General features: G+C 62.1%; 50 protein-coding genes (2 of these 50 only partly in view). 14 read left to right on the forward strand and 36 right to left on the reverse strand.

Annotated features, from left to right (window positions below):
* A protein-coding gene (gene bioB, locus BUC36_RS12840; protein WP_073275781.1) for a biotin synthase BioB crosses the window boundary here: on the reverse strand, positions 1-801 show its 5' portion. Its footprint begins 267 nt before the window's first position; only the first 801 of its 1,068 coding nucleotides appear in the window; its start codon is at positions 799-801; its stop codon lies off the left edge, out of view.
* Positions 802-992: 191 nt separating this feature from the next.
* Between bioB and BUC36_RS12845 the strand changes: the two genes are divergently transcribed.
* Both BUC36_RS12845 and BUC36_RS12850 read left to right on the forward strand, forming a co-directional pair.
* On the forward strand, positions 993-1,667 hold the full coding sequence (locus tag BUC36_RS12845; protein ID WP_073276159.1) for a ComF family protein: 675 nt from the start codon (positions 993-995) through the stop codon (positions 1,665-1,667).
* Between the two features lie 227 nt (positions 1,668-1,894).
* Positions 1,895-3,040, forward strand: coding sequence for a beta-ketoacyl-ACP synthase III (locus tag BUC36_RS12850; protein ID WP_073275783.1), 1,146 nt, complete (start codon positions 1,895-1,897; stop codon positions 3,038-3,040).
* Between the two features lie 284 nt (positions 3,041-3,324).
* Here BUC36_RS12850 and BUC36_RS12855 read toward each other — a convergent pair whose 3' ends face one another.
* Entirely contained in the window at positions 3,325-3,861 is a 537-nt protein-coding gene (locus tag BUC36_RS12855) for a PadR family transcriptional regulator (RefSeq protein ID WP_073275784.1), read from the reverse strand.
* A gap of 258 nt (positions 3,862-4,119) precedes the next feature.
* Between BUC36_RS12855 and alaE the strand changes: the two genes are divergently transcribed.
* The 4 genes from alaE (at position 4,120) to BUC36_RS12875 (ending at position 7,411) form a co-directional block, all read left to right on the forward strand.
* Positions 4,120-4,611, forward strand: a complete 492-nt coding sequence (alaE, locus tag BUC36_RS12860; protein ID WP_084536001.1) for an L-alanine exporter AlaE — start codon at positions 4,120-4,122, stop codon at positions 4,609-4,611.
* Positions 4,612-4,634: 23 nt separating this feature from the next.
* The gene (locus tag BUC36_RS12865; protein WP_073275788.1) at positions 4,635-5,327 is read left to right on the forward strand and encodes an aspartate/glutamate racemase family protein; all 693 of its coding nucleotides are present in this window, start codon (positions 4,635-4,637) and stop codon (positions 5,325-5,327) included.
* Positions 5,328-5,526: 199 nt separating this feature from the next.
* Positions 5,527-6,903 (forward strand): response regulator, encoded by a 1,377-nt coding sequence (locus BUC36_RS12870; RefSeq protein WP_084536003.1) that lies wholly within the window; start codon positions 5,527-5,529, stop codon positions 6,901-6,903.
* 154 nt (positions 6,904-7,057) lie between these two features.
* A complete protein-coding gene (locus BUC36_RS12875) occupies positions 7,058-7,411 on the forward strand; it encodes a DUF4870 family protein (RefSeq protein WP_073275791.1) in 354 nt (117 codons plus the stop codon).
* Between the two features lie 309 nt (positions 7,412-7,720).
* On the opposite strand, the gene BUC36_RS12880 is transcribed toward BUC36_RS12875, so the two are convergent.
* The 8 genes from BUC36_RS12880 to BUC36_RS12915 form a co-directional block, all read right to left on the reverse strand.
* Complete coding sequence (locus BUC36_RS12880; RefSeq protein WP_073275792.1) at positions 7,721-8,962, reverse strand: DUF945 family protein; 1,242 nt, start codon at positions 8,960-8,962, stop codon at positions 7,721-7,723.
* 116 nt (positions 8,963-9,078) lie between these two features.
* Positions 9,079-9,978: a hydroxymethylglutaryl-CoA lyase gene (locus tag BUC36_RS12885; protein ID WP_073275794.1), complete on the reverse strand. Its 900-nt coding sequence runs from the start codon at positions 9,976-9,978 to the stop codon at positions 9,079-9,081.
* Positions 9,979-10,082: 104 nt separating this feature from the next.
* A complete protein-coding gene (locus BUC36_RS12890) occupies positions 10,083-12,101 on the reverse strand; it encodes an acetyl/propionyl/methylcrotonyl-CoA carboxylase subunit alpha (RefSeq protein ID WP_073275796.1) in 2,019 nt (672 codons plus the stop codon).
* 31 nt (positions 12,102-12,132) lie between these two features.
* Entirely contained in the window at positions 12,133-12,924 is a 792-nt protein-coding gene (locus tag BUC36_RS12895; protein WP_073275798.1) for an enoyl-CoA hydratase/isomerase family protein, read from the reverse strand.
* Positions 12,925-13,003: 79 nt separating this feature from the next.
* The gene (locus tag BUC36_RS12900; protein WP_073275800.1) at positions 13,004-14,611 is read right to left on the reverse strand and encodes a carboxyl transferase domain-containing protein; all 1,608 of its coding nucleotides are present in this window, start codon (positions 14,609-14,611) and stop codon (positions 13,004-13,006) included.
* A 73-nt stretch (positions 14,612-14,684) separates the two neighbouring features.
* Positions 14,685-15,854, reverse strand: a complete 1,170-nt coding sequence (locus tag BUC36_RS12905; RefSeq protein ID WP_073275802.1) for an isovaleryl-CoA dehydrogenase — start codon at positions 15,852-15,854, stop codon at positions 14,685-14,687.
* A gap of 154 nt (positions 15,855-16,008) precedes the next feature.
* Positions 16,009-16,416 (reverse strand): MerR family transcriptional regulator, encoded by a 408-nt coding sequence (locus BUC36_RS12910; RefSeq protein ID WP_073275804.1) that lies wholly within the window; start codon positions 16,414-16,416, stop codon positions 16,009-16,011.
* 127 nt (positions 16,417-16,543) lie between these two features.
* Entirely contained in the window at positions 16,544-17,647 is a 1,104-nt protein-coding gene (locus BUC36_RS12915; RefSeq protein ID WP_143186988.1) for a hypothetical protein, read from the reverse strand.
* A gap of 71 nt (positions 17,648-17,718) precedes the next feature.
* On the opposite strand from BUC36_RS12915, the gene serB reads away from it, so the two are divergent.
* Entirely contained in the window at positions 17,719-18,867 is a 1,149-nt protein-coding gene (gene serB / locus BUC36_RS12920) for a phosphoserine phosphatase SerB (RefSeq protein ID WP_234994986.1), read from the forward strand.
* Between the two features lie 48 nt (positions 18,868-18,915).
* On the opposite strand, the gene BUC36_RS19315 is transcribed toward serB, so the two are convergent.
* The gene (locus tag BUC36_RS19315) at positions 18,916-19,041 is read right to left on the reverse strand and encodes a hypothetical protein (protein WP_268778224.1); all 126 of its coding nucleotides are present in this window, start codon (positions 19,039-19,041) and stop codon (positions 18,916-18,918) included.
* Between the two features lie 167 nt (positions 19,042-19,208).
* Here BUC36_RS19315 and BUC36_RS12925 point away from each other — a divergent pair, with 167 nt between their 5' ends.
* A complete protein-coding gene (locus BUC36_RS12925; protein WP_073275810.1) occupies positions 19,209-20,525 on the forward strand; it encodes an erythromycin esterase family protein in 1,317 nt (438 codons plus the stop codon).
* 494 nt (positions 20,526-21,019) lie between these two features.
* Here BUC36_RS12925 and BUC36_RS19320 read toward each other — a convergent pair whose 3' ends face one another.
* The 7 genes from BUC36_RS19320 to epmB all read right to left on the reverse strand — a co-directional run bounded on the left by BUC36_RS19320 (position 21,020) and on the right by epmB (position 32,921).
* Positions 21,020-21,142 (reverse strand): hypothetical protein, encoded by a 123-nt coding sequence (locus BUC36_RS19320; protein ID WP_268778225.1) that lies wholly within the window; start codon positions 21,140-21,142, stop codon positions 21,020-21,022.
* 25 nt (positions 21,143-21,167) lie between these two features.
* Positions 21,168-24,314 (reverse strand): efflux RND transporter permease subunit, encoded by a 3,147-nt coding sequence (locus BUC36_RS12930; RefSeq protein ID WP_073275812.1) that lies wholly within the window; start codon positions 24,312-24,314, stop codon positions 21,168-21,170.
* A complete protein-coding gene (locus BUC36_RS12935; RefSeq protein ID WP_073275814.1) occupies positions 24,311-25,348 on the reverse strand; it encodes an efflux RND transporter periplasmic adaptor subunit in 1,038 nt (345 codons plus the stop codon). Before BUC36_RS12935 ends, BUC36_RS12930 begins: the two co-directional genes overlap by 4 nt.
* Positions 25,349-25,636: 288 nt before the next feature.
* A complete protein-coding gene (locus BUC36_RS12940) occupies positions 25,637-27,595 on the reverse strand; it encodes a M1 family metallopeptidase (protein ID WP_073275816.1) in 1,959 nt (652 codons plus the stop codon).
* A gap of 227 nt (positions 27,596-27,822) precedes the next feature.
* Positions 27,823-29,910 (reverse strand): EAL domain-containing response regulator, encoded by a 2,088-nt coding sequence (locus tag BUC36_RS12945; protein ID WP_073275818.1) that lies wholly within the window; start codon positions 29,908-29,910, stop codon positions 27,823-27,825.
* 109 nt (positions 29,911-30,019) lie between these two features.
* Complete coding sequence (locus BUC36_RS12950; RefSeq protein ID WP_073275820.1) at positions 30,020-31,747, reverse strand: hypothetical protein; 1,728 nt, start codon at positions 31,745-31,747, stop codon at positions 30,020-30,022.
* A gap of 130 nt (positions 31,748-31,877) precedes the next feature.
* The gene (gene epmB / locus BUC36_RS12955) at positions 31,878-32,921 is read right to left on the reverse strand and encodes an EF-P beta-lysylation protein EpmB (protein WP_073275822.1); all 1,044 of its coding nucleotides are present in this window, start codon (positions 32,919-32,921) and stop codon (positions 31,878-31,880) included.
* A 141-nt stretch (positions 32,922-33,062) separates the two neighbouring features.
* Here epmB and efp point away from each other — a divergent pair, with 141 nt between their 5' ends.
* Together efp and epmA are read left to right on the forward strand one after the other, a co-directional pair.
* Positions 33,063-33,635 (forward strand): elongation factor P, encoded by a 573-nt coding sequence (gene efp / locus BUC36_RS12960; protein WP_073275824.1) that lies wholly within the window; start codon positions 33,063-33,065, stop codon positions 33,633-33,635.
* Positions 33,636-33,704: 69 nt separating this feature from the next.
* Entirely contained in the window at positions 33,705-34,658 is a 954-nt protein-coding gene (epmA, locus tag BUC36_RS12965; protein WP_073275826.1) for an EF-P lysine aminoacylase EpmA, read from the forward strand.
* Between the two features lie 14 nt (positions 34,659-34,672).
* Here the strand turns inward: epmA and BUC36_RS12970 are convergent, their stop codons facing one another.
* From BUC36_RS12970 to katG, 4 genes are all read right to left on the reverse strand, one after another.
* Positions 34,673-35,473, reverse strand: a complete 801-nt coding sequence (locus BUC36_RS12970; RefSeq protein WP_073275828.1) for a GNAT family N-acetyltransferase — start codon at positions 35,471-35,473, stop codon at positions 34,673-34,675.
* A gap of 110 nt (positions 35,474-35,583) precedes the next feature.
* A complete protein-coding gene (gene cysE / locus BUC36_RS12975) occupies positions 35,584-36,405 on the reverse strand; it encodes a serine O-acetyltransferase (protein ID WP_073275830.1) in 822 nt (273 codons plus the stop codon).
* Between the two features lie 176 nt (positions 36,406-36,581).
* A complete protein-coding gene (locus BUC36_RS12980) occupies positions 36,582-37,568 on the reverse strand; it encodes a serine/threonine protein kinase (protein ID WP_073275832.1) in 987 nt (328 codons plus the stop codon).
* Positions 37,569-38,062: 494 nt separating this feature from the next.
* On the reverse strand, positions 38,063-40,273 hold the full coding sequence (katG, locus tag BUC36_RS12985; protein WP_073275834.1) for a catalase/peroxidase HPI: 2,211 nt from the start codon (positions 40,271-40,273) through the stop codon (positions 38,063-38,065).
* Between the two features lie 392 nt (positions 40,274-40,665).
* Here katG and BUC36_RS12990 point away from each other — a divergent pair, with 392 nt between their 5' ends.
* Complete coding sequence (locus tag BUC36_RS12990) at positions 40,666-41,469, forward strand: DUF3298 and DUF4163 domain-containing protein (RefSeq protein ID WP_084536005.1); 804 nt, start codon at positions 40,666-40,668, stop codon at positions 41,467-41,469.
* A gap of 42 nt (positions 41,470-41,511) precedes the next feature.
* Here BUC36_RS12990 and BUC36_RS12995 read toward each other — a convergent pair whose 3' ends face one another.
* The 9 genes from BUC36_RS12995 to acs form a co-directional block, all read right to left on the reverse strand.
* Positions 41,512-41,895, reverse strand: coding sequence for a DUF6632 domain-containing protein (locus BUC36_RS12995; protein WP_073275837.1), 384 nt, complete (start codon positions 41,893-41,895; stop codon positions 41,512-41,514).
* Between the two features lie 52 nt (positions 41,896-41,947).
* Positions 41,948-42,325 carry a VOC family protein gene (locus BUC36_RS13000; RefSeq protein ID WP_073275839.1) on the reverse strand — a complete coding sequence of 126 codons (378 nt, stop codon included), beginning with the start codon at positions 42,323-42,325 and terminating at the stop codon, positions 41,948-41,950.
* A gap of 198 nt (positions 42,326-42,523) precedes the next feature.
* Positions 42,524-43,027 (reverse strand): DNA-deoxyinosine glycosylase, encoded by a 504-nt coding sequence (locus tag BUC36_RS13005; RefSeq protein ID WP_073275841.1) that lies wholly within the window; start codon positions 43,025-43,027, stop codon positions 42,524-42,526.
* A gap of 881 nt (positions 43,028-43,908) precedes the next feature.
* The gene (locus BUC36_RS13010) at positions 43,909-44,568 is read right to left on the reverse strand and encodes a TetR/AcrR family transcriptional regulator (protein WP_073275842.1); all 660 of its coding nucleotides are present in this window, start codon (positions 44,566-44,568) and stop codon (positions 43,909-43,911) included.
* Positions 44,569-44,620: 52 nt separating this feature from the next.
* Complete coding sequence (locus tag BUC36_RS13015; protein WP_073275843.1) at positions 44,621-45,928, reverse strand: spinster family MFS transporter; 1,308 nt, start codon at positions 45,926-45,928, stop codon at positions 44,621-44,623.
* 443 nt (positions 45,929-46,371) lie between these two features.
* Entirely contained in the window at positions 46,372-46,977 is a 606-nt protein-coding gene (locus BUC36_RS13020) for a GNAT family N-acetyltransferase (RefSeq protein WP_159436017.1), read from the reverse strand.
* Positions 46,974-47,390, reverse strand: a complete 417-nt coding sequence (locus BUC36_RS13025) for a RipA family octameric membrane protein (protein WP_073275844.1) — start codon at positions 47,388-47,390, stop codon at positions 46,974-46,976. The genes BUC36_RS13020 and BUC36_RS13025 overlap by 4 nt, the downstream gene beginning before the upstream one ends.
* A gap of 248 nt (positions 47,391-47,638) precedes the next feature.
* On the reverse strand, positions 47,639-48,016 hold the full coding sequence (locus tag BUC36_RS13030; protein WP_159436018.1) for a GFA family protein: 378 nt from the start codon (positions 48,014-48,016) through the stop codon (positions 47,639-47,641).
* Between the two features lie 110 nt (positions 48,017-48,126).
* Positions 48,127-50,064 carry an acetate--CoA ligase gene (acs, locus tag BUC36_RS13035; protein WP_073275846.1) on the reverse strand — a complete coding sequence of 646 codons (1,938 nt, stop codon included), beginning with the start codon at positions 50,062-50,064 and terminating at the stop codon, positions 48,127-48,129.
* Positions 50,065-50,375: 311 nt separating this feature from the next.
* On the opposite strand from acs, the gene BUC36_RS13040 reads away from it, so the two are divergent.
* Positions 50,376-50,729, forward strand: a complete 354-nt coding sequence (locus BUC36_RS13040; protein ID WP_073275848.1) for a cupin domain-containing protein — start codon at positions 50,376-50,378, stop codon at positions 50,727-50,729.
* Between the two features lie 12 nt (positions 50,730-50,741).
* Here the strand turns inward: BUC36_RS13040 and BUC36_RS13045 are convergent, their stop codons facing one another.
* The 5 genes from BUC36_RS13045 to panC all read right to left on the reverse strand — a co-directional run bounded on the left by BUC36_RS13045 (position 50,742) and on the right by panC (position 55,930).
* Positions 50,742-51,665 (reverse strand): histone deacetylase family protein, encoded by a 924-nt coding sequence (locus BUC36_RS13045; protein ID WP_073275850.1) that lies wholly within the window; start codon positions 51,663-51,665, stop codon positions 50,742-50,744.
* 239 nt (positions 51,666-51,904) lie between these two features.
* Complete coding sequence (locus BUC36_RS13050) at positions 51,905-53,860, reverse strand: bifunctional acetyl-CoA hydrolase/transferase family protein/GNAT family N-acetyltransferase (protein ID WP_234994987.1); 1,956 nt, start codon at positions 53,858-53,860, stop codon at positions 51,905-51,907.
* A 12-nt stretch (positions 53,861-53,872) separates the two neighbouring features.
* A complete protein-coding gene (locus tag BUC36_RS13055; protein WP_073275854.1) occupies positions 53,873-54,508 on the reverse strand; it encodes a LysE family translocator in 636 nt (211 codons plus the stop codon).
* Between the two features lie 50 nt (positions 54,509-54,558).
* Positions 54,559-54,945 carry an aspartate 1-decarboxylase gene (gene panD, locus BUC36_RS13060; protein ID WP_073275856.1) on the reverse strand — a complete coding sequence of 129 codons (387 nt, stop codon included), beginning with the start codon at positions 54,943-54,945 and terminating at the stop codon, positions 54,559-54,561.
* 136 nt (positions 54,946-55,081) lie between these two features.
* Positions 55,082-55,930, reverse strand: coding sequence for a pantoate--beta-alanine ligase (gene panC, locus BUC36_RS13065; RefSeq protein WP_073276163.1), 849 nt, complete (start codon positions 55,928-55,930; stop codon positions 55,082-55,084).
* A gap of 417 nt (positions 55,931-56,347) precedes the next feature.
* Here panC and BUC36_RS13070 point away from each other — a divergent pair, with 417 nt between their 5' ends.
* Both BUC36_RS13070 and speA read left to right on the forward strand, forming a co-directional pair.
* A complete protein-coding gene (locus BUC36_RS13070) occupies positions 56,348-57,172 on the forward strand; it encodes a DUF6515 family protein (RefSeq protein ID WP_073275858.1) in 825 nt (274 codons plus the stop codon).
* A gap of 273 nt (positions 57,173-57,445) precedes the next feature.
* Positions 57,446-57,671 carry the beginning of a biosynthetic arginine decarboxylase gene (speA, locus tag BUC36_RS13075; protein WP_073275860.1) on the forward strand. Its footprint extends 1,697 nt past the window's final position, so only the first 226 of its 1,923 coding nucleotides appear in the window; the start codon lies at positions 57,446-57,448; its stop codon lies off the right edge, out of view.

Consider the following 57,671-nt stretch of genomic DNA (forward strand, 5'->3'; position numbering starts at 1 on the left):
ATGGGATTTCGGCATCATGATGCGGGCCACGGCGATGCAGCGGATAAACTCGAACGGGTCCAGATCTCGCTCTTCTTCCAGCGGCGTACCGGCGACCTTCACCAGCATGTTGATCGGCACCGACTCCGGGTGGTCCGGCAGGTTGGCCAGCTGCATCAGTAGGCCGGCGCGGTCCTTCTCGCCTTCGCCCATGCCGATGATGCCGCCGGCGCAGACTTTCATGCCCGCGGCGCGCACCCGGCCGAGGGTCTCCAGGCGATCCTGGTAAGTGCGGGTGGTGATGATCTCGCCGTAGTACTCGGGCGAGGTGTCCAGGTTGTGGTTGTAGTAGTCGAGGCCGGCATCGGCCAGCTCTTGCGCCTGATCGTCATTCAGCATGCCCAGGGTCATGCAGGTCTCCATACCCAGCGCTTTCACCTCGCGCACCATCTGCGTCACATAGGGCATGTCCTTCTTCTTCGGCGAGCGCCAGGCGGCGCCCATGCAGAAACGGGTGGCACCACTGGCCTTGGCCGCGCGGGCCTCTTCCAGTACTTTCTCCACCTTCATCAGCTTCTCGCGCTCCAGGCCGGTGTCGTAGCGCGCGCTCTGCGGACAGTAGGCGCAATCCTCGGGGCAGGCGCCGGTCTTGATCGAGCAGAGGGTGCTGACCTGCACGCGGTTGGCATCGAAATGCACTCGATGCACCTGCTGGGCGGTGAACAGCAGGTCGTTGAACGGCAGCGCAAACAGATCCAGTACCTGTTGGCGAGTCCAGTCGTGGCGGCTCTCGCCGTAGTGTTGAAGGGAGGCGGTGGGCATTTGCTGGGCTGCAGTCACTGGGCGTAATCTCTCTACTTGCTGTATGACGCGACCCCCGGGCCGCGAGGAACCGCCGTGCTGAGGCCGGCGGCAGGGCAATTTCGACATAAACAGACTGGCCAGTTTAGCGGGGGTCAGATCGCTGTCAACCAAATGGCCAAGGAATGGTTTACAGACTGATTTCGCACTTTTTGTCACACTCCGTGGCGCCGCGACTGGCGCGCTGCCTGCTGTGCGGCGACAGCGCCACCGGCAACGGGCTCTGCGCGCCCTGCTCGGCCGAGCTGCCCTATCTGCACGACGCCTGCGGAACCTGCGCGCTGCCGCTCCCACGGGGCGCGACCAGCTGCCCGCGCTGTCTGCAGCGGCCGCCCAGTTTCTCCTCCGCCAGTGCGGCCTGGCACTACGCCTTCCCGATCGGCCAGCTGGTGCAGCATTTCAAATACCGCGGCGATCTGGCCGCCGGCCACAGCCTTGCGCGGCTGGCCGCAGTGGCGATCGAGCCGCGCGACCGACGGCCAGATCTGCTGGTGCCCATTCCGCTGCACTGGCGCCGCTACTGGAGTCGCGGCTACAACCAGGCGCAACTGATCGCGGTCGAATTCGGCCGCCAGTGGCAACTACCGGTACATTCACGCCTGCTGCGCAAGCGCAGCGCTACCGAGACCCAGCTGCAACTGAAACGCGCCCAGCGCCTGCGCAATCTGAGCCAGAGCTTTGCGGTGGGTGAGGCTGTTGCCGGCCTGCACATAGGCCTGGTGGACGATGTGATCACCACCGGCGCGACACTGGAGGCCGCCGCGCGCACGCTGCTCGCCGCCGGCGCGGCGCAGGTCAGCGCCTACGCGCTGGCCAGAACACCCTGACTCTTCGGCCCGACCGGGCATAGACCGAAATTGACATTCCCGTCACAATTGCGCCCAAAGCGGAATTAGGCGCCAACGGCGCCCGCAGACCGGGGCCATGGATGGCCCCGGTCGCAATTGCCGCCCTTTGCCGGCCTGGCACCCACGTCTCAACCATGCCGGCACTGCTAAGGTTCTAATTAGTGACTAAGCTCGCGCGCCGTTCGCTGCGAGCCGGGGAATCAGCGATGAATGAATTCAAGTTGCCACGGGGTATTGTTATCAGCGGTACCGGTTTGTGGACGCCGCCCGACGCCATCAGCAATGAAGAGCTGGTGGAGGCTTTCAACGCCCACGCGGAGCAGTACAACCGCGAGCACGCCGCCGAGATCGAGTCCGGCGAACTGAGCGCCAAACCTTACTCTTCGGCAGAGTTCATCGAAAAGGCATCCGGCATCAAGAGCCGTTATGTGGTTTCCCGCGATGGCATCCTGGATCCGCAGCGCATGCGCCCCTACCTGCCGGAACGTCCGGACGACGAACTCTGCCTGCAGGCGGAGATCGGCGTCAAGGCGGCGAAACTGGCGCTGGAGAAGGCGAACAAGAAGCCCGAAGACATCGACCTTGTGATCGTCGGCGCCTCTTATATGCAGCGCGCCTACCCGGCCATCGCCATCGAGATACAGGGCGCACTGGGTATCGACGGTTTCGCCTTCGACATGGAAGTGGCCTGTTCCTCCGCGACCTTCTCGCTGCAGCGCGCAGTAGACGCCGTCGCATCCGGTGCCGCGCGCGCCGCACTGGTGATCAACCCGGAAATGCCCTCGCCGCAGATCGATTTCACCGACCGCGACAGCCACTTCATTTTCGGCGATGTGGCTGTGGCCAGTGTGGTCGAGCGCAGCGACACCTGTAACGTGGATGCCGCCTGGGAAGTGCTCGGTACCAAGGCGAAGACGGTATTCTCCAACAACATCCGCTCCAACTTCGGCTTTACCGCCCGCGCCGCGGACGTGGACCCTTTCGGCCCCGGCAAGACCTTCCGCCAGAACGGCCGCAAGGTGTTCAAGGAAGTCTGCCCCATGGCCGCCGCGCATATCGAGCAGCACGTGCGCGAGCTCGGCAGCGAGCCGACGGGTATACGCCGCTACTGGCTGCACCAGGCCAATATCAATATGAACAACCTGATCGCGAAGAAGCTGATGGGCGACGACACCAACGAGGAGCGCGCGCCGATCGTACTGGACCGTTACGCCAATACCGGCTGCGCCGGTTCGGTGATCGCCTTCAACCTGTACAGCGACGACCTGCAGCCCGGGGAGCGCGGCGTTATCTGCTCCTTCGGCGCCGGTTACTCGATCGGCAGCCTGGTGGTGGAGAAGATCTCACTCTGATCCGCACCCACTAAAAAGCCGGGCTGTGCCCGGCTCAGGTTGCTGGCAAAGTTATGCAGTCAAAATTTAAGGCGAAGTGCTAGGTCGAGCATTTCGAACCGTCGGCGACAGGGCCGAAGGCGCCGCGAATGCGTGCAGCGGCCGGACCGTCGCCGACGGAGCTTACAGGGATGTATTCACAGCGTTTCGAAATGCTCGTCCTAGCGCTTGGCCGCCACCGCACCAGCTCAGAACTGAATGCGGGGTTTATCAACTGTCTGCCCGGGCTGTGCCCAGCTTTTTTTTTATTTCTGCTCCAGTTGCAGCAGCAGATTTTCCGCCCAGGCAATCCAGGTCTTTTCCGCCTCGATACCCAGCAGCAGGGTCTGGTGCGCCAGCCAGTAGCGCTCATTGACCGCTGGATCTCGCTGTAGCACCCGCTCGTTCTGCTCCTCGTAGCCCTGCAACAGCGCGCGGTGCTCCCGCAGCTGGCGCTGCACCGCCTCGCGCGCCTGTTCTCGGTCTAATAGATGACCGGCGAACAGCTGGATCAGGAACGGCTCGCGAATCTTCTGCGCCGACGCCGGCCGCTGTACCCACTCCCGCAGCGCGGCGCGGCCCATTTCGGTGAGGCTGTAGATCTTCTTGTCCGGTTTACCCTCCTGGCGCTGCTCCGTACAGTCCAGCAGGCCCTCCTCGTGCAGCTTGTGCAGTTCGCGGTACATCTGCTGGTGGCTGGCGCTCCAGAAGTGCGACACGCTGCGCTCAAAGCGGCGCTTCAGATCGTAGCCACTGCCCGGCTCGATATCGAGCAGGGTAAGAACGGCGTAGCGCAGGGACATGGGGACTCCGATCCTCTTATGCAAAGAGTTTCATATTAACCGCTTTAGCGGCGGGATGCCGGCCACGCCAAGCGGGAAAAGATCAAATTTAAAATATTGAGATTACAAACAACTGAAACATTAGGATGGTTATATCGTTATCAGCAACTATTTAATATAGAAGACTAGCATTTGCGCAAACTGTGGATATAATCGCCAGCCATTATTAGCCGCCGGCCCGTGCCGGCGGCTTGTCGTTTTCCAGAGGTACCCAAGTCCATGTCCGCCCCCGCACTGCATCCGCAAACCGCCGAGGCCGCCGTCAGTACGCCCTCACGTCGGCGCGAGTTTTTCCTGGACATCTTCGCCATGAACAGCTTTTCCTGGGCCATCGCCGTGCCCATCGAGCTGCTGCTGGCAGGCATGAGCTGGCAGGAGCACCTGAAGGTGCGCCTGCTGGCCGTGATCTTTAACACGGTGATCGCGCGCCCGTTCAGCCTCTACCGCAACCTGATCATCAACCGCTTCGGCGGAGGCGGGCCAGTGAACACCTACCTGGTGGACACCTTCGTCTTCCTGAGTTTCCAGTTCCCACTGTATCTGAGCAATATGGTGCTGGGCGGCGCCGACTGGGCGGAAATTGCCACCGCCAGCCTCACCTTCATACTGATCGCCGGTGCGCTGGGTCGCCCCTACGGAATTTACCTCGACTGGCTGCGCCGCCTGTGGATAAATAGGCGCCCCCTGATTGAGCCGCGCGCGCTCGCCTGAGAGTGACCAGAGAGGATTACGCTGTGCTGACCAACGCCGTTTCTGTGAGCGCCATGACTCTGGGCGTGGTTGCCGGAACCCCCACCGATACCCGTTTCGGTCTGGAGTTCCTGGCGGCCCGGCAGGTGCGCGGCATCGGCGTATCGCTGTCCGCGTCGCCCCAGGCGCAGACGCAGCTACAGGCCCTGGAGCGCGGCGCATTGACCGAGCAGCTGATCCAGGCAATCCGGCAGCTGCACCAGGCCGGCGCCGAGGCGGCGATGATCTACTGCAACTCGCTGTCAGGCGCGGTGGATATGGCAGCGGTCAAAGCCGCCGCCCCTATAGAAGTGGTGTCACCGCTGGAGGCCTATGCGGAGCTGACCCAGCGTTACCGCAACTTCGGCCTGCTGGCGGCCAACTGTCAGAGCTGTGCCAATATCGAGCGCGAGATTCTGTCCCGCAACAAGACTGCCAAGGTCATCGGCATTGGCAACCTGCAGATCGTCGAGGACATCGAGGACGGCCTGGCGCCAGAGATGATCGTGCAACAACATGCCCTGGACGATCTGGCAGCGGCGCTGGTGAAAAGTGGCGTGCAGATATTGATTCTCGGCTGTACGCACTTCGACTATTTTTATCGTGAACTGCTCGCCCACTGCGACGGCATTCGTCTCTTCCTGCCGTCCGAGCGCATGCTGCAGTTGCTGCAGGAACGCCTGCCTCAGGCCGCGTGACCCCAAAACTGGCAGCTGCAACTGCCCCCTACTTAGTTAGTACTTTGGTCCCTTTTTTCGACAGCATTGCCGCAAATTTCGCTTGTGCGCGCCGCCGGATTGCAGTATCAAACTGACCTGAAGCCGACGGAGGTCATTTTCACTACCAATTAATGCGAACTGCAGGATTTAGTTCGCGCCAACACAAGTGGTAACAAGGATGAATAACACCATGTCTCGTGGGGAAGACACCGCTCCCTGTTTTGGCCTGCGCGCCTGGTTTGGCAAAGCGCTACCGGGCATTGTCATCTTACTCCCGACCAGCGTCAGCGCGGCGCCGCTATCTCTGACCGGAACCCGTGTCACATTGCTGTGGCCCGCGCTCCTCGGCATCGCACTATTGTCGACGTCACTCTTCGCGCTGACGCTCTGGCTGCGCCTGCGCAGTGAAACCGCCGACAGCGAACAGCGGGCGGCCACCATGAAAGATGAAAACAATAAGATTTACCGCCAGCTGCAGTCCTACGGCAGCGAACTCGCCGCGCGTGAACGGCAAATTGCGGAAGCGCGCGAACAGCTCAAGAAACAGCAACAGGAGAAATCCGATCTGCTCGCCATCACGGGTCACCATCTGCGCCAGCCACTGAGTGCCCTGGAGGGGACACTCAGCCTGCTCGCCCGCAGTGGTGACGGCGATGCCGCCGAGCTGATCGAAACGGCGCAACGCCAACTCAAAACTGCAAAAACATCACTGGAGGAAATCCAGCGTTTCGGCGGTATGGAAACGGTCGAGCTGACACTGCCGGAAAAAAAACAACAGCGCCGGGAAAATGGCCTGTCGATACTGCTGCTGGAAAACGAAAACCAGGTGTCGTTGCGCGATGACCTGGTGGCCCAGGGTCACCAGGTAGTATGGGAAAACAACGGTGTCGACGGTGCCGATGCGGCCCTGCAACAGAAATTCGACCTGATACTGATCGACAGACAACTGCCGCTGATGGACGGCATCGAGACGGCACAGAAGATCCGTCGCGGCGTCGGTCCCGAGCTGCCGATTTTCGCCCTGGTCAGCGACCCCCGCGCCGGCGACCGCGAGCGCTATCAGGCCAGGGGGCTGACCGGTGTACTGGCGCGCCCGGTCGCCGAAAAACAACTGCGGCAACTGCTCGATTGGGTTACCCGTCGCGCAAATGGCTCCGCCGCAGCCAAGAAGCCGGCGCGCCCCACCCGCCTGGTCAACACCAACACCCTGAGCCGACAGCGTGACACCATTGGCCACCTGCCCTTCGCCGAGCTGCTCAGCGACCGCTGCGCCACCCTGCCGAAACGCACGACCGCACTTACCAGTGCGCTGACCGGTCGTCACTGGCTGGATGCAGAGCAGCAGGCGCAAGCCATTGCCGAGAGCGCGGAAGAGATCGGTCTGGAGGCGGTGGCGGCACGCCTGCGCGCACTCGCGGCCCGCCTGTCGATCGACAGCGAGCGGGAATACTGTCGCCACCAACGCACAGAGCTGCTGAACCTGATGCGCGAATCGGTGCGACAGCTCAAAGCCTGGCGCGAGCAGAATGTACATACCGAGTGGGCGCTGAAATAACGACACAGGCCCACTTCAAGCGACCGGTTTGGCGGAAATTACGGGCACAGTTGCATCCAGGCAGCCGGTGAACAGCGTCATTGGAATCGACACCAGTTGAAAAGCGGGCCAGTGCCCGCACAATAGTGAGCTGAATTCCCCGCGAGAAAACACTATGCCCGAGCAGTTCCCCGCCAAAACCCAGGAAGCCCGCGAGCAGAGCGGCCGCGACCTGGCCACCCTGGTCTACCTGATCCAGGCCATCAGCCTGTTTACCGCCGTGCCCTTCTTCGTCGGCGTCCTGATCAACTATTTCAAGCGCGGCGACGTGCGCGGCACCATGGCCGAATCCCATTTCCGCTGGCAGATACGCACCTTCTGGTTCAGCATTCTGTGGTTCGTGGTGGGCTGGGCGACCGTGTGGGTCTTTGGAATCGGCTTCCTGATCCTCGGGATCAGCTGGCTGTGGGTGGTTTACCGGGTGATTCGCGGCTGGCTGGTGCTGGCGGATAATCGGCCGGCGTATTGATATAGATAAGATTATTTTGCGAGTGGCCGTCCCTGGGGTGGCTTCCGGCCCGGCCTTCCTTGGCCGGGCGCGATTTCTAGCGGCGAGCAGTGCTCGCCAAGCGTTTATGATCGGGATATTCGCGAGCAGCCGTCCCTGGAGTGGCTTCCGGCCCGGCCATCCTTGGCCGGGCGCGACTTCTAGCGGCGAGCAGTGCTCGCCAAGCGTTTATGATCGGGATATTCGCGAGCAGCCGTCCCTGGAGTGGCTTCCGGCCCGGCCTTCCTTGGCCGGGCGCGACTTCTAGCGGCGAGCAGTGCTCGCCAAGCGCTAGAAGTCGCCCATCAGTGCCATCATGAACAGGTCTGGCGGCAGCAGCTGCCCATTCACCTGCAATTGCCCCTTGTCGACCTGCAAGTGCATCTGTAGCTCTCCGTTGCTCTCCAGCAACAGTCCGTACTGGCGCAACATCATGGCCTGCCCGACCAGGGGCGACTGTAACAGCGCCTGCTCCGCTGCGCTGAATGTCATGGTGCCGGTAAGCGGCGTCAGCCACTGATTCACTGCCTTGTCGCGTCGCCCGTTTGCAGGCAGCCCGCGCCAGTCGATATCCGCATCCACCAACACCGGGCCGTTGCGGGATTGCACGGCCAGTTGTTGCTGCAACTGCAGCGGCCGCTGCATTTTTTGCGGCCAGTCGCGCGCGGCGGTCGGCAGCAGTGCGCGCAGATAGTGCACCAGGTCCGCCACATGAATCTGCGGCAGCGTCACCTGCTGTTGCAGTGACGTGATCGGTGTCGCGGACTGCACCTGGGGCAGCTGCAGATCGGAAACCAGTTTTAGCAGCCCCCCGGCCAATTGCTCCAGAGTCAGCTGCAGGCGGATATCGCGCAGCTCCAGCGGGCCCGACTCCGACTCGGCGCGCAGCAGTGGCAGTTTCAGTGCTGCCTCGCCGCCTTCGCCGGGTACAAACCGGAACTCGCCACTAACGGGCTCGGTATACAGTGTTTCCTGTCCACTCTCGGTCTGGCGCAGTGAGCCCAGCTCCACCGAGCCGGTCAGCAGCGCACCGCTGTAATCCGTTTCGATCACAACCCGCCCGCCATCGAAACTGAGTTCGCCGTTGGCACCGCCGTGTGAGAAAGGCGCCAACCGCAAGTGATTGACGACGCGGTTGTCGGTCTTCACCAGGGACTCGAGCACCAGCGGGCTCTGTTCCAGGCGCCCGTAAATATTTTCCAGCTGCGCGCGCAACTGCGGCGCCATCCGCTCGACAGACAGTTGGGTTTCACTGTACACGAGCCCAATACGCGGGCCGCGCGCGGTAAAGAGCACCGGGCCGTGCTGGATGGCCGTGAGCAGCTCCGTTTCGCCATCCTCGCCGGTGAGTTCAGTACTGGTCTCGGCGCCAAACCAGCCGCGTTTATAACCGACGCTGTTTCCGCCCTGCAGTCGGGCTAACTGTTGCTTCCAGATTTCCTCCACCTTGGGGCCGATCAATCCGGGGGCCGCAAGTGCAGCCGCTACAGTCAGACCCAGCAGGGAAAAAAGAGTAATCCGCAGTAAATTCATGGCGAAACAATTCGATTCGAAAGACCAGCGACGATCTTAACAGATTCTCTGTGACAGAAGCCTGTGAAGCGGCGAGGCCAGGGGCGGCGGTGGCCGCCCATCGGGAAAGGGGGAAATCAGCCGGGTGCGATTGCGCGGGCCACGCGGGAATTGCTCTCGCGGCCGAGTTCAGCGGAAATGAAATTACCGGCCTCGGCCAGCAGATTCAGGTCCACACCGGTCTCGATACCGAGGCCGTTCAGCAGGTAGAGCACATCTTCACTGGCCACGTTGCCGGACGCGCCTTTTGCATAGGGACAGCCGCCGAGGCCAGCCACTGCAGAATCGACCACGGCAACGCCCATCTGCAGCGCCGCATAGATATTGGCGAGCGCCTGGCCGTAGGTATCGTGGAAATGCACCGCCAGTTTTTCCACCGGCACTCGCGCGGCAACCTGTTCGATCATGCGCTTCGCCGCTTCCGGCGTGCCGACACCGATCGTGTCGCCGAGGGAGATTTCGTAGCAGCCCATCTCCAGCAGAGCGCCGCTGACTTCGGCAACCTTGAGCGGGTCTATATCCCCTTCGTAGGGACAACCGAGTACACAGGAGACGTAGCCGCGTACAGGGATACCGTCCTGTAGTGCCCGCTCGACCAGAGGGCGGAACCGCTCCAGGCTCTCGGCGATAGTGCAGTTGATATTTTTCTGCGTGAAGGCTTCGGAGGCCGCCCCGAACACCGCCACTTCGTCGGCCCTGGCCGCTAGTGCGCGCTCGTAGCCTTTGATGTTCGGGGTCAGCGCACTGTAGACGACGCCGGGCTTGCGCTGGATACCGGCGAGTACTTCCTCGCTCGCCGCCATCTGCGGCACCCATTTCGGGCTGACAAAGCTGCCGGCCTCGATCACCGGCAGTCCGCTGGCACTTAATCGGTCGATCAGCGCGATGCGGGTGTCGACCGAGATGGGTTGCTTCTCATTTTGCAGGCCATCGCGGGGGCCCACTTCGACCATTTTTACCTGTTTGGGCAGATTCATACTTATTCCTCGGTGTAGGATGGGCAAAGCGCAGCGTGCCCATCAACGCGCAGGCTGATGGGCACGTCGCTGCGCTCCTTTGCCCATCCTACGAAAGCTTATGGCTACTCTTCCGCGGCACTCTTTGCGTCACCAGCGGTGAAATCGATCAGCAGGCTGCCGCCGTCCACCAGCTCGCCTTCGGCACAGAAGAACTGCTGCACGGTACCGGCGGCCGGAGCGCGCAGTGTGTGCTCCATCTTCATGGCCTCCATCACCAGCAGCGGCTGATCTTTTTCCACCGCAGCGCCCGGCTCCACCAGCAACGCGATAATGGTACCGTTCATCGGCGCATCCAGGCCGTGGGCCTGGTCGCCGCTCTCGCCGAGATCCGGTGGCAGCAGCTTGAATTCAACCTGGGTACCGTCGATAAAAATCGCCCCGCCCTGTTCGGTATCGACGCAGGAGAAGTTCAGCCGACGGCCGTCCACCAGCGCCAGCTCGCGCCCCGGCAGCACGCGGATTTCGCCCTTCCGTTGCCCCTCGGCAAGTGCATCACAATACCACTGCACGCTGTCGCCGGTGGCGGTGAAGGTGATCTCCGCGTGCTGGCCGCGGTACTCGACATTGTGCGCGCGTTTGGCGGCGAGTCCGCAGCGCCAGTTGTCGCCACTGTGCCACGGGGAATGCGGATCGGCCGCCGGCGCGCTCGCGCGCAGGTCCTGAATTTCGCGCTGATTCAGGTAGCCGGCGATGGCGGCGCACTTCAGCGGCGTCAGCTGCTGTTCCTGCTGCAGGATCTCCGCCTCGTAGTCCTCGATAAAGTGCGTGGACACGCGGCCACTGGCAAAGGCGTTGTGGTTGATGACCCGGCGCAGGAATTCGATATTGTGGCGCACACCGGCGATCTGGTATTCCTGCAGCGCGCGGTCCAGCTTGGCCAGCGCCTCCTTGCGGGTGCGGCCGTGGCAGATCAGCTTCGCGATCATCGGATCGTAGTGCACGCTGATCTCGTCGCCGCTCTGTACTCCGGTATCGACGCGCACGCTCTCACTCTCTTGCGGCGGGCGATGGCGCACCAGCCTGCCCGTTGCCGGCAGGAAATCGTTGTCCGGGTCTTCGGCATAGATGCGCACTTCCAGCGCGTGGCCGAGAATATGCAGGTCGTCCTGGTGCAGCGGCAGCGGCTCGCCGGCGGCGACCGCCAGCTGCCAGGCCACCAGGTCCTGCCCGGTGATCATCTCGGTCACCGGGTGCTCTACCTGCAGGCGGGTGTTCATTTCCATAAAGTAGAAAGCCCCGCTGGCATCCAGCAGGAATTCCACCGTGCCGGCGCCCACGTAGCCGATCGCGTGGGCCGCGCGCAGTGCTGCCTCGCCCATACGCGCGCGCAGGTCTTCGCTGAGTCCCGGCGCCGGCGCTTCCTCCACCACTTTCTGGTGGCGGCGCTGCACCGAGCAGTCGCGCTCGAACAGGTAGACACCGTTGCCCTGCTGGTCGCAGAACACCTGGATTTCCACGTGACGCGGGCTGACCACGTAGCGCTCGAGCAGCATCAGGTCATCGCCGAACGCGTTCATCGCCTCGCGCTTGGCCGCTTCCAGGGCGCTGTGGAATTCGCTCGGGCTGTCGACGCGGCGCATGCCCTTGCCACCGCCACCGGCGGCGGCCTTCAGCAGTATCGGGTAGCCGATGCGCTGCGCGTGGCCCTCGAGAATATCCGCGTTCTGGTTGGTGCCGTGATAACCCGGTACCAGCGGCACCTTGGCTTCTTCCATAATCCGCTTGGCCGCGGACTTGGAACCCATCGCCTCAATGGCGCCGGTGGGCGGGCCGACAAAGATAATACCGGCCGTATCACAGGCGCGGCAGAAATCGGCATTTTCCGACAGGAAGCCGTAGCCCGGATGTATCGCATCGGCGCCGGTGCGCTGTGCCGCTTCGAGCACCTTCGCGATATCCAGGTACGAATCCTTGGCCGGCGCCGGCCCCAGGTGCACAGCCTCGTCGGCCAGCTGCACATGCAGGGCATCGGCATCCGCATCGGAATAGACCGCGACAGTGGCCACGCCGAGGCGGCGTGCGGTCTTGATAATGCGGCAGGCAATTTCGCCGCGGTTGGCAATTAACAGTTTGCGAATCATAAAAAACCTGGCAATTATTTGTCGCTGCTAGTCAGCCGCCGTTCATCCAATTAGGTGCGCGCTTCTCCAGGAACGCGCTCAGGCCTTCCTGCCCTTCAGGGGAAACACGCACCGCGGCAATCAGTGCACTGGTTTGTCCCTGCAACTCCTCGTTGATCACGCGGTTGGACATGGACATCGCCAGCTGCTTGGCCATGGCGACGGCGCGCGGGCCATTGTCAGTAATCGCATTCACCAGCTGTTGCACGGTCAGGTCCAGATCGCCCTCGGCGCACACTTCCGACACCAGGCCGATCTGTTGCGCGCGCTCGGCGGAGAAGCGCTCGGCGGTGACGAAATAGCGGCGCGCGTGGCGGGTGCCGATGGCATTGATGACATAGGGGCTGATCGTCGCCGGCAGCAAGCCAATCTTTACTTCCGACAGGCAGAAACTGGCGCGCTCGCTCGCCACCGCCATATCGCAGCAGCTGACCAGTCCCACGGCGCCGCCGAAGGCCGCACCCTGCACCCGCGCAATCGTCGGTGCCGGGAAGGTGTCCAGCTTGTGCAGCATGGCGGCAAGTGCGGCGGCGTCGCGGCGGTTTTCCTCTTCCGAGTAGTTCGCCATGCGCTTCATCCAGTTCAGGTCGGCACCGGCGGAAAAACTCTTGCCCTCGGATGCCAGCACCAGTACACGCACCGCCGGATCCTGGCCGAGGCGATCAAAGGTCTCGCCCAGCTCGCGAATCAGCTCATCGTCGAAAGCGTTGTGAATTTCCGGCCGGTTCAGGGTGACCGTGGCCACGCCTTCGCTGTCGATTTCACACAGCATCTTGTTGCTCATATTGAATTCCTTAATTCGGGGCGCCAGCTGATTTTGCTGAGGAGCCGCGTGCCGCGGCTCCCGCGAAGTGCCTTCCGCGTTACATGCGGAAGACACCAAACTTGGTCTCTTGCGGTTCTCTGTGGCTGGCGGCAGCCAGACACAGGCCGAGCACGCGGCGCGTGTCCGCGGGATCGATGACGCCGTCATCCCACAGGCGCGCCGAGGCGTAGTAGGGATGCCCCTGGTGCTCGTAGTCGTCGACGATCGGCTGGCGGAAAGCCTGCTCTTCCTCCGCACTCCAGGATTCGCCGCGCGCTTCCATCTGGTCGCGCTTCACCTGCGCCAGCACGCCGGCCGCCTGTTCGCCACCCATCACCGAGATACGCGCGTTGGGCCACATAAACAGGAAGTTCGGATCGTAGGCGCGGCCGCACATGCCGTAGTTGCCGGCCCCGAAAGAGCCGCCGATCAGAATGGTGATCTTCGGCACCTTGGCGGTGGCCACCGCGGTCACCATCTTGGCGCCGTGTTTGGCGATGCCGCCGGCCTCGTACTGCTTGCCCACCATAAAACCGGTGATGTTCTGCAGGAATACCAGCGGAATATGGCGTTGGGCACACAGCTCGATAAAGTGCGCGCCCTTTTGCGCGCTCTCGGCAAACAGGATGCCGTTGTTGGCGACGATGCCCACCGGATAGCCATGTATGCGCGCAAAACCCGTTACCAGGGTGGTGCCGTAGAGCGCTTTGAATTCATCGAACTCGGAGCCGTCGACGGTGCGGGCGATAATCTCGCGCACGTCGTAAGGCTGACGGGAATCCTTCGGTACCACGCCGTAGATCTCCTCCGGCGGGTAGATCGGCTCGATCGGCTTCTGAATATCCAGACCGGGCTGCTTGACGCGATTCAGGCGTGCCACCGAGCGCCGCGCCAGTTCCAGCGCGTGCACGTCGTTGTTCGCGTAGTGGTCGGACACGCCCGACGTGCGACAGTGCACCTCGGCACCGCCCAATTCTTCCGCGGACACCTCTTCACCGGTCGCGGCCTTCACCAGCGGCGGGCCGGCGAGGAAGATGGTGGCCTGCTCCTTCACCATGATGGATTCATCGGCCATCGCCGGCACATAGGCGCCACCGGCGGTGCAGCTGCCCATCACCACGGCGATCTGCGGAATGTTTTGCGCCGACAAGTTGGCCTGGTTGAAGAAGATGCGGCCGAAGTGCTCACGGTCCGGGAACACATCGTCCTGGCGCGGCAGGTTGGCGCCACCGGAATCCACCAGATAGATGCACGGCAGGTTGTTCTGCTCGGCAATCGCCTGCGCGCGCAGGTGTTTTTTCACCGTCAACGGATAGTAGGTGCCGCCCTTCACGGTCGCGTCGTTGGCGACGATCACGCAGGGCTGGCCGGATACGGTGCCGATGCCGGTGATAATACCGGCCGCCGGTACCTCCTCGCCGTATACGTCGTAAGCCGCCAGCTGGGAAAATTCCAGGAACGGGCTGCCCGGATCCAGCAGTGCGTCGATACGATCCCGCGGCAGCAGCTTGCCGCGCGCTAGATGCTTCTCCCGCGCGCGCTCACCGCCGCCCTGGGCGATCTGTTCCACTTTCCCGCGCAGGTCCGCGACCAGCTTCTGCATCTGCTCGCGGTTGTCGGCAAAGGCCGCATCGCGGGAGTTAATCTTGCTCTGCAACTGATTCATAAACTCTGATTCACTTTTTCAGAGAAAAACTGGTTCGCTGCGGATGGTTCCCCGCAGCACATATCACTACGCCTCAGCGAGTCTCGTTGAACAGCTCGCGGCCGATCAACATACGGCGAATCTCGGAGGTACCAGCGCCGATTTCATATAGCTTGGCGTCGCGCAGCAGGCGGCCGGTGGAATACTCGTTGATATAGCCGTTGCCGCCCAGGGTCTGGATCGCCTGCAGGGCCATCTGCGTGGCGCGCTCGGCGGTAAACAGGATCACCGCGGCGGAGTCCTTGCGCGAGTCCTCACCGCGATCGCAGGCTTTGGCCACCGCATACAGGTAGGCGCGGCTCGCGTTCAGGTCCGTGTACATGTCGGCGACCTTGCCCTGCATCAGCTGGAACTCGCCGATGGCCCTGCCGAACTGCTTGCGCTCGTGCACATAGGGCACTACCACGTCCAGACAGGCCTGCATGATGCCCACCGGACCGCCAGACAGAATAGTGCGCTCGTAATCGAGACCACTCATCAGCACACGCACACCGCCGTTCAGCTCGCCGAGGATGTTTTCTTCCGGCACTTCGCAGTCCTCGAACACCAGTTCACAGGTGTTGGAGCCGCGCATGCCCAGTTTGTCGAGCTTCTGCGCCTGGGAAAAACCCTTGAAACCGCGTTCGACGATAAACGCGGTGATGCCACCGGAGCTGACACCCGGCTCGGTGCGCGCGTAGATCACGTAGGTGTGGGCATCCGGGCCGTTGGTGATCCACATCTTGTTGCCGTTCAGGATAAAGCGATCGCCCTTCTTCTCCGCGCGCAGCTGCAGGCTCACGACATCGGAGCCGGAGTTGGGCTCGCTCATCGCCAGCGCACCGATGTGCTCACCGGAGCACAGCTTCGGCAGGTACTTGGCCTTCTGTTCCGGCGTGCCATTCTTGCGAATCTGGTTGACGCACAGGTTGGAATGGGCACCGTAGGACAGGCCGACGGATGCGGACGCGCGAGAAATTTCCTCCATCGCCACCGCGTGGGCCAGGTAACCCATATTGGAGCCGCCGAATTCCTCCTCCACGGTCATACCGAGCAGGCCCAGTTCGCCAAATTTTTTCCACATGTCCGCCGGGAACAGGTTGTCCTCGTCGATCTGCGCCGCGCGCGGGGCCAGCTCCGCCTGGCAGAACTTGTAGACCATGTCGCGCAGCATATCGATCTCTTCGCCGAGGTCGAAATTCAGGGTTGGGTAGGAGGTGTTCATAGCGACTCCGTTACTGTTTTTTCACTCTTCGCCTATTGGGCGCAATTTGGGGTTCGTGGCGGCTCCACTGCCGGGGGGCCGCCCGCTCAACAGCCTCATCGGCAATCGTCGCGCGGACGGCCTCCGGTAGCGGAGCCTTCGTATCTCAATTCCGTCAGCTGTCGGTGTTCAGCTGCAGGGCCGCGCGGGCGCGCCCCTCCGCATCATCCAGTTCGCCCATCAGGCTCTCGATATCGCGCAACTGCTGCTGCAGCTGCGCGCGTTTCTGTCCTATGTGCAGCAGCAGCCGCTGCAGCTGTTCCACGTTGCCGTGGGCCGGGTCGTACATGTCGATGATTTCCCGGCTCTCGTCGAGGGAGAAGCCCAGCCGCTTGCCGCGCAAAATCAGCTTCAGCCGCACCCGGTCCTCCGGACTGTAGATGCGGGTCTGACCGCGCCGCGCCGGGCTCAACAACCCCTTGTCCTCGTAAAAGCGGATGGCGCGGGTAGTGATATCGAACTCCCGCGCCAGCTCGGAAATGCTGTAGCTGGAGGGCTCTGCGGGGCTGTCTGTGGCTTTCATGGCAACTTCCTCTGAACGCGCAGAAGCCTAGCAGGAGTTTACGTTAACGTAAACGTAAGCTTTGTGACAAAAACAGACTCTCACCCAATGATTGGTCACCGAGTGAGAAGGGAAACTACAGGGGAGTTTAGGCGTTCAGCAGCTGGTGCAACTGATTGTCGAGCAGCTTCTGGTAGGTCGGCACCAGGCCGGTCACCTCGGCACCCCAGCTGGTGCCGTGATGCTCCACGCGCCCGTCGAGGGCTTTGTCGTCGAGCAGTGCGGCGTGCAGCGACAGACCGCGGGACTGGGCCAGCAGCTGCTCGCCGGAGAAGTCGAATGACTGCAACCGCGCCGGCACCACTGCCAGCGCCAGCTGCAGGCCGGTGGCCCGGCTGGCACTGTGCAATTCGCGCAACAGCAGGCCGCAGCAGACGGCGCGGAAGGCCGCGTCATCGCCGCAGAAGCCGAGCCCCTGCTGCGGACCGGCATGCTTCAGTGGACGCGCATCGTAGATGCGCTGCAGCAATTGCAACCGCTCCTCCAGCTCCAGCTGCAACTTGTCGAGGGCGCTGCGGCTGAGTTGATTGCCGAGCTGCGCCCAGTTCAGCGGGCGGATATACAGGCCCGCGGCGATTTCCGGTTCCGGCTTCGGCGGCGCTGCCGGCCTGGCCTGCACCACGGGAACCGCCCGGCGCGCGGCAGCGCCCCCGGCCTGCGACAGACTGGCAGTCGCCGCCAGCGCCGCGGCGGCACTGAACGGCAGTGCGAATACCAGGCTCAGCAGCAGGCTCGCCCAGGGAAAGGTGACGCCGCTGCCCGGCAACAGGTGAATTGTGACGTTGCCGGCAATACTGTCGTGCAGGACTACCGGCGCGCTGACGCTCTCGCCGCGCTCGGCATCGCCGACCTGCGCCAGAATACTGGACTCGACGTCCTGCACGGTGACACCGCTGATCACCGGCAGTGCCAGCAGTTGCTGGGTCAGCAGCTGCATACTGATGCGGTCGCCGGCGACGATACTCTCCAGGCTCTGGCTGGCGAGGAAGGCCGCCGCCGCCTCCGCCGAGTCGCGGTCGCGCGCCATCGCCATGGATTTTTGCTGGCCGTAGTAGTGCCCCAGCGCAGCGCTGCAGAAGATCGCCAGCACCAGCCAGATTGCCGCTGCCAGCAGTTGCTGTCGGACGCGCGGGGGCAATTCGGCGATCAGCCTGGGCAGGTTGCGGGTCTTGGAAAAAATATCGGCGAACATAGGGAAGCGCTGGAAATTTTGTCGTTGTAGGAATCCGGTTGATTTTAGCGAAGAATGTGCCACGGGCTATAATGCGCCTCCAATTTTCTTCAACCGCAGGGACCAGCGCCATGGGCGACCAGCCGACCTCTCAAGAATTCCATCTGCCCCTGGCACAGATTACCCAGACGCCTCTCGATTGCAGCCTGCGTTACCTGGACTTCAGTGGCGATTACGCGCGCCTCGGTCTCGAATACCACGGCGCCGCCCCGTTTGAAGACACCACCAGTTGCGCACTGGCGCCGCCGGCACGGGAAGCCGCCGCGGTAACCGCCCCCTGGTGCGTGACCATGCTGGCCCCCGCTGCCCGCCTGGCGCAGGTGCAGCAACTGCTCACTTTTTTTGCCGGGCACGGCTGGGCGGTAAGCGCCGTCGATACCCTGGCCCAGCGCCGCGAGCGCACCGTAATACGCTTCCAGCTGGACGCGGAACTCGAGTTTGCCGCTGCCAAACACACCTGCCTGCAACTGGCGGAGAAACTCGACGTCGATCTGGTACTGCAGCCCGGCAGCAGCCAGCGGGTACCGGCTCTGGCGGGCTTTGATATGGACTCGACACTGATCGATGCGGAGGTGATCGACGAACTGGCCAAGATTACCGGTATCGGCGAGCAGGTGGCCGCGATCACCGAGGCGGCCATGCGCGGCGAGCTGGATTTCCGCCAGAGTTTCCGCAAGCGCATGGCCCTGCTGCGCGGTTTTTCCGAACGGCGCCTGGCCGAGATCGCCACGCAGCTGCCGTTGAAGGACGGGGCGGACAAGCTCCTCGGCGGCTTGCGCGCACTCGGCTGCAAGACCGCCATACTGTCCGGCGGCTTCACCTATTTCGCCGACTACCTGCGGCGCGAACGGCTGCCCGTGGATTTCATACATGCGAACCAGCTCGAGTTCGAACACGGAGCCCTGACCGGCGGCGTTATCGAGCCGATTGTCGACGGCATGCGCAAGCGGGAACTACTGCAGCAGATGGCGGAGGAGCAGGGGCTGGAGCTCGAGCGGGTGATCGCCGTCGGCGACGGCGCCAATGATATTCCGATGCTGAACCTCGGCGCGCTGGGAATCGCTATTCACCCCAAACCCAAGGTGCGCCTGGAAGCGCCCCAGTCCATCGAGCGCTTCGGCCTGGATGCGGCGCTGTACCTGTTCGGACTCAGCGATCAGCAGATAGAAAACCTGATATAGCAACGCCGCCCGCGGCGACGGCCAGCCTTCATGCGAAACGGCAGAAAATCAGGCCATCGCGTGGGGGAAAGGCAGCGGGCGGGACTTGTTGTTGTCGGTGCAGACGCTGACGCCGCGGGCGCAACTGACCGTCAACAGGGTCAGCAGCAGCAAGATGAACATCCGTTTCCACATGAGAATTTCCCTTCGAGTGCGCCGGTTTTTTATCGGAGTGCAGATTACGCAATGGGTTCCACGGTGAACAGTGGACAGTTGAATTATCCGCCAGAAAATTGGCGGCGCGTGACAGTGGTTAAAAAACTATGCTCACAAAGAGCAACCGCTGAAGACCGCCGCGCAAAATGCCAGCCCCTACCCCGGACAACGACGCCGCCCTGCTGACCACCTTAAACGAACTGTACCACCCCCTGCGCGGCCGGGACGACCTGAGTCCGCTGGTCGAACAGCTCGCGAACGCCCGCATCGTCATGCTCGGCGAGGCCTCTCACGGCACCTCTGAATTTTATGTCTGGCGGGCGGCCATCAGCCGGCGACTCATCGAAGAGCACGGCTTCAAATTCATCGCCGTCGAAGGCGACTGGCCCGACTGCTATCGCGTCAACCGCTACGTCAAAGCCTACCCGCAGTCCGGTGAGCACGCGGAGGCCGTATTGCACGGTTTCGACCGCTGGCCGACCTGGATGTGGGCCAACTGGGAGATGGTCGCCTTCGCCGAGTGGTTGCGCAAGCACAACGCCGACAGCGACGGCCAGCAGGTGGGCTTCTACGGCCTGGATGTCTACAGCCTGTGGGAATCCCTGGACGCGATTGTGCGCCATCTGCGCCACAATGACCCGCAGTCGATGCCGCTGGCGGAAAAGGTGCTCAACTGTTTCCAGCCCTACGGTCGCGACGAACAGCGCTACGCCCGACACACCGCCCTGTCCCGTCACGACTGCGCCAACGAAGTAACCGGCCTGCTGCTGCAGCTGGCGCGCCGACACCCCCATTTCGATGCGGACCCGGAGGCCGACTTCGACGCCGAACAGAATGCCCACGTGATGGTCAGCGCCGAGCGCTATTACCGCACCATGATGGTGGGCGGCGCCGGTTCCTGGAACCTGCGCGACAGCCATATGATGGAAACCCTGAATCGCCTGATGCAGCATCACGGCCCCGGCACCAGGGCCATTGTGTGGGCACACAACACCCACATCGGCGACGCCCGCGCGACGGATATGCGCCTCGTCGGCATGCACAACATCGGCCAGCTGGCGCGTGAAGAGTGGGGTGCCGAGCGGGTGCGACTGGTGGGCTTTGGCAGTCACAGTGGCAGTGTGGTCGCCGGCGGCCGCTGGGGCGCCGAAATGCAGCGCATGGCACTGCCGCCGTCACCGGAGCATAGCTGGGAGGGCGCATTGCACGCCGCGCTGGGTGACAACGGGATACTGCTGCTGGATGAGGTCGGCGAGCGGCGGGAACTCGTCAGCACCCGCGGCCACCGCGCAGTTGGCGTCGTCTACGACCCGCGGCGCGAGCGCGGCAACTATGTGCCGACCGAACTGGCGCGGCGCTACGATGCCTTTGTCCACCTGGACGAAACCCGCGCGCTGCACCCATTGCATATCGAGGCGGCCGCGAGTGCGACACCGCCGGATACCTATCCGTGGGGTTTCTGAGCTGTGCCTAATTGACGGCACCCATTACCATCGCAGGACGGGCAAAGGAGCCTGGCGACGCGCCCATCATCCGGGTATGCGATGGGCACGCTTCGCTTTGCCCATCCTACAAATCTTCGTCTTTTTGGACGGAACCCGGGCGCTGAACTGTGCCTAATTAACGGCACCCGTAACCATCGCAGGACGGGCAAAGGAGCCTGGCGACGCGCCCATCACCCGGGTATGCGATGGGCACGCCTCGCTTTGCCCATCCTACAAATCTTCGTCTTTCTGGACGGAACCCGCGCGCTGAACTGTGCCTAACTAACGGCACCCGTAACCATCGTAGGATGGGCAAAGGAGCCTGGCGACGTACCCATCACCCGGGTATGCGATGGGCACGCTTCGCTTTGCCCATCCTACAAATCTGTAGGAGCCTGCCCTGCAGGCGAACAAGGGCGGTTATCGCCAAGATCCTGTCGCCAGCGGGGCTGGCTCCCACAGGGAAGTTTTATTTAGCCATGGACCAGGCTCGCGTGCGGGAAAAGTAGCGGCGGTGCACCGCGTTCGTTACAGGCACTGTTGCTGCAGCCGACCGCGATCAACAACAGCAGCGCCGAAATAGCCAGCTTGCGCATCGTTTTACTCTCCATATCGGCCCGGTCACTGGTGTTGCTGTTCGAGTTTGTCGATCTCGCGCTCGACTTCGCCCGGCGAGCCGGTGCGGCGCGCGAGCAGGTCGTAGGCCACCGGTACTATGAAAACCGTAAACAAGGTCGCCGCCAGTACACCGAACAGCACCACGTTGCCGATCACCGCGCGGGTCTCGGAGCCGGCACCGGAGGACAGCAGCAGCGGCAGCGAACCGGCCGCGGTGGTGATGCCGGTCATCAGGATCGGGCGCAGACGCGTGGCCGACGCCTGGCGCAGCGCCTCGCCGAACGCCAGGCCGCGGTCGCGCAGCTGGTTGGCGAATTCGACGATCAAAATGCCGTTCTTGGCGGCGAGGCCCACCAGCATGATCAGTCCCACCTGGCTGTAGATGTTCAGCGACTGGCTGGCGGCCAGCAGGCCGGCGAGCGCGCCGGCCATCGCCAGCGGCACCGTCAGCATGATCACCAGCGGGTGCACGAAGCTCTCGAACTGCGCCGCCAGCACCAGGAACACCACCAGCGCGCCGAGCAGGATCGCGAACACGATCGTGGAGCCGGAATCCTGGAAGTTCTTCGACTGGCCCTTGTAATCGATCAGCGGGGTGCCGTCGAGCTTCTCCGCCACCAGGCTATTCAGGTAGCCGATGGCGTCACCGAGCACCAAATCGTCCGCCAGGTTGGCTTCCAGCGTGATCGAGCGAATGCGGTTATAGCGCTGCAGGTTGGGCGAATCGGCGAGCTCCTGCACATTGACCAGGCTCGCCAGCGGAATCAGCTGGCCACTGGTGGACGAGCGCGCATAGATACTGTCGAGGCTCGACGGGGTGCGCTGCAGTTCGCGCTCGCCCTCGAGGATCACGTCGTACTCCTCGCCGTCGTTGATAAAGGTGGTCGCGCGCAGCGAACCGAACATCGTCTGCAGCGTCGAACCCACCTCGCTCACCTGCACGCCGAGATCCGCGGCGCGCTCGTAGTCCACGTCGATGCGCATCTGCGGCTGGGTCTCCTTGTAGTCCCAGTCGACGCCGAGCAGGCCGGGGTTGGATTTCGCGATCTCCGCATTCAAGGTGTCGCGCCACTCGGTCAGCTGTTCGTAGCTGGGCCCGCCGAGCACGAACTGCACCGGTTTGCCCAGGCCGCCGCCGAAGCCCTGGCGCATCACCGGGAAGGCGCGCACGCCGGACAGGTCGCTGACCTTGTCCCGCACCATATTCATCAGCTCGAAGCCGGACGGGCGCTGCTCCCAGGGCGCCAGCGTCAGGATCACGATACCGCTGTTGAAGGTGGCCGAGGTGCCGAAGGAGCGCGGCGAGCGCACCAGCAGCCGGCGCACGTAGCCGGCGTCGACCAGCGGCATCAGGCGCTGTTCGATGGTGTCCATATATTCCTGCATGTACTGGTAGCTGGCACCCTCGGGGCCGTTGACCAGCAGGAAGAAGGCGCCGCGGTCCTCCCGCGGCGCGTATTCGCTCGGGATCAGTTTCACCGCCAGCGCGGCGAAGGCCATTACCAGCGCAAAGACGGCGCCGGCGATCCAGCGCCGGCGCAGCAGTCCGTCGAGACCGCGGCGGTACGAGGCCTGCACCCGCGCCATCTGCCGGTCCATCAGCTGGGTCAGGCCGTTGCCGCGGTCGCTGGGCTTGATCAGCTTGGACGCCAGCATCGGCGACAGGGTCAGCGCGGTCAGCGACGAGAAGATCACCGCGGCGGACATCGTCAGCGCGGTCAGCGACGAGAAGATCACCGCGGCGGACATCGTCAGCGCAAACTCGGAGAACAGCCGGCCGATATCGCCCTCGAGGAAGGTGATCGGTACGAACACCGCCACCAGTACCAGCGTGGTCGCGACCACCGCAAAGCCCACCTCGCGCGCGCCGCGGTAGGCGGCCAGCAGCGGCGGCTCGCCGAGCTCGTCCATGCGCCGGAAAATGTTTTCCAGCACGACGATGGCGTCGTCCACCACCAGGCCGATCGCCAGCACCAGTGCCAGCAGTGTCAGCAGGTTGATACTGAAACCGAACGCGTAGAGCAGCATCGAGGTGGCGATCAGCGAGACCGGCACCGTGATCGCCGGCACCAGGGTCGCGCGCCAGTTGCCGAGGAACAGGTAGATCACCAGCACCACCAGAAGGACCGCGATCGCGAGCGTGGTGTAGACCTCCTTGATCGCCTCGCTGACGAACACCGAGGAGTCGTAGCTGAGCGCGATGCGCATGCCTTCCGGCAGCTCACCGTTGACCTTTTCCATCTCCCGCTTGGCCGCCTCGGCCACGGCGATGATATTGCCGGTGGACTGCTTGGTGATACCGATGCCGACCATCGGCTCGCCGTTGCCGCGGAAGGTGGACCTGTCCTCCACCGAGCCGAGTTCGACCCGCGCCACATCGGCCAGGCGCACCACATGGCCGTTGGCGCCGGTGGCGATGGCGAGGCGCGCGAAGTCCTCCTCGGCGCGGAACTGGCGCTGCAGGCGCAGCGTGAACTGGCGATCGCTGGACTCGAGGTAGCCGGCCGGCAGTTCGCGGTTCTCTGCGCGCAGCGCGCGTTCGATATCGCCGCTGGTGACGCCGTGCGCGGTCATCGCATTGCGGTCGAGCCAGATGCGCATCGCGTAATCCTTGGAACCGCCGACGCGCACCCGCGCCACGCCGTCGAGCACCGAGAAGCGGTCCACCAGGTAGCGGCTGGCATAGTCGGAGAGTTCGGGGATGGTGCGATTCTCCGCGGTCAGGTTCAGCCACAGAATCACATCGTCGTTGCTGTCGACCTTCTCGATTTCCGGCGGATCCGCCTCGCTGGGCAGGTCGTCGAATACCGCCGACACGCGGTCGCGGATATCGTTGGCCGCGGCGTCCACATCGCGGTTGATGGTGAATTCGATCGAGATGCGCGAGCGGCCGTCGACGCTGGACGAGGAAATGGTCTTGATGCCCTCGATACCGGCGACCCGGTCCTCGATCATGCGCGTGATGCGCGTCTCGACGACCGCCGCCGAGGCGCCGGGGTAGTCGGTGGTGATGGACACGATCGGCGGGTCGATATCCGGGTATTCCCGCAGTGGCAGGCGGTCGAAACTGATCAGCCCGAACACCACCAGCAGCAGCGACAGCACCAGCGCAAACACCGGTCGCTTGACCGAGACATCGCTCAGAATCATAGCGCGCCCACCCCGCTCGCCGACTCGGCGACCACCGCCTGGCCGTCGCGGATATGCAGCGTGCCGCGGGTCACCACCTGCTCATCGGCACTGAGGCCGGACAGGACTTCGACGCGCCCGGGAAAGCGGCGGCCCAGTGTGACCTGGCGCAGGCGCGCGACCTGGCCGGCCTCGCCACGCTCCAGCACATAGACGGACTGGGTGTCCGCCAGTGGCACCAGCGCGGCCTCGGGAATGGTCAGCGCCTGGCGCTGCTCGCTGATGATCTCGACGGTCAGCAGCATGCCCGGCTTCAGCAGGCCGTCGCGGTTATCGAGCTGCGCGCGCACGGTAAAGGCGCGGGTCTGCGGGTCCACCCGCGCCTCCACCAGCATCACCTCGCCGGGGAACACCCGCCCCGGGTGCGCCTGGCTGCGCGCCTGAATCGCCATGCCGCCGTCGATCAGCGGCAGCTGGCGCTCGGGCAGGGTGAAATCCAGTTTCAGCCGCGCAAGGTCCTGCAGCGTGGCTATCTCGGTCGTCGGCGACACCAGTGTGCCGAGGCTGATATTGCGCAGGCCCAGCTGCCCGTCAAACGGCGCGCGGATCACCCGGTCGGCGATGCGCGCCTCCAACGCGGCGATGCGCGCGCGGGTCTCGGCCACCAGTGTACTGGCCGCGTCCAGCTGCTCCCGGGTGGCCAGCTTGTCCCGCTCCAGCCGCTGCAAACGCTCGGCATCCCGCTGGTAGCGCTCGAGGCTCGCGCGTGCGCCGGCCAGTTCCGCCAGCTCCTCGGCGTGATTCAGTTCCACCAGCAGATCGCCGGCCTTCACTTTCTGGCCGCTCTCAAACGCGATGCGGGTGACCTGTTCGGTCTCGGAAGCGCGAATGGACACGAACTCCCAGGCCCTGGCGGTACCCAGCGCCTCGAGGCGATTGGCGACCTCCTGTTCCTGTACCAGTGCCGTGCGCACCGGCACCGGACCGGCGCTCTGCGCCAGTAGCGCGGGAGGGAGAAATAGCAGGCTGAGTGCGAATACGCCGAAAGTTTTCATGATTCTTGTCGTTGTTACATCAATTGGGTGGCGCCGGGGCACAGCGTTGCTGCGCTCGCGGAGCGGAATTTCTTGGTAGTGATTGGTACTGGCGTTGCGCCATACGCAAGCCTAAATGATACGTCGCGGCAAGCCGCGAGGTTTACATAAGTTTACATTTGGCAGGTTTGCCGGAGGGGGGGCCGCTGCGGGCCATTGGACCCGCTGCCGGCAGCGGGCGACCGGCAGCGGGCGACCGGGATCGGGCGGCCGGGGGCCGCCCGATATTCAGCAATTAACGAGGGGCTTTTAGTTACTGTCGCCGCCGTAGATGATGTTGCTGTTCACCTTCACCGTCAGCGGGTGGTAACCGCTCTTGGCGTTCTCGAAGATGCGCTTGGCGAGGTCACCCTGGCCGGTCTCCACCAGGTTGCGGTACAGCGGGCGCAGGAACTTGTTGCGGCCGATACCCGTCAGGAACTGCTCCAGGCGCTGGTAGGCCGGCTGGTAGTTGTTGCGCACAGCGATCATCAGCCAGCTGAACGCGACTTCGTTGTTCTGCGACGCGGTCAGGCCGAAGGCCTCGTCCAGCTCTTTCAGCTGCGCCTCGCTCAGCTTTTCCGGCATGCCGTCGAGGAAATACTTCCACTGGTGGAAGGTCCAGTCGCCGGTATCGATATCCTGCGCCGCTACCTTGCCGTCGAGCCACTGCTGGCGCACCGGGTCCAGTTTGCTGAAGGCGTCGGATTGCGGGTGCGGCGCGCCTTCCGGAATGCCCGGCTCGAAGATCCATTGCTGGATGCGCTCCGCGTCCAGCTTGTCCGGGTACTGCTTCAACAGCGTCTCGTTCAGATACTTGACGAAATCTTCCGTGGTGATGCTCTGGAAGGAGAAGTTGTTGAAGTAATCCAGCAGGAACTGATCGAAGTTCTCGCGGCCGATTTTCTGTTCCAGTTCGTACAGGAACAGCGAGCCTTTCTCGTAGGGAATATTGGAGAAGACCTCATCCGGATCGCGGCCGCGCAGGTCAATGGCCATGATCTCGTCAATGTCCGGGCGATCCTTCAGGTCCAGCTGCAGGTCGTCGTAGCCGAGCGCCATTTCCATCTTGTAGCGCTCGTCACCGTAGATGTTCTGCATGATGCGGTTGGTCAGGTAGGTGGTGAAGCCCTCGTTCAGCCACAGGTCGCGCCAGCTGGCGTTGGTGACCAGGTTGCCGGACCAGGAGTGCGCCAGCTCGTGGGCAATCAGCGCCACCAGGCTCTTGTCGCCGGCGATTACCGTCGGCGTGATAAAAGACAGGCGCGGGTTTTCCATACCGCCGAACGGGAAACTGGGTGGCAGTATCAGCAGGTCGTAGCGATCCCAGCGATAGGGGCCGTAGACTTCCTCGGTGGCCTCGAGCATGGATTCGGTGTCCTCGAATTCCGCCGCGGCCGCGTCGAGCAGTTCCTTCTCGGCGTAGACGCCGGTGCGCTCGCCCATCGGCTTGAATTCCAGGTCGCCGACCGCCAGCGCGATCAGGTAGGACGGAATCGGCTGCGGCATCTCGAACTCGTAGACGCCGTCTTTCTCGGCCTGCGGATCGTTGTTCGCGCTCATCACCGCGCGCAGCTCTTTCGGCGTGCGGATAGTCGCGTTATAGGTGATGCGCACTTTCGGCGAATCCTGCAGCGGCACGAAGCTGCGCGCGTGGATCGCCTGGGCCTGGGTGAACAGGAACGGGTGCGCCTTGCCGGCGGTCTGTTGCGGTTCCAGCCACTGTACGCCGGAAGCATCCGGCGAGGTGCGGTACTGGATGGCAACTTTGGTGGCATTTTTCGGCAGATTGATCTTCAGCGGCGTGCCCAGGTGATCGTCCTTCTCACCCATGGAGAATTTCACCGGCTCCATCTTGTCGCCGTGGCCGGCCTTGACGGCGTCGATCTCGAGCCCGCGGGTATCGAGGATCAGCGGCTTGTTCTTGTCGTTCAGGCGTTTTACCTGCAGCTGGGCCTCGCCCTCGAGCACCTTGCGGGAGAAATCGACGGTCAGGTCCAGATCCAGGTGCTGCACCCGGTAATCATCGGTGTTGGCGAAGGAGTGGTAATCCACACCGGACTTCGGCATCTCGCCGGCGGCAGACTTCTGCGCGGGGTCTGCGGCTTGAGGCGCAGCGGCAGAGTCGCTGTTTGCCTGCGTCTCGGAGGTCGGTTCGGATTTTGAGCAACCGCCGGCCAGCGCGAGTGCGCCGACAACCAGGCTGGTACAGAGTATGCGGGGCAACATGGGATGGCTCCAAAAGTATTCTGCTTGTTAGATCGCGGCACAGGATACAGGAGCGCGGGGCAATGATGAATGACTCTGCTGTCGGCCGCCGCTTCTCCGCACGGGCCGAAACCGTCGACGGGCAGCAATCTGCCGGATCGGTTGGAGGAAACGCCTGGTAATCGATCGGGGATGGGGAATGCAAAAAGTGGGCAACGGGAGCGGACATCCCTGTCCGGCTAGCAGCCCTAGTCGAGGCTGAAATCGAAGCTCATTTCTTCGGCGGGCGCCTGTACATAGTAGCCCTGGATATAGTCGGTGCCGGTCTGCCACAGCGTCGGCAGCATGCTGGCCTGCTCGATATGCGGCACTATCACCTTGGTGTTGGCTTGGCCCAGCTGCTTGACCAGGTTGGCGAGCGTCTCGCTGCTCTCCCCTTCGTCCTGCACCTCGCGCACGAAAGAGGCATCGACCTTGGCGATGTCCACCTGCACATGCTCCAGCGCCTTGAACGGATTCAGGCCGGTGCCGAAGTGGCACACGGCCACGCGGCAACCCAACTCCTGCACCTGCTTGGTGAAGTCGCGGGCGGCGTGCAGGTTGCTGGTGATATCTTCCTGACGCAGCTGGAACACCACCGCCTTCGGCGGCACCTTGGCGGCCTTGAAGGCAACGCCGAGCCACGCCGGCAAGCTGCTGTCGATCAGTGACGCCGCGGTGATATGCAACAGCAGGGACACGTCCTTGCCGGCAGCCCGCTGGGCGGCAGCGGCCTTGATCGCCGTCAGTATCACCCAGCGATCCATTTTGGTGGAGAGGCCGGCATCGCCGAGGGCCTCCAGGAAGGCCAGCGGCGCCAGCTCTTCCTTGCCATCTTTCATCCGCACCAGCACTTCGTACATATGCTCGCCAGTGCCCTGCAGGCTGAGCACCGGCTGATAGAGCAGTTTCAGGTTGCCTGCCTCGAGCGCCTGGACAACCCGCGCGCGGTGATAGGTATCGGCATCGCCCTGCTTGTTGCTGTCCGGCTCGTAGATAGCGACAACGCCGCCGTTCTCGTTCTTCTGCAGTGCCTGGTCATGCGCTTCCAGCGCCTGATCCAGTACTTTCTGCGCGTTGCCTGAGGCCTCACTCAGCAGCGAAATACCGACCGAGGCAGTGATCTGCAGCGTCTTGCCAGCGGCATCGAAGATGGTATCGGAAATTTTCCGCAGCATTTCTTTCGCGCGGTGCTCGGCGTTGTCCGGCGTGGTTTCCGGAATCAGCAGACAGAAACTCTCGTCGCCGTAGCGCGCCACTATGTCGCCGCGACGCAGGCCGGACTGCAGCAGTTCCGCCATTTTTTTCTGCAGCGCGTCGGCACCGGCCACCCCCACAAATTTCTGCACGGTGTCTTCGAACCGGTCAATTTCGATAAACATCAGGCCGCCGGTGCGCTGTGAGCCGGCGGCGGCCTTGATCGCCGAGCCGAGCAGCTGCAGGAAATGCTGGCGGTTGTAGAGGCCGGTCAGTGGATCGCGGTTCTTGATATCGCTGAGCTGCGCTTCCAGCTGCTCGGTGTCACCGCCGCGGGCGGCAATGCGCACCTGCAGGCAGCGCTCGTCGTCGTAAATGGTGGATAGTACTTCGGCGCGGGTCGGCAGCGGCGTGCCGGAGGCGGTCTTGGCGGTAAACTTCCACTCAATGGCCTCGACTTCGTTGTTGTCGATGGCGCACTGCTTCAGGAACTCGCGCGCCTCTTCCTGTTCCCCTGCCGCCAGCATATCGATCAACGGTTGATATTCGACATCCTCACCGCTGCTGTAACCGAAGCGCTCGGCAAAGGAATCATTGGCATAGACGATCAGGCCGTCTGACACATAGGCGATGGCGTCTTTGGAGCTGTCCAGCAGTTCCTTGGCGCGCTGCAGCGTGGCGTGATAACGGCGGTCGTGCTGGCGCGCCTGGCGACGGTTGGCGAGCGCCGTCATTTCGCGCTGGATCACCAGCAGCAGATGCTGGTCCTCATCGACGGTAACCACGTCCCGCGCGCCCAGCTTCAGCCCCTCGACCACCGGCTGGCAGCCGCTGCGCTCGCTCAGCAGCACCGCGGGCACGTCTTTCTGTAGTTTGCTGATGGTGCGCAGTGCCACGGCGGGCGGAACCTGCTTGCTGCCCTCTGCGGCAATCAGCAGATCCCAGGTCTTGTCCTGCAGCAACTTGGCCAGCGCCGCCTCGCTGGCGACGTGCTGCGCCCGGTTTGGGCGACCGGCGTTGTGCAGCATGCTCACCAGGCGCTGGGCCTCGGAAGGGATATCGTGAATCAGGAGAAGTCGGATGGTGTCGTTGCTGCTCATTATTCGCTCTATTACTTATATGCGGCACACCGCTGCCGCTAGCCCGTTAGTTTAGGCGGCGGCGGCGGTCGCATACAAGGGCGCTCAAAGAGCGGCCGCGCGACTCAAGTCACACAAATTCAAAGCGCGCGAAGCTGCCGGTAGCGAGGGTCTGCCGCTGGAGCGTGACCGGCTGCGAATCGGAATTTGCCCGCAACTCAACACTGTCGTGGGCCTTGAACAGCGGCACCGGCAGTATCAGTGCCGGCTTGTCCTCCACGGACGACTTGACCAGCAACCCGGCTATCGGGGCGGAAAGATGACCGGCGGCCGTGTGGCGCTGCACCTGCACCGGCATGGAATCGGCTGCCAGAACTTCTACCCCGGCGCGGCTGTGATCCGGCAGCGTGTGTTGCCAGCGGACCACCGCCACCTGCCATTTTTCCTCCAGGCGAATGCCGACCAGCTCACCCACGCGCAGCTTGTCACAACTGGAGGGCGGCAGGCTGAGCCCGATGCCGCGTCCGCTGCAGTTCAGCACACTGGCCACCTGGGGGCGGTAGCGCTCGGCCGCCTTCTCCGCACCGCTACCGGCGCGGGCCCGCGAATCCCGGCGCAGGCTCGGCGCGCTGGGCAACACCACATCGTATTCGCCCACGGCTTTGCCGGAACCGTAATCCACTGTTGGCACTTCCAGGCACAGGTGGTCCCTGTCCGGCTCCGACCACTGGAAAAACCCCTGGGGAGCGGAGCGACCGTCGGGGGCGTCGGCACCGAGGTGATGGCAGATGGCGCCGATACCGATGACGAACTCGCAATTCTGCTGCAGCGGGGTGCGCCGCTCGCTGCGCCCGGCTTTGGATGCCCAGCCGTGGTACAACTTTTCCAGCAATGGGTCGTGGCGGCGCTTCATTTGCCGCTCCAGCAGATCGAGCATCTTGGTGAGATCGACCTTCCAGCCCTGGGGGGCGGTGAAGTGTCGCAGGTCCACCTTGCAGTTACCGAGTCGATTGGCCGGCACCGGTGGTTGGTCCAGTGCCAGGGAGGCCAGCAGAGCATTCTCGCGCTCGGTGAAATTGAGCACGATCTGAGCCGCCCGGCTCCAGTCGCGGGCCAGCCCCCACAACAGCTCCTGCTCTCGCGTATTCAGCTGGGTCGGATTGGCGCTGGCAAACAACACCACTTGCAGATATGCGCCGGTGGCGCTGCTCTTGCTGCGCGGGCTCAGCGTATCGCCGACCTGCTTGGCGTCCAGCTTCTGCAGCTGGGCGAGGCGCACCAGTATCTGCATGTTGCGCCAGCAATGCTGCGGGGTACCCAAGCCGAACAGGGAAACGATCTGGACCACGCGGGCGTAGCTGTCCACCGCACGCTGCAAACTGCGGGCGCGCCTTTCGCGCAGGATCAGGGCAAGACCGCTCTCCCCGGTGAGCTGCTGCGCAACACTGGCGAATGCCTTGCCCAACTGCTGCAACAGACGCACTGCGGCGAGTACGATCTTGCGCAGCTCTGCGGTCTGCGCATTGGCCATCACCGCGCGCTGTATCGCCATCGCCTCGGCACAGGCCACCGCGTACTCGCGCAGCAAATCGAGCATGGCGAGACGCTTGCTGGCGGGGGCCCGCCACTGGGCAACCTCATCGATCAGAGTGGATAACAGAGAAGCCAGGCGCAGCTGGTCCGCAGACTGATAGGGCTGCAGATCGTATTTTTCCAGCCAGCTGAACAGCTGGCGCTCACTGGCGCAGCCGCAACTCAGCTCCGGCAGCGATAGCGCCGGAAGTTGGAGCTTGGCGAATAGTTTTTGGTGTGTCTCGGCGGCCATGGCGGCTGCCACCTCTTCAACGGCGTCCTGCATTGCAATGAACCATCCCTCGGTTTGCATGCAGTATATGAAGCGGCCATTTATGCGAACAAGCGCGATCCGTTGAATTTGGCGACAAAATTGCGACTTGTGTCATCTAAAAGATCGCAACCTATAGCCACTTTTAGCTACCTATGGGTGACTTTGATGACATTCCGGGAATTTCTCGCACCAGCTTCGGCACCAGGTAGCCGGGCAGCCGCTGCCGCAGCTGCTCAACCAGTTCCAGCGCGCGGGCATCGCTCACTTCAAAGTGTGCCGCGCCCTGAACCCGGTCCAGCTGGTGCAGGTAATAGGGCAGCACCCCGGCCGCGAACAGTGCCTCACTCAGATTCTCCAGCGCGGTGACACTGTCGTTCACCCCGCCCAGCAGCACCGCTTGATTGAGTAGTGTCACGCCGGCATCGCGCAGCCGGGCCAGGGCGGCACGCACCTCGCCGTCGATTTCGTTGGCGTGATTACAGTGCAGCACCAGCACCGGCCGCAGGCGCGAGCCGGTTAACCAGGCGAGCATCTCGTCGGTAATGCGGCTCGGTGCCACGATCGGCAGGCGGCTGTGCACGCGCAGCTTGTCCAGCTGCGGAATCTCCGCCAGCTGCGCCGCCAGCCAGCCGAGCTGGCGATCGTTCAGTACCAGTGGATCGCCGCCGCTGAGGATGACCTCGCGCAACTCGTGCCGCCCGCGGATATAGTTGAGAGCGGTCTCCCACTGACTGCGGTTCAGGTGGTTGTCGCCGTAGGGAAACTGGCGGCGGAAACAGTAGCGGCAATTGATCGCGCACTGGCCGGCCGCGATCAGCAGCAAGCGGCCGCGGTACTTGTGCACCACCCCCGGCACCGGGTTGGCCGCCGCCTCCTCGAGGGGATCGGCACTGTAGCCGGGACTCGGCCGCAGTTCCGGCGCACCCGGCAACACCTGCAGCAACAATGGGTCACGCGGATCCCGCGGGCGTATACGCTTGAGGAAGGGACGCGGCACGCGCAGGGCAAAATCGCCGCAGGCCCGCAGCGCATCCGGCAGCTGTGCCGGGTCCAGCTGCAGCAGCTCGATCAGCTCCGCCGGATCGGTGACCAGATCCGCCATTTCGTCCTGCCAGCGACGGCTCGCGCCCTCCGCGGCGCTATCGCGAACGACTATTTCACTGGTGGCGGAGGCGTGCTGTATCATAGGCGGCCGTTTCATGGTGCTGGAGGTTGCGCAGAGCGCGCAAATTTTAAGCACTTATGCAAAATTTGAAAGGGCAAATATTGAAAGGGCGGCCTGGGCCCTATCCAGACTCCCGACGGTTCTGATTATTTAGAGGATTTCATGGCTAGTTACTCCACCAACGAATTCAAGGGCGGCCTCAAGGTAATGCTCGACGGCGACCCCTGCTCCATCGTGGAAAATGAATTCGTCAAACCCGGCAAGGGCCAGGCGTTCAACCGCGTCAAACTGCGCAACCTGAAGACCGGCCGCGTCTGGGAGCGCACCTTCCGCTCCGGCGAGAGCCTGGAGTCCGCTGACGTGATGGACCGCGAGATGGAGTACCTGTACAACGACGGTGAGTTCTACCACTTTATGGAGCCGGAAACCTTCGAGCAACACCAGGCCAGCGCCGATGCCGTCGGCGATGCCGCCAAGTGGCTGAAGGAACAGGACGTCTGCACCGTCACCCTGTACAACGGCGCACCGCTGGCGGTCACCCCGCCGAACCACGTCATCCTCGAAATCACCGACACCGATCCGGGCCTGCGCGGCGACACCGCCCAGGGCGGCACCAAGCCCGCCACGCTGGTTACCGGCGCCGTCGTCAAGGTACCGCTGTTCCTGGAGATCGGCGAGACCATCAAGGTCGATACCCGCACCGGTGAATACCTGGGCCGTGCCAAGGAAGACTAACTCTCTGCCCTCCTCTCCTGCTGGAGCGCCCGCTATCGGCGGGCCGCTCCGGCCAAGGTCCCCCCATCGATGACTGACACTTCCTGGCAGCCCTCCGCTTCCATTGAGGCGCTGCACTTACGTGGAGCGCTACTGGCAGATATTCGCCGCTTCTTCGCCGAGCGCGAGGTGCTCGAAGTCGAGGTCCCGGTGCTCTCGCGCCGCGCGACCAGCGACCCCCATATCGACTCCATTACCGCACTGTGTAACGGCGATACCGCCTACCTGGCCACCAGCCCTGAATTTGGGCTCAAGCGCCTGCTCGCCGCAGGCATCGGCGACTGCTATTACCTCGGCAAGGCATTTCGCGAAGGCGAGGCCGGCGGCCGGCACAATCCCGAGTTCACGATGCTGGAGTGGTATCGCTGCGGCTGGGATGACCGCCGCCTGATGATCGAAGTCGGTGAGCTGCTGAGCCGGGTACTGCAGATTTCGCAGGTGCAATCCCTGAGCTACCGCGAGCTGTTCCTGCGCGAGCTGCAACTGGACCCGCACACCGCCTCCGAACAGGAGCTGCACGACTGCACCGCGCGCGAGGTGGAGCTGTCCTTCGTGCCGGCGAACCGCGACGAGTGCCTTGACCTGCTGATGAGCCACCGCCTGGAACCGGCGATGGGCGACGGCATCACGCTGCTGTACGACTTCCCGGCGAGCCAGGCAGCGCTGGCCAAGGTGCAGGAAGATGCGACGGGCACGCCGGTGGCACGCCGTTTCGAGGCCTATGTGGGCGGGCTCGAGTTGGCCAATGGCTACTGGGAACTGACCGACGCCGAGGAACAGCTGCGCCGCTTCCAGGCGGATCACCGCTACCGCGGCATGCACAAACTGCATGTCTATCCGTTCGAGGAACGCCTCGTCGCCGCGCTCGAAGTGGGGATGCCGGAGTGCGCCGGTGTGGCCATGGGGATAGATCGCCTGCTGATGCTGGCGGGCGGCTATGCATCTATTGGCGAGGTGATCGCCTTTCCAATCGGGCGCGCCTGATTGCCAGCGATCGATCAGGGATCGAACTGGTACTGGGCCACCTCGCCGACGGCGAAGAAGCCGGTTTCCAGCAGCAGTTCCTGCCGGTTGGCCGGCGCCAGTGCGATGGCGTGTTTGTGGTGGCTGTTCAGGGCCTGCCCCACCAGATGATAGAAAAGCGCGCGACCGATACCGCGGCCGCGATACTCCTCCAGCGTGATCAGATCGTAAAAGCCGAGCGCATCGGCGGACGCGAACAGGCAACCGGCCGCGACGGCTTCACCGTCCAGCCTGCCGAGGAAAAACTTCAGGCGGCTGCGTTTCTGTTCCGGTATCTCCTGCAGTCGCTGATAAAACTTCTTGAGCTGCGGGCCCTCGCGCTCGCCGTTGTATTGCGAGCCCTGTATCTCGCCGTAAGTCGTCAACGCCTCTGTTGAGACGGGAGCGAACTCCAGCTTGCCGCGCAGTGCCTCCGGCAGTTCCTCGTCCGCTGCCAGTCGCTGTATCTCCACCGCCATCGCCACCAGTGATTGCCTGCGCTTGACGCCGAGCTCGCTCAACTCCGCGTCGTCGAGGGATTTGTTCGCACAGTGCCACAGCGTGAACGGACTGTGGCGCTCGGCAAAATAATCCACAACAAAACGCTGCAATATGCGCGTCGGCATCACCGTATTGGAAACCGCCTGGTTGAATGTGCGCGACAGCAGGCCACTGTCGCTGCGGACGACGCCGGTGATTTCTTTCGTATGCTCAGGATTCAACAGCCCGGCACAGTAACTGGCACGGGACTCCAGACTCCGGCACACGAGATTTTTGGCGCTGAGACTATATTTCATGCCTTCAAGGATAGCTCCGTTTATCCTTATGCTTGGTGCCGCCGGGCGAATCCGCGCGGGGCCGGCGGCACCATATCCCGTACCGCGAGTTTTCGTTACCTGAGTTTGGCTCAGGGCAGCTGTTTGTCCACCTGGGACAGGGCGCAGTGATCCATCGACAGCGCCGGCTCGGCGCAACTGGCCCGACAGATCACCCGCGCCGGCACGCCGGCCACCAGCTTGTGCGGCGGCACCGATTTCAGCACCACGCTGCCGGACGCAATCTGCGCGCACTCGCCGATTTCGATATTGCCCAAAACTTTGCTGCCGGCACCGATCAGTACACCGCGGCGCACCTTCGGGTGGCGATCGCCGCCCTCCTTGCCGGTACCGCCCAGCGTCACCGACTGCATGATCGAAACATTGTCTTCCACCACCGCCGTTTCACCGATCACGATGCCGGTGGCGTGGTCCAGCAGGATGCCCTCGCCCATCGTTGCCGCCGGGTGAATATCCACGCTGAAGACGACAGAAATGCGATGCTGCAGGAACAGTGCCAGCGAACGGCGCTGCTGCTGCCACAGCCAGTGGGCGACGCGGTAGGCCTGCAACGCGTGAAACCCCTTGAAATAGAGAAAGGGTTCGTAGAGAGAGTTGCACGCCGAATCGCGCTGGTAGACCGCACTCAGGTCCGCGCGCGCCGCCCGACCGATGCCGGCGTCGGCCTCCAGCGCCTCGTCGATCACTTCGCGGATCAGCAGCGCCGGCGCCACCGCGTTGTCGAGCTTGTTCGCCAGGTGGAAACTGAGCGCGGACTCGAGCGAGTTGTGATTCAAAATGGTCGCGTGCAGGAAGCTCGCCAGTATCGGCTCGCGCTCCACCTGCTGTGCGACATCGGTGCGGATCTGTTGCCAGAGCGTCGCCGCACTGTTTTCCGTTTGTATTGCTTCCATTTTGTCATTCCTCCTTTTCTCGGGCCCGCCAGTTGCGGGGCCTCGAATCGGCGCCGCCAGCGGGGGGCCATATCGCAAAAAACCTCATCGGTAACTATTTGCCATATGGCCCCCCGCAGTCGGCGCCTTGCCTGATACCGGCCGAAAACTTGTGTGCCTGCGTTCTTCTACTCGCCTTACACCGCCCCGAGGGTCAGCGGCGGCTCCTGCAGTGCCGACTGCTGCTCGCGCAAAGCGAGTATATGCTCGGCCCAGTAGCGCGGGGTATTGAACCACGGAAAAGCCAGCGGGAAGGCCGGGTCCTGCCAGCGCCGGGCCAGCCAGGCGGCGTGGTGCATCTGGCGCAGACAGCGCAGTGGTTCGATCAGCTGCAGCTCCTGCGGATTGAACGGGGCGAATGTCTCGTAGCCTTCCACGACCGCGTCCAGGTAGGCGGTCTGCTCGGCCCGGTCTCCGGAAATCAGCATCCAGATATCCTGGATTGCCGGCCCGGTCAGGCAGTCATCCAGGTCCACGAACCAGGGCGTGTCGTCGCGCCACAGGAAATTGCCGCTGTGGCAGTCGCCGTGCAGGCGCAGCGTCTCCCAGTCGCGCTCGAACAGCGGCGCAATCTGCTCGATGATATGGGCCGTCACCGACTCATAGGCGGCGCGATTCTCCACCGGCAGGAAGTCGCCGGCGAGAATAAATTCGCGGCTGTCGATGGCGAAATGCTGCAGGGTCAGCGCCGGCCGGTACGCGAAGGGCCTGGCACGGCCGATAGCGTGCATGCGCCCGAGCATGGTGCCCACCTGCTCCAGGTGCTCAAAGTTGTCCAGTTCCAGCTGGCGACCGCCGCGGCGCGGGAACAGGGCAAAGCGGAATCCCTGCGCCTCCATCAGCGTGCGCCCATCGAACTGCAGCGGCGCCACTACCGGAATCTCCGCCGCGGCCAGTTCGAGCGTGAACTGGTGCTCCTCCAGAATCTGCTCATCGGTCCAGCGGCCGGGGCGATAGAACTTCGCGATCAGCGGCTCGCCATCTTCGATGCCGACCTGGTAGACGCGGTTTTCGTAGCTGTTCAGCGGAAAAATGCGTGCATCGGAAACCAGGCCTGCGCTTTCGACACAGTCTATAACCATGTCCGGCGTAAGGGCTTCATAGGGGTGGTGACTCTGGGTCATGGGGCATTCCGACGCGGTATTGGCCGGCTATGCTAACGCGCCCCCGGCGCTGGGGACAAACAGAGAAAGTGGCACGGCAGTCGAAACCGCCAGCGGCGGCGATGGTGGGGCCTGCCGGCCAAACAGTGCCCGGGGCAATAACAGGAATGCGGACACAAAGAACGGCGGCACCAATCGGTGCCGCCGCCCAGACTGTTGATAAACCCCGCATGCCGTTCTGAGCTGGTGCAGTGGCGGCCAAGCACTAGGACGAGTATTTCGAAACGCTGTGAATACATCCCTGTAAGCTCCGGCGGCGACGGTCCGGCCGCTGCACGCATTCGCGGCGCCTTCGGCCCTGTCGCCGACGGTTCGAAACACTCGCCCTAGCACTTCGCCTTAAATTTTCACAGCATTACTTTGTCAGCAAACTGAACGGCGACACCAATCGGTGCCGCCGCCTTCAATCGCTGCAACAGTGTTGCAGTGTCAGCCATATCCGCTGACAGGCTGAATTATTTCAGGTCAAAGCGATCCAGTGTCATCACCTTGGTCCAGGCAGCAACGAAGTCGTTGACAAACTTTTCGTCGTTGTCGTCGCTAGCGTAGAGCTCGGCTACCGCACGCAGTTCGGAGTTGGAACCGAAAATCAGGTCCACCGGCGTGGCGGTCCACTTCAGCTGGCCGCTGCTGCGATCGCGACCTTCGTAGAGGCCGTTCTCTTCCGCCGACTTCGACCACTGGGTGGACATGTCCAGCAGGTTGACGAAGAAGTCGTTGCTGAGTGTTCCCGGCTTGCTGGTAAATACGCCGTGCGCGGAGTCGCCATAGTTGGCGCCCAGCGTGCGCATACCGCCTACCAGTACGGTCATTTCCGGCACACTCAGGGTCAGCAGGTTGGCGCTGTCGATCAGCATATCCACCGGCGCCAGGTGCGCTTCGCTGGCGTAGTAGTTGCGGAAGCCGTCGGCCTTGCGCTCCAGGAAAGCGAAGGACTGCACCTCGGTCATCTCCTGGGCGGCATCATTGCGGCCCGGCTGGAACGGCACGCTGACATCGTAACCCGCTTTCTTCGCGGCCTGCTCGATGGCGGCGGCACCGCCGAGGACGATCACGTCCGCCAGGGAAACCTGCTTGCCACCTTTCGCCCTGCGATTGAAGTCACTCTGGATCTTCTCCAGGCGCGCCAGGACTTTGCCCAGCTCCTGCGGGTTGTTCACCGCCCATTCGTTCTGCGGGGCCAGGCGGATGCGCGCACCGTTGGCGCCGCCGCGCATGTCGGTACCGCGGAAAGTGGAAGCGGAAGCCCACGCAGTGCGCACCAGCTGCGGCACGGTGAGGCCGCTGTTCAGCAGCTGCGACTTCAGCGCGGCGATGTCCTTGTCATCGATCAGCTTGTAATCCACGGCCGGAATAGCGTCCTGCCAGATCTGCACTTCTTGCGGCACCTCGTCGCCCAGGTAGCGGGCGCGCGGTCCCAGGTCGCGGTGGGTCAGCTTGAACCACGCCTTGGAAAAGGCCAGCTGAAACTCGTCCGGATTCTTGTGGAAGCGCTCGGCGATTTTCTGGTACTGCGGATCGAAGCGCAGGGACAGGTCGGTGGTGAACATCATCGGTGCGTGGTGCTTGTCCGGAATATGCGCGTCCGGCACAAACTTCACCTGCTCGGCGTTCTTCGGTTCCCACTGGGTAGCACCCGCCGGGCTCTTGGTCGTCACCCATTCGAAACCGAACAGGTTGTCGAGGAACTGGGAACTCCAGGCAATCGGGTTCACGGACCAGGCGCCCTCCAGACCGGAAGTAACGGTGTCTTCAGAGTGACCTTTGCCGCACTTGTTTTTCCAGCCGAAGCCCTGCTCTTCCAGAGCCGCGCCGCCCGGTGCCGCACCCACGCACTCTTCCGGCTTGTGGGCACCGTGGGCCTTACCGAAGGTGTGACCACCGGCGATCAGCGCTACGGTTTCCTCGTCGTTCATCGCCATGCGGCCAAAAGTGTCGCGTATGCGCTCGGCGGCCAGCTTCGGATCCGGGTTGCCGTTAGGGCCTTCCGGGTTCACGTAGATCAGGCCCATATGGTCGGCGGCCAGCGGTTTTTCCAGTTTCTTGCCGTCGTAACGCTTGTCGTTACCCAGCCACTCGCGCTCGGAACCCCAGTAGACAACGTCCGCTTCCCAGTCGTCCTCGCGACCACCGGCAAAACCGAAAGTCTTGAAGCCCATGGATTCCAGCGCGACGTTACCGGCCAGCACCATCAGGTCGGCCCAGGAGATGCTGTTGCCGTATTTCTGTTTGACCGGCCACAGCAGGCGGCGGGCCTTGTCCAGGCTGACGTTGTCCGGCCAGCTGTTCAGCGGCTCGAAGCGCTGCTGGCCGCCGCCGGCGCCACCGCGTCCATCGTACACGCGGTAGGTACCGGCACTGTGCCAGGCCATACGGATAAAGAAGGGACCGTAGTGACCGTAGTCTGCCCGCCACCAGTCCTGGGAGGTGGTCAGTACCTTTTCGATATCTTTCTTGACGGCGTCGAGGTCCAGCTTGCTGAAGGCCGCGGCGTAGTCGAAATCTTCACCCAGCGGGTTGGATTTTTCCGCGTTCATGCGCAACGGCTGGAGATCGATTCGGTTTGGCCACCAGTTCTGGTTGGACATGGCATTATTGGCCGGGGCGGCGTTGGCATTGACGGAGATAGCTGCCGCCAGCGCCAACGAGAGAGTTTTCTTGAGCATTGGGTTGCGTTCCTTATAGTTTCATCCACCGGACGAAAAGAGCCTATAGGTACGCGTATTAACGGGGAAATTAGACCTAATTATCGCTCTGATAGCGGCGGCCAATTTTATCGGGATATCGATAGAAAAAAGAAATCAGGGAGATAGATTTTTTTTGCACGACTGCGCAATGACACAGGGTAACCGTACCGATACGACTGCCAGCAACCGACCAATGCATTGCATTCGGCAGCGGTGATATCCGGGAGCTCTGTATCGCGACAGGGCGCAGTGGAACCACTGATCGGGACCTGCGGGCGAGTTTAGCTCCGCGCTGTTTCTTGCGCTAAGCTTGCCCTCAATCGAACAGCCCGGCGCAAACGGGGCCGGAGTCAGGCTCACAGGGACCAGCCATGCCGAAAAGACTTGCAATAAAATTGTTCGCCGCGCTGATGGCGCTAGTCGCACTGCAAGGCTGCGACCGGCAAGCGCCACCACAGGCCGACACCTCGGAAACGCATACGACAGTCGGCAAGCTGACCTCCAAGCGCGTCACTTTTGAACGACAGGCGCAAGACTGCACCCCCGACGAAGAGTGCTCTTCGGTATCCGTAACCCGCGAGTTAATCGAGCGACAACCGGCACTGAACAAGGCCGTACTGAATCAATTGCTGCTGCAGCTGCAGAGCGATGGCGAGAGTCACTCCGCGACACAGAGCCTGGAGGAAATAGCCGCCGAATTTCTCACCGAAGCGGCAGAGGTCGAACGGGTCAGCAGTGCCCACTGGCAGCTCAACGGTGACGCCGAACGGCTCGCGCGCCGCGGCGATCTGCTTACCATGGAAATCAAGACTTACCGCTATACCGGTGGCGCCCACGGTATTCCGGTGGTGGAGTGGTTTAACTGGGACTTGTCCGCAGAAAAACGCGTATCCCTGCCGCAGGTGCTCCGCGAGGGAACGGAGCCGAAGTTCTGGGAGCTGGCTGAGGCAGCGCACCGGCGCTGGCAGGACGAGCAGACGGGAATCGATGACGCCTACCGCGAGACCTGGCAATTCCAGCGCAGCGAGGACTTCCGTTTCAACGATGACGGTATCGTATTGCTCTACGGTGTCTATGTACTCGGCCCCTACGCCCTCGGCCCGGTACAACTGACAGTGCCGTGGCCGGAGTTACAGACCGTGGTGCGCGAACAATATCTGCCACACTCCCAGTGACCCCAGTAACGCTAGTGACGACAGCGCATTAGAAATCCAGAATCAAGCCGGGCGCTTCTTCGGCATCAGATACCAGAGCACTGCCGCCACCACAAATAGCGCCGGCACGTCACCGAGCAGATTGGCGCGCTCTGTTTCATCCACCAGGGCCTGCACGAACATAATCCCGCCGTGCACGATGCTCGACCAGATAGTAAACCAGATCAGGCTGGCGTTGGCGGCGGGGTCTTTGGCCGCGCGAATCAGGAACACTCCCAACGTTACGTAGATGCCCATAATCATCTGTTCGTATTCCGGCTGCCTTGGCGTCCAGCCCCAGCCAGAGGGGAAGATCCACATCATCAGCGGAAAGATACCGAAGATAAATATCAGGCCGAAGATGACCAGAAAGATTTTCAGGTAGCGGTTTCGAGTTGCAGCGTCCATAGGGTTTTACCATGGCTGATGGCGCTCGCCGGCCAGAATTTTTAGCGATGGATTACTCTTCCAGATCCCCGGGGATATGGCAGACGACCTCAATATTGTGTCCGTCCGGATCCAACACATAAGCCGCGTAGTAATCGGGGTGGTACTGCGCCCGTACGCCGGGCTCACCGTTGTCCTTGCCCCCGGCCTCGAGTGCGACCCGGTAAAACTCCCGCACTGTCTGCCGATCCTCAGCGCGGAAGGCAATATGGAGGTTTGGCGCGGTACTCTTGCCACCCTTGATCCAGAAGTCCGGCTTTTCGGCCCAGCCGAACCCGGCCCAGTCGTCGTATTCCAGTATCAGCTCGTAGCCCAGGGGGGCCAGCGCCAGCCGGTAAAATTCCTTGCTGCGCTCATAACTGTGAATATGAATGCCAATATGATCCAGCATCGTCGATGATTCTCCGCCAAAATCGTGTTCAGTAACTCGGTTCGCATTACAGCGTAGTGGATTTTCTCTATGCAAACCGGCCACTGCGCGGCTGGCACGACGGCCACAGATAGTGAAACAGTCGTCGCGACGAATGCCGATGATCGCCGTAGAACAATCAATAGTTCGCCGGCGCGCTCCCGCGCTATCACTGGCGGCCTATTCGATAACTGCGCGCCAGCGGGACAGTTTCGCGGCGAAGCTCAGCGATGCATGGGCGGGGCTCGTAGACGGCAGTCGCTCGGTCGGAATATCGCACAACGGCGGCGGCAGGTCCGGCAGCACGTAACGCCGATACACCTGCTCAGCCTTGGCGCCGTTGAAATAGATTCGCGTAATCTGCGCGTGTTTACGCAGAAAACTCGTGAAGTCGTTCGGCACTATCGACGTGTCGTCGATGGCCGAGTCCAGGCTGCCCGATCGGGTGCAGGTCCTCAATACATCCCACAGGGCGATGCGATGTTCGATCAGCGCCGCACAGCGTTGCCGGTACTCGAGTTCGCCATCCAGCTGCAGCAGTGCCGCAATGATTTTCCAGAAGGCGTTGCGCGGATGGGCATAGTATTGCTGCGCGCGCAGCGACGCGACACCGGGCATGGAGCCGAGAATCAGGCGCGTTGCATCGGCGGCGGCGATCGGGGCAAAACTGTGCACGCAGCTCATCGTTTTCTCTCGGTTGCGGCCGGCGTACGGTATCGGTACTGAAGCGCGCCCCGGACAAGGGCACGCCGGACCATTCAACAACGCCAGCCCAAAAATCCCGCCCAGCCCAAAATTCAGAAATAATTTACCAATCGATTGCCTGATAAGAGGCCATTGAACGCCAGCAACCTATGTCGGTGATTTGATTGCGGCGACTGTTTGCGGCCGGCAATTCCGGCGAGAGACACTTTGTGCTTGACCGAAAGTTACAGTAACTGTATTTTATGTGTTAGTGGTGACTAACAAACGACTTTGCCCACACGCGAGCCAGCTCTTCGGCCGCCGTGTAGCTAGCAACAATAATACAATTACCTACAGGGCCAGCCGCTCATCAGCGAACTGTCCCAGTACGAAGTGGCTGAGGTGTATATGAGCCAGATACGACGCTATTCCAAATCGTAACACGCGCTTTTTCGTGGAACGTTTGTGCCGGCGTCTGATGGTCATCAGCGCTGGCTTTTTTGTGCGAATAATCTGATCCTAGTTAATGCGGTTCAAAACGCATTCTCTGGCCTGCAATTTCTCCCCCCATCCAGCCTCGCTCAGCTTCAACTTAAATCCTCTGTACCTTTTTTGCAGAGCAATCATCTTCGGCTGAAAACTGCCGAGGCTTCGGCTGTCGCCACAGCGTCGAGTATCGTTGCGGGCTGGTTACCCGGCCAAGAACACGTCGTACTCGGCAGACCGGATCGCGGCAATACCGGCGACTATTCCCGAGCTGTCGCGGCGGCAAGTGTTGCGGTGAGCAGGACACCCCACACTGATCTTTGCTTCAGCGAAAGAGTGCATTTACTCCTGTCAGTAATTCCCCGACGGGGTGAAGAGCAGCAATGAAACGCGGGTCATTCCCGCACTTCAATGCCTTGAATGAGCGCATTGATACACACTGAAACCAGCTCGTGCAGTTTTTCAGGGGTCGCACTCGCGTCACTGAGATAGAGCCAGCGCCGCACCGAATCGATGCGCAGGGCGTCATACAATCGGCAGACTTCCGCCGCCGAGATATCACTGCGCACCAACCCCTGGGATTGCGCCAACTCCACGCGCTTTTGTCGATGCGCGCGCACCGCTGCATGCAGTGCCGGATCGAATTCGTCCGAGCCCTCGTCAAGCTTGTAAATGTAGTCAAAGAAATCGGTATGCTGCATCGCCATCTTCCAGATACGGCGATGGCCGATAATCCACTCAATGGTCTGCGATACATCAGTCGGCACTATAGCGGAGCGACAATCAACAATCGGACTATCTTCGAATGACCAAAAGCCGATCGTCAGCAGCCAGTCCATTATGAATTCGGACAGAAACTGTGACTTGTTCTGAAAATAATTAAAGAACGTCTTCTGACTGACATTCGCCAGCTCGACGATCTGCTCGACCGTGACATCGGCGAACTCATTTTCGCTGAACAGTTGTTCCGCAACCTTCAGCAGGTCCTGCCGCGTTCGCAGTTTCTTGCGCTCGCGCAGGCCTGCGGGCTTGGTTTGTTGCAGTGCAGTGGGCATTGAAATAGTGAATCAACTTATTGTTGTGACAAATTATCTGGTCGGCCCGGGCTCAGCGCCTGGCCGACTCCAAATCAGACTCGATCGTCCGGCTGGCCCGCCAGAAGTGCCAGGCCGACCACGGCATGATCAAGGTACATACGGCGAGCAGCGCGTAGCGCATCGATTCAGCCCCGAAGCTCGGCGCCAGGGCATCGCTTAACGCACCGGTCAGCAGCGGGCCGAGCGCCAGACCGATCGAATTCACGATCAGCAGGAAGACCGCACCGGCCACTGCACGCATCCCGAGGGATACCAGCCCCTGCACGAGTGCGAGCACCGGCGCGAGGTAGACGTTTTGTACCATGAACGGAATGAACAGGCTAGCAACGCTGAGCTGCACCGAGGTCGCCCCGTAGGTGAAGGCAAAGAAGAGGACCGAGGCCAGCATGGACCAGGCAATCACGCGCAGGGTTCTGCCGTGCCCCTGGCCGCCGAGACTGTCGGCCATGCGGCCACCGAGGAAATAGGCCAGCCCACTGCCTATGCCGAAGATCAGCCCCAGGTACAGGCCCAACTGCACGATACTGGCGTCGAAGCTGCGAACCACGAAACTGGGGGTAAAATTGATCACCGCGTAGGCCACGAAGGTGCTGAGCCCGGCGCCTGTCGACATATGGATAAAGGACCGGCGACGCCACAGCGCGCGCAGCACGTCACCCATTGCCGGCTGCGCGCTCTCGTCATGAATATTCTCCGACGCGCCGCGCGCGGGCTCCCTGACGGTAAAACGGAACACCAGTGCAAGCAGGATGCCGGGCAGACCGACGATAAAGAAGGCCTCGCGCCAGCCAATATTTTGCGCAATCCAGCCACCGGCCAGATAGGCCAGCAGAATGCCGATCGAAATCCCCAGCGAATAGATGCCCATTGCTCCCGCCCGTTTCTCCGGCGGGTAATAGTCGGCGATCATCGAATAGGCTGGCGGGCTCAGTCCGGCCTCACCGACACCCACGCCGATTCGCGCCAGTGCCAGGTGCCAGATATTGGCGGCGAGCCCGCAGACCGCGGTCATCAGGCTCCAGACGCCAATGGCTGCCGAAATCAGATTGCGTCGATTGACCCGGTCCGCCAGTCGGGCAATGGGCACCCCGAGCGTGACATAGAAGAGCGCGAACGCGGTGCCGCTCAGCGCGCCGAGCACGGCATCGCCGACCAGAAATTCCTCTTTGATCGCCGGCAGCAGGATCGCGAGGATCTGCCGATCGACGAAATTGAGCACATAGACCAGGGTCAGGAGAGTGAGTGCGTAACGACGCACGGCCACCAGGCCGGCGCCATTTGCCGAGGCCACCGAAGTCGCCGGATTTGCAGTGTTCATTCGAGTTCCGCCGTGTTTTTATCTGTGTTTTATCTGACATCGATACCCGAAACCCCATAATACACACACTATTTTTTTACTGCCAATAACCTTTTATAGCTACAGCCATGAGCAATCCGACAGCGACGCCGGGGGTGTCGGCGTCAGTGCCATCTGCGGGGAAGGTCCGCGATGCGCCTGCAACAGCGGGCACTCACGCTGTTCCAGGCCCCTTCCCAGGTCACGATTGACGAGATATCGACTTTCTACGCCCTGCTCGGGCAAGACAGCGTCAGCTGGCTGATCGCACGGTGCAATTCGCACTAGGAGTACATTTTTATGCTAGGTAGATTGGGACATACGCCTGGCGCTACGAAGCCCTGTCCGGGCGGGCCGACAAATCAAGCGCTTCTTATGCGGAAAATGATCGCGAGCTTGGACAATCAGTGCGACTGCTGCGTCGTTTAGTCAACGGGTTTGACCGATTGCGACCCGTCATTACGATGGCCAGCCGCAGCAAACCAGTCGCGCTGCAGCAGTCCGAATAACAGTGCGTCCTGGATTTCTCCCATATGAAAATAGCACTCGCGCAACAGGCCCTCGCGCTGGAAACCCAGTTTCTCCAGCACGCGTATCGAAGCGACATTGCGCGGATCCGCATCGGCGCCGATGCGGTGTGATTGCAGGCGTTTGAAGGCGAATTCGATCACCGCCGGCACCGCTTTCAGTATCAGCCCCCGCCCCCAGCAATCCCGCTTCAGCGCAAAACCGATCTGCGCGTGTCGGTTCTGCCGATCGATAGCGGCCAGGGTACAGGTACCGATAATTTCGCCTTCCAGCTCTATCCCCCACTGATAGAGACTGCCCTCGAGAAAGCCCTCGCGAATAGACTGCAAATACTGCTCCGCTGCGGCACGCGTACCGAGCGGCTCGGTCGCCATATAGCGCACCACCTGCGGGTCGGCAAAAATGGCTTGCAGGGAGGGAAGATCTGCTTCGGTCAGCCAGCGCAGTTGCAATCCTTCGCCGGCAAGGGTTGGCAGTCGAGTTCCTAACTGATCGGGATTCACGGTGCAATCATCCAGTGATAGAGACCGTAGCAGGCGACTCCGACCCCGAAGATAAACTGCCCGATCAAAAGGGCGCGGATTGCAAAGGTATAGCGCACTACCGAGCCTCTTTTTTCACTGTCGCGAGAAAATATTCGGCTCTTCTCCGGCAGCTGCTGCTCCAGCAATTTCAGCCCCGGCACCGCAAGACTCAGCAGCTGGCGGCTGCGCGCATCGACGAGCCAGAAAACCGCACACAGGATCACGACAAAACCGCCCAGCAGGGCCAGAATCAGCGGGTGAAATCCTTTCTCGACCGCAGTGAAGATGCCGCCTTCGGCAAACATACTGAGCACCACGAAGAAGTTGAAACCCTTCAGGCGCTGTTCCGCATTGAATCGATAGTGTTCACACAAATACTGGTGCTCATTCACTACCCCACTCCTTACCTAAGAAATTCCCGATAAATTGCTGCCAGCATTCCCGTCACAGCCAGCAATGAAAGTGCAATTAGGCCGACGGTCAAGGTATAGGAGATCACGCAGGAACAAAACCTTTTAGGCCCTAAATCGGCAAGAACAGAAAACTGTATACGAGATCGATTGCCCAGGCGACGCACGAAATAGACTACCCAGCTGCGACTTTGGTGGCCTTCATAAAGATTCAGTTCTGCGGAAGCAACTCAGCGGTATTTATCCTGCAGACACCAATCGAGCGCCTCTTCCGTAAAGACATCACCGCTCGGAACAAGTTGCGCGGGATCATCGAGTACGCCAATCAGGAAATGTGTCTCTCCACTCCATTTAGTGCTTTGATAAGACAGCGGTGTGCCACACTTTTTGCAGAAGCAGCGATTCACCCCCTCTGAACTGCGGTAACATTCCGGCCTGGACAACCATTCGACCTGTTCGTCGCGAAAGCCAACCCAGGTCGAGAAGGCGCCACCGGTGGAACGACGGCAGCTGTCGCAATGACAACGCGCGACAAATTTCGGCGGGCGCTTCGCTTCAAAACGGACGGCGCCGCAGTGACAGCCGCCTCTATAGTTTTCTTCCTTCACAATTTACTCCTGTATTGGCCAGCGGTGCGTTAACGCGCGACTGCAGATGCGAGGCCTCTACGACACAAAAAAGCCGGGCAGTGCCCGGCTTATCAACTTTCTGCTTAGTTTCACTTATTGGCGCGGTGCTCGACCAGCTCGTCGACCACGGACGGATCCGCCAGTGTCGAGGTATCGCCGAGATTCTCCAGTTCGTTCGCGGCGATCTTGCGCAGGATTCGGCGCATGATCTTGCCGGAGCGGGTTTTCGGCAGGCCGGGCGCCCACTGGATGATATCCGGCTTGGCGATAGGGCCAATTTCCTTCACGCATAGGTCGATCAGTTCCTGGCGCAGCTCCTCCGACGGCTCGTGACCGGCCTTCAGGGTGACGTAGGCGTAGATGCCCTGCCCCTTGATATCGTGCGGGTAGCCCACCACCGCCGCCTCGGCGGTATCGTCGTGCAGCACGATAGCGCTCTCGATTTCCGCGGTACCGAGGCGGTGCCCGGACACGTTCAGCACATCGTCGATGCGGCCGGTAATCCAGTAGTCGCCATCCTTGTCGCGGCGCGCGCCGTCGCCGGTGAAGTAGTAGCCGGGGAAGGTGGAGAAGTAGGTATCGATCATGCGCTGGTGATCGCCGAACACCGAGCGGATCATGCTCGGCCAGCTGGCCTTCATTACCAGTGCGCCCTCACCCTCGCCATCGATTTCCTGACCCTTTTCATCCAGCAGTGCCGGCTGCACGCCGAAGAAGGGCCTGGTGGCGGAGCCGGGTTTCATGGTGATGGCTCCGGGCAGCGGCGTGATCAGGTGCGCGCCGGTTTCGGTCTGCCACCAGGTGTCGACAATCGGGCAGTGCTCGTCGCCGACCACCTTGTAATACCACTCCCAGGCTTCCGGGTTGATCGGCTCACCGACGGTGCCCAGCAGCTTCAGTGAACTGCGATCGGTACCAGTAACATAGTCGTCGCCCGCACCCATTAATGCGCGGATCGCGGTCGGCGCCGTGTAGAAAATATTGACCTTGTGCTTGTCCACCACCTGCCAGCAGCGCGACGCATCCGGGTAGGTGGGCACACCCTCGAACATCAGCGAGATGGCGCCTACGGCCAGCGGGCCGTAGACGATATAACTGTGCCCGGTGATCCAGCCGACATCGGCGGTACACCAGAAGACATCGCCCTCCTTGTAATCGAAGGTGTACTTGAAGGTCATCGCCGACATCAGCAGGTAGCCGGCGGTGGTGTGCAGCACGCCTTTCGGCTTGCCGGTGGAACCGGACGTATAGAGTATAAACAGCGGGTCTTCCGCGTTCATCACTTCCGCTGCGCAGTCGGCGCCCTGCTCGGCGACGGACTCGGCGTACCAGATATCCCGCTTGCTGTCCCAGTCAATGTTGGCGCCAGTGCGCTTGACCACGATCGCGGTGTGCACATCGGGACAGCTGGCCAGCGCCTTATCCACATTGGCCTTGAGCGGTATCTTGCGACCGCCGCGCACACCCTCATCGGCGGTGATCACCAGCCGGCAGTCGGAGTCGAGGATGCGGTCTTTCAACGAGTCGGGAGAGAAGCCGCCAAACACGACCGAGTGCACGGCGCCGATGCGAGCACAGGCGAGCATCGCATAGGCGGCCTCCGGGATCATCGGCATATAGAGGCAGACGCGATCGCCCTTGTTGACGCCGCGGGCCTTCAGCAAATTGGCCAGCCGGCAGACCTGCTCGTGCAGCTCGGCGTAGGTGATGTGCTTGCTGTCGGCGGGATCGTCACCCTCCCAGATAATCGCGGTCTGCTCCGCGCGGGCCGGCAGGTGGCGGTCGATACAGTTGACGGAGACATTCAGCTCGCCGTCGGCGAACCAGGCCGCGTGTCCCTTGCTCAGGTCCTCGTCCACCACCTGGGTGAACGGCTTGTGCCACTGCAGGAAATCCTTCGCCTGCTGCGACCAGAAAGCCTGCGGATCCTCGACGGACTGGCGGTACATCTTGTCGTAGTCCTCCGCGCGGATATGCGCGTCGGCGGCGAATTCGGCGGGCACTGGACGGGTGTGCACTTCAGACATCGTTTTCTCCCTTATTAGAATTATCGGGCGTAGCGGGCCCCGGTGGCTGGCTTTGCCCTAGAGCATAGCCGAGCGGGGCGCGCACTGACGGACAGCCACTCTGCATTGCTCGCCGCCCGCTATGCCGACCAGTTATACACCGGCGACAGATAGGTGACAACGCTGTCAAATGGCGTTTCGATTCATCATAACGCGCCGACAAAACCGAATCCCAGCGCAAGAATGGAATCGCGTGCCATTTTTGCGACAGCAGTGCAAAATAGCCCGACAAAAAAGTGATCACATTTTTCAAATAGCAATCGAGGTGCACCATGGGTGTGAAACTGCTACGGATTTCAGAGGGCAAGGGTGAACGGGACGCGGGACCGGTGGCGCCAGAAAAAGTACTGGCGGGCCAGCCGCAGCAGCTGACCGAACACTTTTTCACCAATGCCAAGGAAAACTTCTTTTGCGGTATCTGGTCTTCCGATACCGGTAAGTGGACACTCACTTACAGCGAGGATGAGTTCTGCTACATCATCGATGGCGAGGCGGTGATCACCGACGCGGACGGCCACAGCGAGCGGGTCAGTACCGGCGACGCCTTCTGCATTCCGGCCGGCTTCGAGGGCACCTGGGAAACCCTGGGTAGCGTGAAGAAGTTCTACGCGATCTACGAGGAGTAAGTTGGCGGCGGCTCAGTGGCCGATCAGGCCATTCAGGTGAGCTACCACGCTGCGCCCCAGGGCTCCGAGGGCGTAGCCCCCTTCCAGCGCCGAGACAATGCGCCCGTCCGCGTGGCGCCCGGCCAGTTCGCGCACGACATCGGTCACCCAGCGGTAATCCTGTTCCAGCAGCCGCAACTGCGCCATCTCGTCCTCGATATGGCCGTCGAAGCCCGCCGAGATAAAGATCATCTGCGGCTGGAACTGTTCCAGTGCCGGCAGCCATTGTTCCTCAACCGCGCGGCGGAATTCCTCGCCGCCGGCACCGGGCTCCAGCGGCGTATTGACGATATGCGCCGGCAGCTCGCCGGTACCGCTGAACGGATAGAAGGGGTGCTGGAAGCTGGAGCACAGCAGGAAGCCGTCGCGGTCGCGCACGAACTCCTCGGTGCCGTTTCCGTGGTGCACGTCGAAATCCACGATTGCCACCCGCTCCAGGCCGTAATGCTGTCGCGCCCAGGCCGCGCCGATGGCGATATTGTTGAACAGGCAGAAACCCATGGCCCTGGCCCGCTCGGCGTGGTGGCCCGGCGGGCGCACCGCGCAGAAGGCCGACGGTACCTCGCCGGCCATCACCCGGTCCACCGCCGACACCACGGCGCCGGCGGCGTGCAGCGCGGCAGCCAGTGAGCCGGGACACATGGACGTGTCCTCATCCAGTACCACCATCCCCTCTGCCGGTGCCCGCGCGAAAATCGAGTCTACGTAATCGGAGTCGTGCACCAGCACCAGCTGTTCGCGGGTTGCCGCCGGCGCGTCAAAGTGGCGCAGCACGAAATCGAGGCCACTGCTCAGCAGCTGGTCGTGAATGGCATCGAGCCGCGCCGGCCGCTCCGGGTGGCCGGCGCCCATATCGTGGCCGGCGCACGCGGGACTGGTGATAAATCCGATAGACATGAGCGGACTCCGGGCGTGGAAATGGCCTTGGCGAAGTGTAACTATGCCCTGTTATTAACCCGGCAACCAAATAGGTTGACGGGTTAATGCGGCACAGGGAAGTGCCGACGCCGGCCGGAGGCCGGCGCGAGCCCTTGAATTACATGTAATTGCGGATCAGCTAAAGCTGGCCAAATCCGCTCCCGGCGATTTTGTGCGCGGGCATTTCAAGGGCGACGGCCAAATAGATCAAGGATGATCTATTTGGCCGCCGGGTTGATAGCGTCGCGAAGATCCAGCGTCAGCAGAACCTCGTCCATGTCCGCGCCCGGCGTGGCGACAAAGCCGCAGTTGTCGAACACCGCCAGCATCGGGCGATTGTCCCGGCGCACGCAAGCCACCATGCGCTCTATGCCGCGAGCACGCGCAATGGCCTCCAGCTCGTTAAGCAGTGTCGTGGCGATGCCCTTACCGCGGCGGCTCTCCTTGATCACGAAAGCCACCTCGCAGCTGTTGTCGGCGGCATTGTAGTAGTAGCGCCCCACCCCCTGGATCACCTCGGCCTCGCCTTCGCGATCGGTGAAGCACAGGGCCAGATCGCTACTCTGATCGACACTCACCAGGCTGCAGGACTTCTCCCGCGACATCTGCGTGACGTGGTGGTTGTAGCGCATCAGCAGGGTTTCCTTGTTGTGGGTATAGAAAAATTCCTGCAGGCGGCGCTCATCGGCGGGACGCAGCGGGCGCAGCGTATAGGCGATGCCGTCGAAGCTGAAGGTCTTCGATTCCACCGGGCCGAGCTCCGGCACCGACGTGGGCGCCTGCTCCTGGTATTCCGGCACCCAGTACAGCTTGCGCACCTCCTCGAGCAGTGCGCGGCGGAATTTCGGGTGGGCGATGCGGATCAGCTCCAGCGCCCGCTCGCGGATCGTCTTGCCGTGCAGCGAGGCGATGCCGTACTCGGTCACGACATAGTGCACGTGGCCGCGCGAAGTCACCACGCCACCGCCCGGGGTCAGTGTCGTCACGATGCGCGAGCGCTTACCGTCCCTGGTCGTGGACGGCAATGCGATCACCGGCTTGCCGCCCTGGCTCAGGGCCGCACCGCGGATAAAGTCCACCTGGCCGCCGATACCGCTGTAGAAGCGGCTGCCGATCGAATCGGAAACCACCTGGCCGGTCAGGTCCACTTCGATGGCACCGTTGATCGACACCATCTTGTCGTTGCGCGCGATCTTGGTCGGCGAATTGATATGCTCGGCCGGATAGAACTCCACGTGCGGATTGCCGTCGACAAAGTCGTACAGGCGCCGCGTGCCCATACAGAAACTGGCGACCGCCTTGCCGCGGTGAAATGTCTTCTTGCGGTTGTTGATCACGCCGCTCTTCACCAGATCGATGACGCCATCGGAAATCATTTCCGAGTGAATACCGAGATCGCGGTGGTTGCCGAGATAGCGCAGTACCGCATCCGGTATCTTGCCGATACCCAGCTGCAGGGTGGCACCATTGTCGATCAGCACGGATACATACTGGCCGATCTGCTCGGTAACCTGATCCAGTTGCGGTGGCTCGATTTCCGGCAGCTCCTCCGCTGCCTCGAGCCAGGCATCGATCTGCTGGATATGGACGAAGCTGTGGCCATTGGTGCGCGGCATGCGCGGGTTCACCTGGGCGATTACCTTGCGCGCGTGCCTGACCGCCGCGGATACCACATCCACGCTGACACCGAGGGAGCAGTAACCGAATTCGTCCGGCGGACTGACCATCACCAGCGCCGCATCCAGCGGCAGCGTGTGGTCGCTGAACAGACGCGGGACTTCCGACAGGAAACAGGGTGTGTAGTCGGCGCGGCCCTCGGCAATGGCCTCGCGCACATTGGCTCCGCCGATAAACAGCGAGTTGACCTTGAACAGGTCGCGGTAGCGCGGCGTCGCCCAGACATTGTCCGACAGCGTGAGGATATGGGTGACCTCGATATCGTGCAGGCCACGGCTGTGATCGATCAGGTCTGCCATCAGCGCATTGGGAACGGCGGCGTTGGAGCCGATAAAGATGCGGCAGCCGGACTTCAGCAGGTTTCCCCACTGCACTTCCGCGCCGGTGTTCGGGCAGGTGAGCATGGTAGCGCCCTTTATTGATCGGTTGCAGACGATCAAAGCATAGTAGCGGCTGGCTTTGGCGCGGCCAACCGTCGGCCGGCGCCAGGATGACAATCAGGGGGCCTGTTAACTCTGCGAGCTGAGAGCCAGCTTGATACCAAAAAAACCAAACAGGCTGCCGGCGGCCCGGTTGAGCCACTTCGCGGCGCGCTCGCTGGTCTTGAATTTGCGACTCACCGATGCGGACGACCAGGCCAGGAAATGGCACCAGAGCATTCCGTTCGCATTGAAAATCAGCCCGAGCAGAACAAACGCCAGCGCCTTGCTGTCGCTGTCTGCGGCAATAAACTGCGGTACGAATGCGAGGAAAAACAGCGCGACCTTGGGGTTCAGGACGTTGGTGAGAAATCCCTGATAGAAGATTTTTTTCAGGGGTACCGGGGCGGGCTTCTCGGCCTGGATGCCGGCACCGCCGGACTTGCCAACAATCATCGTCGCGCCGACGTACAGCAGGTAGGCGCAACCGATCAGCTTAACGACGGTAAATGCCCAGGCCGAGGTGGCCAGTATCATCGCAAGCCCGAGGGATGCTGCCAGAACATGCACCATGGTACCGGTGCCAATACCCAGCGCTGCAGCGGAGCCGGCCCGGAACCCCTGACTGGCACTGCGGCCGACGATATAGAGGGAATCGGGACCGGGCAGGATGTTGAGCACCAAGCCGGAGACGACGAACAACCAAAGATTCTCGATCCCAAACATAAACGATTCCTAACTTGCAGCGGTGAGACTCAAATTCGGAACGGCACCATTCAGGCTTCCGCCAGTTGTACCGGAATGGTGTTGGAGCTGCGCTCGACGCGGTTGTTCTCGTCCAGGTAAACGAGCTTCGGCAGGAAGCTGTCGGCCTCCTGCTCGGTCATCTGCGCGTAGGACGCGATGATGATGCGGTCGCCGACCTGTACCCGCCGCGCGGCGGCGCCGTTCATCGAGATGATGCCGGAACCCCGCTCGGCCAGGATCACGTAGGTGTGGAAGCGCTCGCCATTGCTGACGTTGTAGATATCGATCTTCTCGAACTCGCGCAGGCCGGCCAGTTCGACCAGGTCCTGGTCGATCGCGCAGGAACCGTCGTACCAGAGTTCCGCCTGGGTCACCGCGGCCATATGCAGTTTGCACTTCAGCATTTCGATTTGCATGTTTCATTACCTCCAATCAATCGAATCGGCCGTCCTGACCCGTTCGATTGTCGCCCGTGAAATACTGGCGCAGATGCGTAGATCTTCTGGTATTTCGCGGGCTCGCGCCGGCGGCGGCACATCCTCGTGTCGCGCGTTAAAGTTCGAGGGATACGTTATCGATCAGGCGCGCGGCACTGGTGTACATGGCGCCGAGAATCGTGATCTGGCAATCGTCATCGGCCGCCGGCTGCAGGTCCTTGCTGTTGCGGATCGAGAAATAATCGACGCGGAAGCCCGCCTTCTCGATGCGTTTCTTCGCCTCGTCTTCCAGCGCGGCGAAATCGCGGCGGCCGCCTTCGATAGCTTCCTTCACCCAGTTCAGGGATTGGTTCAGTACCGCCACCTTCGCGCGTTCCTGCGGGGTGATGTAGCTGTTGCGCGAACTCATCGCCAGGCCGTCGGCCTCGCGGTGCACCGGCGCGGCGATGATCTCGACCGGAATACACAGGTCCTCGGCCATGCGGCGGATCACCGCCAGCTGCTGGAAGTCCTTGATGCCGAACACGGCCTTGTCCGGCTGCACGATATTGAACAGCTTTGACACCACCGTGGTGACCCCCTCGAAGTGGCCCGGACGGCTGGCGCCGCAGAGCACATCGGTCATCGCCGGGCAGACCACGCGGGTCTGCTGATCCATGCCGTTCGGGTAGATCTCGCTTTCATCCGGGTGGAACAGGAAGTCGCAGTTGGCCGCGCGCAGCTTCGCCATATCCTGTTCCATCGTGCGCGGATAGGTGTCCCAGTCCTCGTTCAGGCCGAACTGCAGGCGATTCACAAAGATGGACACCACCACCAGGTCACAGAGCTGCTGCGCCGTCTTGACCAGCTCGATATGGGCGTCGTGCAGATTGCCCATGGTGGGCACGAAGCCGACGGTCTTGCCGTCGCGGCGGGCCTTCGCCAGCGCCTCGCGCAGGCTGGCCACGTGGTGGAAGACTTGCATCGCGATCACTACCGCTTTGAGTTAATCAGCGCGGCATCATACTCCCTGCGATGGTGCGCCTCAATATCGCCAGAACGCCTGATTACAGACAATTTCGACCGAAAAGCCGCAAACAGGTCGCGATCTCCGGCAAAAACCCGAAAACCAGAATCATCGTTCGGTTTTTTTCTCCCCAACCATCCTCCCACCAGCTCCGCGCCCCAACCTGGCTGAACGAATTAATTGCCAGCGGTTCAGGAAAGATTCAGTCCGCGCCGGGCAAACTGGCTCCCACAGTAGGAAAGGCTGCCCTGGCGGCACTTGAAGAGCCCTCAGCGCTCAGAAAGAGAGCCCTCAGCGCTCAGAAAAAGAGCCTCCGGGCTCACGAAGGGAGCCACAGAGCTCCAGCAAGAGCCACCAGCGCTCAGGAGAAACTGTATGAAACAGATCATCACCGCTATCGCCACCGCCAGCGTGCTGCTGATCGCCGCCCCGGCACTCGCAGACGGCCGCGACCACTACCGCGGCAAGCAGGATTCCGATGTCAGCGGCTCGGCGTTCCGCAAAGCCTACAACAAGGAACGCGCCAAGAGCCGCGAAGAGCGGCGCGAGCGCCGTGGCGACCGGCGCCCCGTCTACGTGCGCGACGACCAGGGCAACGGCCGCGGTAAAGGCCACGATAACGGACGCGGCAAAGGCCACGACTATGGCCGCGGGAAGGGCCACGACAGGGGTAACCACCAGGGCGAAAACTACGATCGCGACCGCAACCGGCGCCACGCCAAACACGACAAGGGCCGCGACTACCATAAGGGCGAGCGCCGCTACGACAAGGGCTATGAGCGCGGTTACAAACACGGCTACAAGCACGGGTACAAATACAGCCACGACTGGGGCCACAAGCGCCCGCGCCACAAGCCGCGCCGCCCCTACTACCGCCCGGGCTATCACGCGCACAAGCCGCGCTGGCGCCCGACCCACTACCACTACGGCTATCGCTGGAGACACCTGCCGAGCAGCTTTGTCAGTATCAGTGTTGGCGCCCTGAGCTTCTTCTACAGCGACGGTATTTTTTACCGCCCCGCCAGCCACGGCTATGTGGTGGCGAGCGCACCGGTCGGCGCCGTAGTACACGCCTTGCCGGCCTCCGCGGTGACGGTGGTATTTGGCGGGCTCGAGTACTACGTGGTCTACGACACCTACTACCTGTGGGATGGTCCCCGCGGCGCCTACCGAGTTGTCACCAACCCCGGTTTCTATTGATCAGCCTGTCACGCAATTTGCCACCCTAACCTCAGCGGCCTTCGGGCCGCTTTTTTTGTCACGGCATTTCAGAAACTCTTACCGCCCACAAAACCCGAATAAAAATTCAAAAACAAATCAGGCGCACAAATTCATAAATTTCACGCCACAAACCGAATAAAAATTTAATTTTTTCCTGCTGAAAAATAGAGTTTTTGTTATCTATAGTTATTGCTTTCGAGCCCGACTGGGCCCAAGATTCGCGCCCCGCTAATGACCAACTGAACAGGCGCCATGAAACAGCAACAAGTACAAGACTGGACTTGCGAAAACTCGGCTGAGCTTTACGGCATCCGTAACTGGGGCGCCGGTTATTTCGATTTGAACGAAGCCGGCGAGATCACCGTGCGCGTGGAAAATTCCGCCGGCGCAACGCACAGCGTTTCCCTGATGGATATCGCCCGCGGCGCGACCGAGCGCGGCCTCGGTTTGCCGCTGCTGCTGCGTATCGAAAACCTGC

It is taken from the genome of Microbulbifer donghaiensis, from assembly GCF_900129095.1.
GTDB lineage: Bacteria > Pseudomonadota > Gammaproteobacteria > Pseudomonadales > Cellvibrionaceae > Microbulbifer > Microbulbifer donghaiensis.

Coding starts and splice junctions, on each gene's coding strand:
- BUC36_RS12850 (WP_073275783.1), top strand. CDS start 1,895: ATGAATGAATTCAAGTTGCCACGGGGTATTGTTATCAGCGGTACCGGT.
- BUC36_RS12855 (WP_073275784.1), bottom strand. CDS start 3,861: ATGTCCCTGCGCTACGCCGTTCTTACCCTGCTCGATATCGAGCCGGGC.
- alaE (WP_084536001.1), top strand. CDS start 4,120: ATGTCCGCCCCCGCACTGCATCCGCAAACCGCCGAGGCCGCCGTCAGT.
- BUC36_RS12870 (WP_084536003.1), top strand. CDS start 5,527: ATGAATAACACCATGTCTCGTGGGGAAGACACCGCTCCCTGTTTTGGC.
- BUC36_RS12875 (WP_073275791.1), top strand. CDS start 7,058: ATGCCCGAGCAGTTCCCCGCCAAAACCCAGGAAGCCCGCGAGCAGAGC.
- BUC36_RS12880 (WP_073275792.1), bottom strand. CDS start 8,962: ATGAATTTACTGCGGATTACTCTTTTTTCCCTGCTGGGTCTGACTGTA.
- BUC36_RS12885 (WP_073275794.1), bottom strand. CDS start 9,978: ATGAATCTGCCCAAACAGGTAAAAATGGTCGAAGTGGGCCCCCGCGAT.
- BUC36_RS12890 (WP_073275796.1), bottom strand. CDS start 12,101: ATGATTCGCAAACTGTTAATTGCCAACCGCGGCGAAATTGCCTGCCGC.
- BUC36_RS12895 (WP_073275798.1), bottom strand. CDS start 12,924: ATGAGCAACAAGATGCTGTGTGAAATCGACAGCGAAGGCGTGGCCACG.
- BUC36_RS12900 (WP_073275800.1), bottom strand. CDS start 14,611: ATGAATCAGTTGCAGAGCAAGATTAACTCCCGCGATGCGGCCTTTGCC.
- BUC36_RS12905 (WP_073275802.1), bottom strand. CDS start 15,854: ATGAACACCTCCTACCCAACCCTGAATTTCGACCTCGGCGAAGAGATC.
- BUC36_RS12910 (WP_073275804.1), bottom strand. CDS start 16,416: ATGAAAGCCACAGACAGCCCCGCAGAGCCCTCCAGCTACAGCATTTCC.
- BUC36_RS12915 (WP_143186988.1), bottom strand. CDS start 17,647: ATGTTCGCCGATATTTTTTCCAAGACCCGCAACCTGCCCAGGCTGATC.
- serB (WP_234994986.1), top strand. CDS start 17,719: ATGCGCCTCCAATTTTCTTCAACCGCAGGGACCAGCGCCATGGGCGAC.
- BUC36_RS19315 (WP_268778224.1), bottom strand. CDS start 19,041: ATGTGGAAACGGATGTTCATCTTGCTGCTGCTGACCCTGTTGACGGTC.
- BUC36_RS12925 (WP_073275810.1), top strand. CDS start 19,209: ATGCCAGCCCCTACCCCGGACAACGACGCCGCCCTGCTGACCACCTTA.
- BUC36_RS19320 (WP_268778225.1), bottom strand. CDS start 21,142: ATGCGCAAGCTGGCTATTTCGGCGCTGCTGTTGTTGATCGCGGTCGGC.
- BUC36_RS12930 (WP_073275812.1), bottom strand. CDS start 24,314: ATGATTCTGAGCGATGTCTCGGTCAAGCGACCGGTGTTTGCGCTGGTG.
- BUC36_RS12935 (WP_073275814.1), bottom strand. CDS start 25,348: ATGAAAACTTTCGGCGTATTCGCACTCAGCCTGCTATTTCTCCCTCCC.
- BUC36_RS12940 (WP_073275816.1), bottom strand. CDS start 27,595: ATGTTGCCCCGCATACTCTGTACCAGCCTGGTTGTCGGCGCACTCGCG.
- BUC36_RS12945 (WP_073275818.1), bottom strand. CDS start 29,910: ATGAGCAGCAACGACACCATCCGACTTCTCCTGATTCACGATATCCCT.
- BUC36_RS12950 (WP_073275820.1), bottom strand. CDS start 31,747: ATGCAGGACGCCGTTGAAGAGGTGGCAGCCGCCATGGCCGCCGAGACA.
- epmB (WP_073275822.1), bottom strand. CDS start 32,921: ATGATACAGCACGCCTCCGCCACCAGTGAAATAGTCGTTCGCGATAGC.
- efp (WP_073275824.1), top strand. CDS start 33,063: ATGGCTAGTTACTCCACCAACGAATTCAAGGGCGGCCTCAAGGTAATG.
- epmA (WP_073275826.1), top strand. CDS start 33,705: ATGACTGACACTTCCTGGCAGCCCTCCGCTTCCATTGAGGCGCTGCAC.
- BUC36_RS12970 (WP_073275828.1), bottom strand. CDS start 35,473: ATGAAATATAGTCTCAGCGCCAAAAATCTCGTGTGCCGGAGTCTGGAG.
- cysE (WP_073275830.1), bottom strand. CDS start 36,405: ATGGAAGCAATACAAACGGAAAACAGTGCGGCGACGCTCTGGCAACAG.
- BUC36_RS12980 (WP_073275832.1), bottom strand. CDS start 37,568: ATGACCCAGAGTCACCACCCCTATGAAGCCCTTACGCCGGACATGGTT.
- katG (WP_073275834.1), bottom strand. CDS start 40,273: ATGCTCAAGAAAACTCTCTCGTTGGCGCTGGCGGCAGCTATCTCCGTC.
- BUC36_RS12990 (WP_084536005.1), top strand. CDS start 40,666: ATGCCGAAAAGACTTGCAATAAAATTGTTCGCCGCGCTGATGGCGCTA.
- BUC36_RS12995 (WP_073275837.1), bottom strand. CDS start 41,895: ATGGACGCTGCAACTCGAAACCGCTACCTGAAAATCTTTCTGGTCATC.
- BUC36_RS13000 (WP_073275839.1), bottom strand. CDS start 42,325: ATGCTGGATCATATTGGCATTCATATTCACAGTTATGAGCGCAGCAAG.
- BUC36_RS13005 (WP_073275841.1), bottom strand. CDS start 43,027: ATGAGCTGCGTGCACAGTTTTGCCCCGATCGCCGCCGCCGATGCAACG.
- BUC36_RS13010 (WP_073275842.1), bottom strand. CDS start 44,568: ATGCCCACTGCACTGCAACAAACCAAGCCCGCAGGCCTGCGCGAGCGC.
- BUC36_RS13015 (WP_073275843.1), bottom strand. CDS start 45,928: ATGAACACTGCAAATCCGGCGACTTCGGTGGCCTCGGCAAATGGCGCC.
- acs (WP_073275846.1), bottom strand. CDS start 50,064: ATGTCTGAAGTGCACACCCGTCCAGTGCCCGCCGAATTCGCCGCCGAC.
- BUC36_RS13040 (WP_073275848.1), top strand. CDS start 50,376: ATGGGTGTGAAACTGCTACGGATTTCAGAGGGCAAGGGTGAACGGGAC.
- BUC36_RS13045 (WP_073275850.1), bottom strand. CDS start 51,665: ATGTCTATCGGATTTATCACCAGTCCCGCGTGCGCCGGCCACGATATG.
- BUC36_RS13055 (WP_073275854.1), bottom strand. CDS start 54,508: ATGTTTGGGATCGAGAATCTTTGGTTGTTCGTCGTCTCCGGCTTGGTG.
- panD (WP_073275856.1), bottom strand. CDS start 54,945: ATGCAAATCGAAATGCTGAAGTGCAAACTGCATATGGCCGCGGTGACC.
- panC (WP_073276163.1), bottom strand. CDS start 55,930: ATGCAAGTCTTCCACCACGTGGCCAGCCTGCGCGAGGCGCTGGCGAAG.
- BUC36_RS13070 (WP_073275858.1), top strand. CDS start 56,348: ATGAAACAGATCATCACCGCTATCGCCACCGCCAGCGTGCTGCTGATC.